This window comes from Comamonas sp. w2-DMI (assembly GCF_040187735.1).
GTDB classification, from domain to species: domain Bacteria; phylum Pseudomonadota; class Gammaproteobacteria; order Burkholderiales; family Burkholderiaceae_C; genus Comamonas; species Comamonas terrae.
Genome location: NZ_JBANEL010000012.1, coordinates 113,253 through 158,302, shown reverse-complemented (window position 1 = coordinate 158,302; position 45,050 = coordinate 113,253). Strand labels below are relative to the sequence as shown.

At 63.8% G+C, this 45,050-nt stretch carries 42 protein-coding genes and 1 pseudogene (1 of these 43 only partly in view); 12 read left to right on the top strand and 31 right to left on the bottom strand.

Annotated features, from left to right (window positions below; genetic code table 11):
• Positions 1-427: 427 nt before the first annotated feature.
• Positions 428-2,305, top strand: a complete 1,878-nt coding sequence (locus V8Z74_RS14430; RefSeq protein WP_349709737.1) for an ATP-binding cassette domain-containing protein — start codon at positions 428-430, stop codon at positions 2,303-2,305.
• A 144-nt stretch (positions 2,306-2,449) separates the two neighbouring features.
• Here V8Z74_RS14430 and V8Z74_RS14425 read toward each other — a convergent pair whose 3' ends face one another.
• The 7 genes from V8Z74_RS14425 to V8Z74_RS14395 all read right to left on the bottom strand — a co-directional run bounded on the left by V8Z74_RS14425 (position 2,450) and on the right by V8Z74_RS14395 (position 8,979).
• Positions 2,450-3,553 carry a protein-glutamate methylesterase/protein-glutamine glutaminase gene (locus tag V8Z74_RS14425; RefSeq protein WP_066483785.1) on the bottom strand — a complete coding sequence of 368 codons (1,104 nt, stop codon included), beginning with the start codon at positions 3,551-3,553 and terminating at the stop codon, positions 2,450-2,452.
• 17 nt (positions 3,554-3,570) lie between these two features.
• Positions 3,571-4,317 (bottom strand): chemoreceptor glutamine deamidase CheD, encoded by a 747-nt coding sequence (gene cheD, locus V8Z74_RS14420; RefSeq protein WP_066483786.1) that lies wholly within the window; start codon positions 4,315-4,317, stop codon positions 3,571-3,573.
• A gap of 54 nt (positions 4,318-4,371) precedes the next feature.
• Positions 4,372-5,202: a CheR family methyltransferase gene (locus V8Z74_RS14415; protein WP_245633467.1), complete on the bottom strand. Its 831-nt coding sequence runs from the start codon at positions 5,200-5,202 to the stop codon at positions 4,372-4,374.
• A gap of 112 nt (positions 5,203-5,314) precedes the next feature.
• Complete coding sequence (locus tag V8Z74_RS14410; RefSeq protein ID WP_066483787.1) at positions 5,315-5,803, bottom strand: chemotaxis protein CheW; 489 nt, start codon at positions 5,801-5,803, stop codon at positions 5,315-5,317.
• Positions 5,804-5,905: 102 nt separating this feature from the next.
• On the bottom strand, positions 5,906-8,071 hold the full coding sequence (locus V8Z74_RS14405) for a chemotaxis protein CheW (protein WP_349709734.1): 2,166 nt from the start codon (positions 8,069-8,071) through the stop codon (positions 5,906-5,908).
• A gap of 41 nt (positions 8,072-8,112) precedes the next feature.
• Positions 8,113-8,475, bottom strand: a complete 363-nt coding sequence (locus V8Z74_RS14400; RefSeq protein ID WP_066483819.1) for a response regulator — start codon at positions 8,473-8,475, stop codon at positions 8,113-8,115.
• Between the two features lie 51 nt (positions 8,476-8,526).
• Complete coding sequence (locus V8Z74_RS14395; protein ID WP_349709732.1) at positions 8,527-8,979, bottom strand: hypothetical protein; 453 nt, start codon at positions 8,977-8,979, stop codon at positions 8,527-8,529.
• 110 nt (positions 8,980-9,089) lie between these two features.
• Here V8Z74_RS14395 and V8Z74_RS14390 point away from each other — a divergent pair, with 110 nt between their 5' ends.
• On the top strand, positions 9,090-10,211 hold the full coding sequence (locus tag V8Z74_RS14390) for a hybrid sensor histidine kinase/response regulator (RefSeq protein ID WP_349709730.1): 1,122 nt from the start codon (positions 9,090-9,092) through the stop codon (positions 10,209-10,211).
• A gap of 43 nt (positions 10,212-10,254) precedes the next feature.
• Entirely contained in the window at positions 10,255-10,884 is a 630-nt protein-coding gene (locus V8Z74_RS14385; protein WP_066483791.1) for a response regulator, read from the top strand.
• 99 nt (positions 10,885-10,983) lie between these two features.
• On the opposite strand, the gene fliR is transcribed toward V8Z74_RS14385, so the two are convergent.
• The 13 genes from fliR to fliF all read right to left on the bottom strand — a co-directional run bounded on the left by fliR (position 10,984) and on the right by fliF (position 22,717).
• A complete protein-coding gene (gene fliR, locus V8Z74_RS14380; RefSeq protein ID WP_066483792.1) occupies positions 10,984-11,748 on the bottom strand; it encodes a flagellar biosynthetic protein FliR in 765 nt (254 codons plus the stop codon).
• A 25-nt stretch (positions 11,749-11,773) separates the two neighbouring features.
• Positions 11,774-12,043: a flagellar biosynthesis protein FliQ gene (gene fliQ, locus V8Z74_RS14375; protein ID WP_349709727.1), complete on the bottom strand. Its 270-nt coding sequence runs from the start codon at positions 12,041-12,043 to the stop codon at positions 11,774-11,776.
• Between the two features lie 162 nt (positions 12,044-12,205).
• On the bottom strand, positions 12,206-12,964 hold the full coding sequence (gene fliP / locus V8Z74_RS14370; RefSeq protein ID WP_349709725.1) for a flagellar type III secretion system pore protein FliP: 759 nt from the start codon (positions 12,962-12,964) through the stop codon (positions 12,206-12,208).
• Positions 12,957-13,346, bottom strand: a complete 390-nt coding sequence (locus V8Z74_RS14365) for a FliO/MopB family protein (protein WP_349709750.1) — start codon at positions 13,344-13,346, stop codon at positions 12,957-12,959. The genes fliP and V8Z74_RS14365 overlap by 8 nt, the downstream gene beginning before the upstream one ends.
• A 16-nt stretch (positions 13,347-13,362) precedes the next feature.
• The gene (gene fliN, locus V8Z74_RS14360; protein WP_066483796.1) at positions 13,363-13,797 is read right to left on the bottom strand and encodes a flagellar motor switch protein FliN; all 435 of its coding nucleotides are present in this window, start codon (positions 13,795-13,797) and stop codon (positions 13,363-13,365) included.
• Entirely contained in the window at positions 13,787-14,791 is a 1,005-nt protein-coding gene (gene fliM, locus V8Z74_RS14355; protein ID WP_066483797.1) for a flagellar motor switch protein FliM, read from the bottom strand. The genes fliN and fliM overlap by 11 nt, the downstream gene beginning before the upstream one ends.
• Before the next feature lie 14 nt (positions 14,792-14,805).
• Complete coding sequence (locus V8Z74_RS14350) at positions 14,806-15,360, bottom strand: flagellar basal body-associated FliL family protein (protein ID WP_066483798.1); 555 nt, start codon at positions 15,358-15,360, stop codon at positions 14,806-14,808.
• Positions 15,361-15,709: 349 nt separating this feature from the next.
• Positions 15,710-17,089 carry a flagellar hook-length control protein FliK gene (locus V8Z74_RS14345; protein WP_349709723.1) on the bottom strand — a complete coding sequence of 460 codons (1,380 nt, stop codon included), beginning with the start codon at positions 17,087-17,089 and terminating at the stop codon, positions 15,710-15,712.
• A 3-nt stretch (positions 17,090-17,092) separates the two neighbouring features.
• Positions 17,093-17,557, bottom strand: coding sequence for a flagellar export protein FliJ (fliJ, locus tag V8Z74_RS14340; RefSeq protein ID WP_349709722.1), 465 nt, complete (start codon positions 17,555-17,557; stop codon positions 17,093-17,095).
• A gap of 53 nt (positions 17,558-17,610) precedes the next feature.
• Complete coding sequence (gene fliI / locus V8Z74_RS14335) at positions 17,611-18,978, bottom strand: flagellar protein export ATPase FliI (RefSeq protein ID WP_349709748.1); 1,368 nt, start codon at positions 18,976-18,978, stop codon at positions 17,611-17,613.
• Between the two features lie 76 nt (positions 18,979-19,054).
• Positions 19,055-19,864, bottom strand: a complete 810-nt coding sequence (locus tag V8Z74_RS14330) for a FliH/SctL family protein (protein ID WP_349709721.1) — start codon at positions 19,862-19,864, stop codon at positions 19,055-19,057.
• Entirely contained in the window at positions 19,857-20,852 is a 996-nt protein-coding gene (fliG, locus tag V8Z74_RS14325) for a flagellar motor switch protein FliG (RefSeq protein ID WP_349709720.1), read from the bottom strand. Before fliG ends, V8Z74_RS14330 begins: the two co-directional genes overlap by 8 nt.
• A 182-nt stretch (positions 20,853-21,034) precedes the next feature.
• Entirely contained in the window at positions 21,035-22,717 is a 1,683-nt protein-coding gene (fliF, locus tag V8Z74_RS14320; RefSeq protein ID WP_349709718.1) for a flagellar basal-body MS-ring/collar protein FliF, read from the bottom strand.
• A 172-nt stretch (positions 22,718-22,889) separates the two neighbouring features.
• On the opposite strand from fliF, the gene fliE reads away from it, so the two are divergent.
• Entirely contained in the window at positions 22,890-23,207 is a 318-nt protein-coding gene (gene fliE, locus V8Z74_RS14315; protein WP_066483804.1) for a flagellar hook-basal body complex protein FliE, read from the top strand.
• A 400-nt stretch (positions 23,208-23,607) separates the two neighbouring features.
• Here the strand turns inward: fliE and V8Z74_RS14310 are convergent, their stop codons facing one another.
• From V8Z74_RS14310 to V8Z74_RS14285, 6 genes and pseudogenes are all read right to left on the bottom strand, one after another.
• On the bottom strand, positions 23,608-23,907 hold the full coding sequence (locus V8Z74_RS14310; protein ID WP_066483805.1) for a flagellar protein FliT: 300 nt from the start codon (positions 23,905-23,907) through the stop codon (positions 23,608-23,610).
• A gap of 12 nt (positions 23,908-23,919) precedes the next feature.
• Positions 23,920-24,336, bottom strand: coding sequence for a flagellar export chaperone FliS (fliS, locus tag V8Z74_RS14305; RefSeq protein ID WP_349709717.1), 417 nt, complete (start codon positions 24,334-24,336; stop codon positions 23,920-23,922).
• Positions 24,337-24,401: 65 nt separating this feature from the next.
• A complete protein-coding gene (fliD, locus tag V8Z74_RS14300) occupies positions 24,402-24,722 on the bottom strand; it encodes a flagellar filament capping protein FliD (RefSeq protein WP_349709715.1) in 321 nt (106 codons plus the stop codon).
• Entirely contained in the window at positions 24,709-25,854 is a 1,146-nt protein-coding gene (gene fliD / locus V8Z74_RS14295; RefSeq protein WP_349709714.1) for a flagellar filament capping protein FliD, read from the bottom strand. Before fliD (V8Z74_RS14295) ends, fliD (V8Z74_RS14300) begins: the two co-directional genes overlap by 14 nt.
• A 158-nt stretch (positions 25,855-26,012) precedes the next feature.
• Positions 26,013-26,905: pseudogene (locus tag V8Z74_RS14290) on the bottom strand (flagellin N-terminal helical domain-containing protein).
• 255 nt (positions 26,906-27,160) lie between these two features.
• Entirely contained in the window at positions 27,161-28,021 is an 861-nt protein-coding gene (locus V8Z74_RS14285; protein ID WP_349709712.1) for a flagellin domain-containing protein, read from the bottom strand.
• A 287-nt stretch (positions 28,022-28,308) separates the two neighbouring features.
• Between V8Z74_RS14285 and V8Z74_RS14280 the strand changes: the two genes are divergently transcribed.
• The gene (locus V8Z74_RS14280; protein ID WP_349709711.1) at positions 28,309-29,697 is read left to right on the top strand and encodes a methyltransferase domain-containing protein; all 1,389 of its coding nucleotides are present in this window, start codon (positions 28,309-28,311) and stop codon (positions 29,695-29,697) included.
• 320 nt (positions 29,698-30,017) lie between these two features.
• Here the strand turns inward: V8Z74_RS14280 and V8Z74_RS14275 are convergent, their stop codons facing one another.
• The 5 genes from V8Z74_RS14275 to V8Z74_RS14255 all read right to left on the bottom strand — a co-directional run bounded on the left by V8Z74_RS14275 (position 30,018) and on the right by V8Z74_RS14255 (position 36,805).
• Positions 30,018-30,278: a methyl-accepting chemotaxis protein gene (locus V8Z74_RS14275; protein WP_349709710.1), complete on the bottom strand. Its 261-nt coding sequence runs from the start codon at positions 30,276-30,278 to the stop codon at positions 30,018-30,020.
• Between the two features lie 334 nt (positions 30,279-30,612).
• Positions 30,613-31,578 (bottom strand): O-linked N-acetylglucosamine transferase family protein, encoded by a 966-nt coding sequence (locus V8Z74_RS14270; protein WP_349709709.1) that lies wholly within the window; start codon positions 31,576-31,578, stop codon positions 30,613-30,615.
• Complete coding sequence (locus V8Z74_RS14265) at positions 31,568-33,496, bottom strand: tetratricopeptide repeat protein (RefSeq protein WP_349709708.1); 1,929 nt, start codon at positions 33,494-33,496, stop codon at positions 31,568-31,570. Before V8Z74_RS14265 ends, V8Z74_RS14270 begins: the two co-directional genes overlap by 11 nt.
• A gap of 52 nt (positions 33,497-33,548) precedes the next feature.
• Positions 33,549-34,793: a tetratricopeptide repeat protein gene (locus V8Z74_RS14260; protein WP_349709707.1), complete on the bottom strand. Its 1,245-nt coding sequence runs from the start codon at positions 34,791-34,793 to the stop codon at positions 33,549-33,551.
• Complete coding sequence (locus V8Z74_RS14255; RefSeq protein ID WP_349709706.1) at positions 34,790-36,805, bottom strand: FkbM family methyltransferase; 2,016 nt, start codon at positions 36,803-36,805, stop codon at positions 34,790-34,792. Before V8Z74_RS14255 ends, V8Z74_RS14260 begins: the two co-directional genes overlap by 4 nt.
• Before the next feature lie 32 nt (positions 36,806-36,837).
• On the opposite strand from V8Z74_RS14255, the gene motA reads away from it, so the two are divergent.
• The 7 genes from motA to flhF form a co-directional block, all read left to right on the top strand.
• Positions 36,838-37,698, top strand: a complete 861-nt coding sequence (motA, locus tag V8Z74_RS14250; RefSeq protein WP_066483813.1) for a flagellar motor stator protein MotA — start codon at positions 36,838-36,840, stop codon at positions 37,696-37,698.
• 51 nt (positions 37,699-37,749) lie between these two features.
• Positions 37,750-38,832 carry a flagellar motor protein MotB gene (motB, locus tag V8Z74_RS14245; RefSeq protein ID WP_349709705.1) on the top strand — a complete coding sequence of 361 codons (1,083 nt, stop codon included), beginning with the start codon at positions 37,750-37,752 and terminating at the stop codon, positions 38,830-38,832.
• 60 nt (positions 38,833-38,892) lie between these two features.
• Positions 38,893-39,279 (top strand): chemotaxis response regulator CheY, encoded by a 387-nt coding sequence (gene cheY, locus V8Z74_RS14240; protein WP_349709704.1) that lies wholly within the window; start codon positions 38,893-38,895, stop codon positions 39,277-39,279.
• Between the two features lie 3 nt (positions 39,280-39,282).
• A complete protein-coding gene (locus tag V8Z74_RS14235) occupies positions 39,283-39,906 on the top strand; it encodes a protein phosphatase CheZ (RefSeq protein WP_349709703.1) in 624 nt (207 codons plus the stop codon).
• Positions 39,907-40,742: 836 nt separating this feature from the next.
• Positions 40,743-41,930, top strand: coding sequence for an EscU/YscU/HrcU family type III secretion system export apparatus switch protein (locus V8Z74_RS14230; protein ID WP_349709702.1), 1,188 nt, complete (start codon positions 40,743-40,745; stop codon positions 41,928-41,930).
• A gap of 6 nt (positions 41,931-41,936) precedes the next feature.
• Entirely contained in the window at positions 41,937-44,033 is a 2,097-nt protein-coding gene (flhA, locus tag V8Z74_RS14225) for a flagellar biosynthesis protein FlhA (RefSeq protein WP_349709701.1), read from the top strand.
• On the top strand, positions 44,030-45,050 hold the 5' portion of the coding sequence (gene flhF, locus V8Z74_RS14220) for a flagellar biosynthesis GTPase FlhF (protein ID WP_349709700.1). It continues 560 nt past the right edge of the window; the window shows 1,021 of its 1,581 coding nt (coding positions 1-1,021); it begins with the start codon at positions 44,030-44,032; its stop codon lies off the right edge, out of view. The genes flhA and flhF overlap by 4 nt, the downstream gene beginning before the upstream one ends.

Here is a 45,050-nt window from a genome sequence, read left to right as displayed (position 1 = left end):
TTTTTTTAATGAACCGAAGAGTCAATCGCTTGATTCTTCTGACTCGCTGCAATCAGCGAAGCCTTGCATTGTAGCACAGTTTTTAGCGCTTGCAGAAAGAATTTTCAAACTTTCTTCAACCACCTGCGAAGTGCATCTCGCTCAGTGAAGCCTTGCATTGTACACAGAATTTTCAGTATCGCCAGCCAGACTTTTCGCTAGCAGCGCGTTGGCGCCGTGTTGCGATGGAGCGAACTATAGCATAGGTTAAACCCTAGGTTTGCCATTGTTGACACAAAAAGGTCATGGGAGAGCCTGCGGTCGATGCCGACACCCTGCCCGATCCAGCGCCGCCGCTCGGCAGCATCCCTGCGGGATGCTGCCGAGAAGGCCTTTGCGCCATATATGAAGGGAAGGGTTGCCGGAGGCCGCCGATAATGCGCGCACGATGGCATTGATTACTTTGTTGGACGCCCAGCTGGCGTTCGGGCATGTGGCCCTTCTGGACCATGCCGATTTCTCTCTGGAAGCCGACGAGCGCGTGGGCCTGATCGGCCGCAATGGCGCGGGCAAGTCTTCCCTGCTCAAGATCCTCGGCGGGCTGGCCAGGGCCGACGACGGGCAGATCCAGGTGCAAAGCGGGGTGCGCATCACCTATGTGGCGCAGGAGCCCGACCTGAACCCCGAGCATACGATCTTCCAGTCCGCATCGGACGGCATTGCCCATGTGATTGCCTTGCGGGACCGCTATCTGGCCGCAGCCGAAGGCGAGGACCTGGATGCGCTGCAGTCGCAGATCGAGGCCTACGATGCCTGGAACTGGGAGCAGCGCGTGCAGGAAACATTGCAGCGCCTGCACCTGGACCCGCAGGCCGTGGTGGGCACGCTGTCCGGCGGAACCCGCAAGCGCGTGGCCCTGGCCCAGGCGCTGGTGGCCCGGCCCGATGTGCTGCTGCTGGATGAGCCGACCAACCACCTGGACCTGGATGCCATCGAGTGGCTGGAGGAGTTGCTGCTGTCCTTCAAGGGCAGCGTGGTGACGATCACCCACGACCGCGCCTTCCTGGACCGGATTGCCACCCGCATCGTGGAGCTGGACCGCGGAGCGCTGCGCTCCTATCCGGGCAATTTCGCCCAGTACCAGCAGCAAAAGGAAGAGCAGCTGGCCCAGGAGGCCGTGATCAACGCCAAGGCCGACAAGCTGCTGGCCCAGGAGGAAGTCTGGATCCGCAAGGGCGTGGAGGCCCGGCGCACCCGCAGCCAGAGCCGCATTGCCCGCCTGGAGCAGCTGCGTGCCAACCGCGCCGCACGCCGCGAAGTGCTGGGCGGCGTGCAGATGGACATTGCCTCGGGCAAGGGCGAGAGCTACCAGGGCAAGATCGTGGCCGAGCTGAGCCAGGTGAACAAGGCCTTTGGCGACAAGTGCATCGTGCGCAACTTCAGTGCCACCATTTTGCGTGGCGACAAGGTGGGGCTGATCGGCCCCAACGGCGCCGGCAAGACCACGCTGCTGAAAATGATCCTGGGCGATCTGCCGCCCGACAGCGGCCAGGTACGCCGTGGCGCCAACCTGCAGGTGGCCTATTTCGACCAGATGCGCCACCAGATCGACATGGATGCCACGCTGGAGGACTTCATCAGTCCGGGCAGCGAATGGATCGAGATCGGCAGCCAGAAAAAGCATGTGAAGAGCTATCTGGCGGACTTCCTGTTCTCCCCGGCGCGCGCGCACTCCCCGGTGCGTTCCCTGTCCGGCGGCGAGCGCAACCGCCTGCTGCTGGCCCGCCTGTTTGCCCGCCCGGCCAACGTACTGGTGCTGGACGAGCCCACGAATGACCTGGATATCGAGACGCTGGACATGCTGGAGGAACTGCTGCAGCAATATGACGGCACGGTGTTCCTGGTCAGCCACGACCGCACCTTCCTCGACAACGTGGTGACCAGCACGATTGCCTGGGAGGGCCCTGGCCACTGGCGCGAATACGAGGGCGGGGTGACCGACTGGCTAGAGCAGTCCCGCCGCAGCAAGGCCCTGGCCGAAGCCGCCCAGCCCAAGGCAGCCAAGGAAGAGCCCAGGCCGGCAGCGCCGCGCAACGACGGCAAGCAAAAGCGCAAGCTCAGCTACAAGGAGCAGCGCGAGCTGGAAACGCTGCCCGAGCGCATTGCCGCGCTGGAGGCCGAGCAAAAGCAGATCCAGGAAGCGCTGGCCGACGGCACGCTGTTCGCCACCGACAACGCCAGGGCCGTGGCCATGCACCAGCGCGATGCGCAGATCGACGAGGAACTGATGGAGGCACTGGAGCGCTGGACGCTGCTGTCCGAGTGAACCGCCGGCCGGCTAGAAGGCCGCCCCTTCACCTTCAATAACAAGAGCGCCTTGCGCTGGACTGCGTTGGTTTTCAGGCCTCAATCCACCTGAAACCCTTTGCCATCCAGCGCAAGGCGCTCTTTCTTTTATGCCGATACCGGGTCAGATCCGGTGGTGCACCTGGTCGGAGCCGCCGCGCAGCTTGGCCAGCAAGGCCGGCGCGATCTGCAGCAGCGGCAGGACTTCGTCGGCCGCACCATGGGCAATGGCTTCGCGCGGCATGCCGAAGACGATGCAGCTGGCCTCGTCCTGCACGAAGTTGTAGCTGCCGGCATCGCGCATCTCGCGCATGGCGGCGGCGCCGTCCGCGCCCATGCCGGTGAGCATGATGCCGTAGGCATTGCGGCCTGCGCAGGCGGCCACCGACTTGAACAGCACCTCCACCGAAGGCTTGTGGCGGTTGACCGGCGGCGCATCGTCGACCACGGCCACATAGTTGGCGCCGCTGCGGCTGATGGAGAAATGCTTGCCGCCCGGAGCGATATAGGCATGGCCGGGCAGAATGCGCTCGCCGTGTGAGGCTTCCTTGACCGTGATCTGGCACAGGCTGTTCAGGCGCGCCGCAAAGCTGGTGGTGAAGCCCGGCGGCATGTGCTGGGTGATGACGATGGCCGGGCAGTCGGCAGGCAGGCGCGTCAGCACCTCCTTGATGGCTTCCGTGCCGCCCGTGGAAGCGCCGATGGCAATGATCTTCTCGGTGGAGACGCGCCCCAGCAGGCTGACGGCTGCGGCCGGGCGCCCGGAGGGAGCACCATGCGCAGCCTGCGCCCCGGCGGCGGGCGCCGTGGGCAGGCGCCGCACCTGGGCCACCGAAGCCACGCGGATCTTGTCGACGATCTGGCTGGCCAGCTCCTGCAGGCCGTTGCTCACGCCGACGCGGGGCTTGGCCACGAAGTCGATGGCGCCCAGCTCCAGCGCACGCATGGTGACCTCGGCGCCGCGCTCCGTCAGCGTGGAGATCATGAGCACGGGCATGGGGCGCAGCCGCATCAGCCGCCCCAGGAAGTCGATGCCGTCCATGCGCGGCATTTCCACGTCCAGCGTGATCACGTCGGGATTGAGCTCGCGGATCATCTCGCGAGCGATCAACGGGTCATTGGCCGTTCCGATGCACTCCATGTCGTGCTGGCGGTTGATGATCTCGGAGAGCAGGCTGCGCACCAGCGCAGAGTCGTCCACCACGATCACCCGGATTTTCCTGTTCATTCCCTCTTCTACCTTCCTCAAAACAGGTCGACCGAGCCGCCTGCCGTATTGCGAGCCACCACTGCCGCGCTGCCGCGCGTGCGCTCCTGTTGTACCAGCTCTTCCGGATGGGCATGGGCCAGGCGCTTGACCATGACCTTGCCCGTGGCCGGAAAGTACACGACCTTGCGCGGATAGATGTCCAGCACATCCTCGGAAACGATGGGAATGCGCTCGGTATGCAGGTAGTTGGTGACAAACGATGTATTGCGCTCCCCCACGTTCATGGTGGTGAAGTTGGCCATGACCTGGCCGCCGCCGAAGATCTTGGCCTGCATGGATTCGCGCCGCGCCCCGAGCTTGAGCATCTCGTTGATCAGCAGTTCCATCGCGTAGGAGCCGTAGCGGCCCGAGGCATCGCTGCTGTCCCCCTCGGGCAGCATGAAGTGGTTCATGCCCCCCACGCGCATGGTCCGGTCCCACAGGCAGGCGGCAATGCACGAGCCCAGCACGGTGACGATGACCAGATCCTCGTTGGACACGAAATACTCGCCGGGCAGCACCTTGGCCGCGTTGTGCTGGAAATGGGGATCGAAATAGAAGAACGAGGCCTCGCCCGGCTGGCGCGGCTGCCGCTTGAGCTGCTCCAGCGAGGAGGCAGGAATGGGCGCGCCAGGTGGCGGATGATCGGCCGCCGTATAGGCATGGACGCGCGGCCGCTGGCGGCGCTCCAGGGGCGCCGGACTGCCCGCCGCGGCCTGAGAGGACCAGGAATACGAATTCATTCAGCCTCCCCGCCTTGCCTTGTTTTTTGCACCGACACCCCGGCCTCTTGCCGGCTATTGGCGCTCATAAACCGTCTTGCCCTTGAGGGCGAACAGATCGCGCGAATCGCTGAAGTTCTCCGCATGGCCGACGAACAGCATGCCGCCCGGTTTCATCACGCGGTGGATCTTCTCGAGCACGCGGCGCTGCGTCGGGCCGTCGAAGTAGATCATCACGTTGCGGCAGAACACCACGTCGAACGGTTCGCGGAACGGCCAGTCGTCGCGGATCAGGTTGACGTTGAGGAACTCCACCATGCGGCGCAGTTCCGGCTTGACGCGCACCATGCCGGAATTGGCCGCCTTGCCGCGCAGAAAGAAGCGGTGCAGGCGCTCCGTGCTGATGCCCTTGATGCCGTCGGCGCGGTAGACGCCATTGGCCGCGGTATTGAGCACGCGCGAGTCGATGTCGCTGGCCGTCAGCTGGAAATTGGCCGACGCCCCCAGGGATTCCACCGCCGTCATCAGGATGGAGTAAGGCTCCTCGCCCGTGGAGGCCGCGTTGCACCAGACTTTCCACGGCGTACCCGCAGGCTTGCTGCGCAGCAGCTGGGCAAATATCTCGAAATGGTGCTGCTCGCGAAAGAACGCCGTCAGGTTGGTGGTGAGTGCATTCACGAACTCCTGCCACTCCGGGCCGTCGCTGAGCGACTCCAGCCAGTCCAGGTAGCTGGAGAAGCTGTCGTAGCCGGTTTCGCGCAGCCGCCGGGACAGGCGGCTGTAGACCATGGCGTGCTTGCCGTCGTGCAGGCTGATGCCGGCACGCTTGTAGATAAGCGCCTGGACGCGCGCGAAATCGCGGTTGGACCAGACGAACTCGCGCCCCTGGCTGGCCACGCCGGACATCGGCCCGGCGGGAAAGTCGTCCTCGGCGGAGACCGGCGCTGCCGCCATGGGGTTGCGTTCCGGGTACAGCACGGCGCCTTCTCCTCGTTCAGTGACTGGCAGGCCCGCAGCCTCAGGCGGCGGTCGCCACCAGGCCCATGTCGACGTTGCCCATGAGCTTTTCGATGTCCAGCAGGATCAGCATGCGCTCGCCCACCGAGCCCAGGCCCAGGATGCAGCCGCTGTCGATGGCGCTTTCGATGTCGGGCGCGGGGCGGATGGCCTCGGCGGACAGCTCCATCACGTCGCTGACCGAGTCCACCACGATGCCGACCACGCGGTTGCGCAGGTTCAGGATGATGACCACGGTGAAGCTGTTGTATTCCGCTTCGGAGCAGTTGAACTTCAGGCGCATGTCCACGATGGGGACGATGGTGCCGCGCAGGTTCACCACACCCTTGATGAATTCGGGCGCATTGGCGATGCGCGTGGGCTGCTCGTAGCCCCGGATTTCCTGGACCTTCAGGATATCGATGCCATATTCCTCCTGGCCCAGACGGAAGGTCAGGTACTCGCGTGCGCCATTGGCCACGCCTTCTACGGTTTTGTTCGTCACGCTCATGGTCAGCTCCTCGGCGTTTGTTTCTTTATCCCGCGCGGCCTGCGCGCGGGGTGAAGGGTTCGATGCGGCGGGCTTGGCGCCTGCCGCCCGTGCAGCGATCTTTCAATGGCGGGCCCGGCGCACCATGGCGCCGGTATCCAGGATCAGCGCCACCGAGCCATCGCCCAGGATGGTGGCGCCCGAGACATTGGGCACCTTGCGGTAATTGCTCTCCAGGTTCTTGACCACCACCTGGTGCTGGCCCAGCAGCTCGTCGACCAGCAGCGCCACGCGGCTGCCATCGGACTCGATGACCACCATGATGTTGCTGCTCTGGCTCTCGTCGGTACGCGGCACGTTGAACATGCGCTCCAGCGCGATCACCGGCATGTATTCGTCACGCACCTTCACGAGCTGCGTGCCGTTGGCCACGGTGTTCACGTCGTCGGGGTTGACCTGGAAGGACTCCACCACCGAGGACAGCGGCAGGATGTAGACCTCCTCGCCCACGCCGACCGACATGCCGTCCATGATGGCCAGCGTCAGCGGCAGGCGCACGGACACGCGCATGCCCACGCCGGCGGTGGATTCGATCTCCACCGAACCGCCCAGCGAGGTGATGTTGCGCTTGACCACGTCCATGCCCACGCCGCGGCCGGACACGTCCGTCACCACGTCGGCCGTCGAGAAGCCCGGAGCGAAGATCAGCTGCCAGACCTCGCTGTCGGGCATGCTGTCCGAGACATCCATGCCGCGCTCGCGCGCCTTGCTGAGGATTTTTTCGCGGTTCATGCCGCGCCCGTCGTCGCGCACTTCGATCACGATGGAGCCGCCCTGGTGGGAAGCCGCCAGCGTCAGCGTGCCGTGCTCGGATTTGCCGGCCGCCAGCCGGTCCTGGGGCATCTCGATGCCGTGGTCCAGGCTGTTGCGCACCAGGTGGGTCAGCGGATCGGTGATCTTTTCCACCAGGCCCTTGTCCAGCTCGGTGGCTTCGCCCAGCGTGATCAGGTCGATCTTCTTGCCCAGCTTGCCGGCCAGGTCGCGCAGCATGCGCGGGAAGCGGCTGAACACCGTGGACATGGGAATCATGCGGATGGACATCACCGATTCCTGCAGATCCCGGGTATTGCGGTCCAGATCGGCCAGGCCGGCCAGCAGCTGCTGGCAGACCGAAGGATCGAGGTCGCGGCTGTTCTGCGCCAGCATGGCCTGGGTGATCACGAGTTCGCCCACCAGATTGATGAGCTGGTCCACCTTCTTGACGTCCACGCGGATGCTGGTGGACTCCATATGGGCCTGGGCCGCCTTGGGGGCGGCGCTGCGCGCAGCCGCGGCCACCGGCGCCTTGCTGCCGGGCACCTCGGGAGCGCCCGGGGCGCCATCGAAGAAGCCGTAGACCTCCTCGGCGAATGCCGGCGCCACGGCCTGCACCGCTTCGGGCTCGTGCGGCGGGGCTGCCTCCGCGACCGCCACTTCCACCTGGGCCGGCGCCAGCGGCACGGCCGCCTGGATCTGCACCTGCTCCTTGGCCACATGGAAAGCGAACAGGTCCAGCAGGTCTTCGTCGGTGGAGACGGTCTTCACCAGGAACAGGCGGCTCTTGGGCTGGCTTGCCGGCAGATCCTCGATGGATCCCAGGCCGGGAATGTCGCGGAACAGGTCCTTGATGGCGTCGGCCATCTCCGGGCGCTCCAGCGGGCCGATCTGGATATGCAGCACGCGCGCGCCGGCAGGCGGCTCGCTGCCGACAGGGCCGGCGCTGGCCGGCGCGGCGACAGGCGCAGCCGCCGGTGCCTGGGCCACGGGCTCGGCCGGCCTGGGCGCAACCGGAGGGGGCGCCGCCTCCACTGCCGGCACGGCCGTCAGGCCCTGGGCCAGCGTCTCGATGCGCACCACCAGGTCGGCGGTGGACAGGGGCTCGCCTTCTCCGCCGGCCTGATGGCGGGCCAGCAGGCTGCGGCTGGCGTCGGCCGATTCCAGCAGCACATCCACCATTTCGGGAATGGGCGTGATCTCGTGGCGACGCAGGCGGTCCAGCAGCCCTTCCATGCGGTGGGTCAGCTCGGTGACGTCCGAGAAGCCGAAGGTGGCCGCACCGCCCTTGATGGAGTGGGCGCAGCGGAAGATGCCGTTGAGTTCTTCGTCGTTGGCAGCGGACAAGTCCAGGCTGAGCAGCATCTGCTCCATCTGATCGAGGTTCTCGCTCGCTTCCTCAAAAAAGATTTGATAGAACTGGCTCAGGTCGAAATCCGCGCCCGAGTTCGCGCTATCTTGGTGTAGATCCGCCATGGTGTGTCCTGCTTTTTTCCATATTCCCCGTACCTATCGGCTTAACGGAGCACTTTCTGAATGACTTCTATCAAACGATCGGGGTCGAAGGGCTTGACCAGCCAGCCGGTGGCGCCCGCGGCGCGGCCCGCCTGCTTCATCTGATCGCTGGATTCGGTGGTCAGAATCAGGATCGGGGTCTTCTGGAAACGCGGGTCCTCGCGCAGCTTGCGCGTCAGGCCGATGCCGTCCAGCCGCGGCATGTTCTGGTCTGCCAGCACCAGGTCGATGCCCTGGGCGTTGGCCTTTTCCAGGGCATCCACCCCATCGACGGCCTCCACCACCTTGAAGCCGGCGCCGGTCAATGTGAAAGAGACCATCTTTCGCATCGAGGGGGAATCATCAACAGCCAGAATCGATCGCATGTACAGCTCCAACAGACGGGCAATAAGGGGGGTAAGGGTCGAGCAACGGAGTCAAAACAACTCCACGGAGCCCGCGTCCATCTCGCTTTGCGTGACGGGATTGGGCCGCTCGGGCATGGGTGGCAGGCAGGCATCGGCCTCCTCGCCTTCGGATTCGTCCGCGCCCATGGCCGCCGCGCCCAGCCGGAAGGCACAGCCCTGCAAAGTGCTGGAGATGTGCGCGATCAGCTGGGAGGACATGTCGTGAAACTGCAGCTCGGTGACGGCCAGGCGCAAGGCCTCGCGCGCCGCGGCCACGGGCTGCGACGCCGGCATGGCGGGGCCGGCCAGCTGGCCGTTGGCTTCGTCGAAACGGTCCAGCAGGTTCTGCGTGGCATGGTTGAGCAGGCCTTCGAGCCGTTGCAGATCGTGCAAGGCCACCAGCAAGGCATCCTGCAGCTCTGCGGCCACCATGACGGGCATGGGGACTGCAGGCGCATTCGCTGGCTTTTGCATTGGCTGCATGGTGACTCCAAGACTGATAGACCTGTCCGCGCGCAGCGCCTACGCTACACGTTCTGGCACCGCCGGCCCGACTGCACCCTGCAACCGCGACTCTACGATCCCTTACCTCTATGTTCCAAAATGTATCTAATGATAGCGTTCTTGGCTATGCGCAATTCCTGGAACAGACCTTGAAAATCCTGCATATTGAAGACTCTGCGGCAGATCAAGCCCTGGCGCGGCTCAGCCTGCAGCGCGGGCGGCTGCAGTGCGAGCTCACCGTCGTGGATACGCTACAGGGCGTTACAGACGCCCTGGGTTCGCAGAAGTTCGACCTGATCCTGGCCGACTACCACCTGCCGGGCTTTACCGCCCTCGACGCCTGGGAGCTGGTGCGCGCCCTGCCCGAGCATCCGCCTTTCGTGCTGCTGTCCGGAGCCATCGGCGAATCGGCGGCCGTGGATGTGATGCGCGTGGGCATCAGCGACTACCTGCTCAAGGACCAGATCACCAGCCTGCCGCATGTGGTCACGCGCGCGCTGGAAGTCTGGGAAGCCAAGCGCGCGCGCCGGCGCGCCGTGCAGGAGCTGGAAGCCTCGGAAAAGCGCCTGGCCGAGCTGACCGAGCACCTGCAGACTTCGATCGAACAGGAGCGCGCCGGCATCTCCCGGGAGATCCACGACGACATCGGCGGCTCGCTGACCTCGGTCAAGTTCGACCTGGCCTGGATCCAGCGCAATGCGCCCGAGGGGCCGCTGCGCAGCCATGCCGCGTCCGCGCTGGAGATGCTGGAGCACGCACTGGGCGCCAGCCAGCGCATCATGCACAACCTGCGCCCGCCCGTGCTGGACCAGGGCCTGGTGGCCGCCGTGCAGTGGCTGGCCCGCAACTTCGAGCAGCGCACCGGCGTCGCAACCACCGTGCGCACCAGCCGCGAATCCATGGACCTCCCTGCGGCCCTGCAGGTCGTGGCCTACCGCACGGCCCAGGAGGCGCTGACCAATGTGAGCAAATACGCCCAAGCGAGCCGTGTGGATATCGACCTGTCCGACCAGGAAGGTTTTCTGACACTGGAAGTAACAGACAACGGCGTGGGCCTGGCCGAAGGCGCGCGCGACAAAGCCCAATCCTTCGGCCTGCGCGGGCTTAGTGAGCGCGCACGCACGGTGCAAGGCTGGCTGGATGTCAGCAGCCAGCCAGGCCGGGGAACGTCGATCATCGTCTCGATTCCGCTCGCCGGCACCCGGCCATGACCTACCATTGGCGGCCGTCCTTGTTCTTTCTGGGAGACCCACCTTGATCCACGTGGTGCTATGCGACGACCATGCGGTGCTGCGCCGGGGCATCCGCGATACGCTGACCGAGGCCACCGACATCACCGTCACCGCCGAGGCGGCCAGCTATGCCGAGTTGCGCGAGCAGCTGCGCACGGCCGCCTGCGACGTGCTGCTGCTCGATATCAACATGCCGGGGCGCAACGGCCTGGAAGTGCTGGCCAGCGTGCGCGAGACCCATCCGGAGATCCGCGTCATCATGGTCTCCATGTATCCCGAGGACCAGTACGCGCTGCGCAGCCTCAAGGCCGGCGCCCAGGGCTATGCGAACAAGGCCGGCGACCCGATGCAGCTGATCGAGGCCGTGCGCACGGTGATGGGCGGGCGCAAGTACCTGACCGCCGAAGTGGCGCAGATGCTGGCCGATAGCCTGGCCCAGCCCGCGGCGCCCGTGCCGCACGAGGCCCTGTCCGAGCGCGAGCTGCAGACACTGATCAAGATCGCCAGCGGCCAGCGGCTGACCGATATCGCCCAGGAGCTGATGCTCAGTCCCAAGACCGTCAGCGTCTACCGCGCCCGCGTGCTGGAAAAGCTGCAGATGAGCAGCAATGCCGAGCTGACGGCCTATGCCATCCGCAACCATCTGATTTAGACGCTATATAAAAGAAAGCAGCTTGCGGCATATCCACAAGCAGTCAAGCGATATTTACGACTGAAATGCCGGCGTGGCAAGCGCCTGCCGCTATGGTTTTCACACACCGAAGACCGTCAAGCCTTTTTGCAGCAAGGCCAGCAGAGGCTGCTCCAGCAGGGGCAGGGTGGCGACCATCCCGATCAGGCCCGTGGTCAGCGTGACAGGAAAGCCCACGGCATAGATGTTCATCTGCGGCGCCACGCGCGAGATGATGCCCAGCACCAGGTTCACGAACAGCAGCATGGCAATCATGGGCAGCGCGATCCAGAAGGCGCTGGCGAATACGGCCGACCCCATCTCGTACAGGCGCATCTGGGCCACGGCCTGCAGGAAGTTGCCGTCCACCGGAAAGGCCTGGAAGCTCTTGAGCACGGCCATCAGCACCAGCAGGTGCCCGTTGATCACGATGAACAGCAGCGTGGCGATCTGCACCATGAAGCGCGCGACGGCGCTGAGCTGGGCATTGCTGACCGGGTCGAAGAAGGATGCGAAGTTCAGGCCCATCTGCAGACCGATCACCTCGCCGGCCACCTCCATGGCGGCCAGCACCAGGCGCGCGGCAAAGCCCACCGAGATGCCCACCACCACCTGCTGCACCAGCGTGCCCAGCGCCTGCGGCGAGTTGATGCCGACCACGGCCTGGTCGCCGAGCACGGGCTGGGCGCAGACCGCCACCAGCAGCGCCAGCCCCACCTTCAGCCGCATGGGGATGACCCGCTGCGAAAACACCGGCGCCACCGAAAACAGCGCCAGCACGCGCACGAACGGCCACAGCACCGGCGACAGCCAGGCGACCAGTTGGGCTTCGCTGATGGATACCACGGGAACTCTTGCAGGCCAGGGGCGCTCAGCCCACGACCGAAGGAATGCTCTCGATCGTGCGGCGGATGAAGTCCACCAGCGTGGACAGCATCCAGGGTCCGGCCACGCCGAACACCGCCAGCGCGGCCAGCAGCTTGGGCACGAAGGCCAGCGTGGCTTCATGCACCTGGGTCACGGCCTGGAAGATGCTCACCAGCAGGCCCACGGCCATCACCACGCCCAGCACCGGCATGGCGATCATGAGCAGCAGGGTCAGGGCCTCGCGGCCGAAGGTCAGAACGAATTGGGAGGTCATGGTTTTGCTCTCAATAATCCACAGCGCTACATGTTTCCCGCTGCATCGGAAACTGGCACGGCCTAAGCGCGGGACGGCCAGCAAGGGCCGCCCCGCAGCATGGGCTGCCCCAGCAAAGGCCGTCGTCCCCCTTGGGGGAAGACGCGAAGCGGCTCAGGGGGGTCACACAGAGAAACTCGCAGCCAGCGAACCGATCAGCAGGTTCCAGCCGTCGGCCAGCACGAACAGCATGAGCTTGAACGGCAGCGCCACCAGCACCGGCGACAGCATCATCATGCCCAGCGACATCAGGATGGACGACACCACCATGTCGATAACCAGGAACGGGATGAAGATCATGAAACCGATCTGGAAGGCCGTCTTGAGCTCGCTGGTCACGAAGGCCGGCACCAGCACGCGCAGCGGCGCGGTTTCGGCCGTCACGCCGGGATCCAGCTTGGCCAGGCGGGCAAACAGGGAGAAATCGGACTGGCGCGTCTGCTTGAGCATGAAGCTGCGCATGGGCGCCTCGGCCTTGTCCACGGCCTGTTCGAAGGTGATGGCGTTCGTGGTGTAGGGCAGGTAGGCGTCCTGGTAGACCTTGTCCAGCGTGGGCCCCATGACGAACATGGTCAGGAACAGCGACAGGCCGATCACCACCTGGTTGGGCGGCGCCGACTGCGTGCCCATGGCCTGGCGCAGCAGCGACAGCACGATGACGATGCGCGTGAAGCCCGTCATCAGCAGCAGGATGGCCGGCAGGAACGACAGCGCCGTGAAGAACAGCAGCGTCTGGATAGGCACGGAGTAGCTGCTGCCGCCGCCGCTCTGGCCCACCAGCAGGGGCAGGCTGGCGGATTGCGCCCAGGCGGCCGGCGCCGCCAGCATGGCCAACGAGGCCAGCCAGCGGGGGGACGCCCAACGATTCGAAGATTTAGACATTTCCCGGTTCCGAGAAGGAAGAAGCGGCCTGGCGCCGGCTTTGCGCCTCGACCTGCGCCATGGCATCGGAGAAGCCGCCCGCGGCAGGGCCTGCGTCAGCGCCGGCCTCCCTGGGCAGCACATGCAGGCACTGGATGTGCTGCGCCGTCACGCCCAGTACCAGGCGCACGCCTTGCGCGCCCTCGCCGACTTCCACCGTCACCACCCGCTGCTGCGGCCCCACGCCCACGGCTCCGAGCACGCGCGGCTGCAGGCCCTGGCCGCCGCGCATCTTGCCCAGCATGCCACCCGCGCCGCCCTTGCCCTGCAGCCGGCGCAGCAGCCAGGGCAGCGCGGCCATGGCGGCCACGAACAGCACGACCAGCGACAGCGTGGGCCACATGGAGACGGCGCCGTTGTCAACCACGGCTGACCCGGCGCAGGCGCTCGGATGGCGTGACCACGTCGGTCAGGCGGATGCCGAACTTGTCGTTGACCACCACCACTTCGCCCTGGGCGATCAGGTAGCCGTTGACCAGCACGTCCATGGGCTCGCCGGCCAGGGCGTCCAGCTCCACCACCGAGCCCTGGGCCAGCTGCAGGATGTACTTGATCGGCACCTTGGTGCGGCCCAGCTCCACCGACAACTGGACGGGAATGTCCAGCACCATGTTGATGTCGTGCACCGGCACGTCGGTGCCGCCGTAGGGGCGGGTTGCCTCGCCCGTCAGGGGACCGCCCTGCTCCGAGGTATCGGTCTGGGCATCGTCGTGCTGGCGCTGTTCCTCCAGGGCCTCGGCCCAGCCAGAGAACGGATCGTCTGCTTCGGGCTTGTTCGTGTCGTCAGTTGCCATTGCTTTCTCCCATCCAGCCCGAATCGCTGCCGCGCAGGCAGTGTTCGACGCGGATTGCGTATTTGTCGTTGTGCGTGCCGTACTGGCACTCGAAAATCGGTACTCCGCCGATGGAGGCGCGGATCAGCGGCTCGCGGTCAAGCTCGATGAAGTCGCCCGGGCGCATGGCCAGCAGTTGCTCCACGGTCGCATCGGCGCGGGCCAGCTCGGCCACCAGCGTCACCTCGGCGGACTGGATCTCGCGCGTCAGCACCTTGACCCAGCGGCGGTCGACCTCGATGGCATCGCCCTGCGTGGAGGAGTACAGCACGTCGCGGATCGGCTCCAGCGTCGCATAGGGCATGCAGATGTGGATGGAGCCCGTGATGTCGCCGATCTCCAGCTGGAACGCGGTGGAGACCACGATCTCGCTGGGCGTGGCGATGTTGGCGAACTGCGGCTGCATTTCCGAGCGCTGGTAGGCCAGTTCCAGCGGATAGATGCCATGCCAGGCCTTTTTGTATTCCTCGCAGATCACGTTCACGAGGCGGTTGATCACGCGCTGCTCGGTACCCGAGAAGTCGCGGCCCTCGATGCGGGTCTGCAGCCGGCCACTGCCGCCGTAGAGCGTGTCGATGACGCCGAACACCAGCGAGGGATCGCAGACCACCAGTCCGTTGCCGCGCAGCGGGCGGATGGCCACGATGTTGAAGTTCGTCGGCACCACCAGCTCGCGCAGGAAGGCGCTGTAGCGCCGCACGCTGACCGTACCCACCGAAATCTCGGGGCTGCGGCGGATGAAGTTGAACAGGCCGATGCGGAAGTTGCGGGCAAAGCGCTCGTTGACGATTTCCATGGTCGGCATGCGTCCGCGGACGATGCGTTCCTGGCTGGAAATGTTGTACTGGCGGACCGTGCCCGCCTCCACCTCTTCGACGGCGGATTTCTGGCTTTCGCCCGTGACGCCCTCCAGAAGGGCGTCAACTTCTTCCTGGGAAAGAAAAGAATCGCTCATGCACCCCCCACTGCTTACTGGATGATGAAGCTGGAAAACAGCACCCGGCGCACCGGGCTCTTGCGGGCGCGGCGCGGGCTGTCCTCGTCCATGTCGTCATCGCGCTCGCGCTTCTTGGTCTTGGCGCCGTAGCCTAGGGGCGCGGCCACTTCGGACTGGATGTCGGACGCCAGCTTTTCCTTGCCCTCGCGCGTCAGCAGCTCGTCGGCCGTGCGCTGGGACACCAGCATCAGAATGCCGTTGCGGATGCTGGGCAGGTATTGCTTGACGGTGGCCGCCGTCTTCTCGTCGGCCAGCTCCAGCGTGATGCCCAGCTGCACAAAGCGGTCGCCGCCGGGATCGGAGAGATTGGCCACCATGTTGTCCAGCGGCAAAAAGGTGGGCACGGTGGCCTCGGCCGCAGCGGCGCCATCCTCGTCAGCGCCGCTGTGCTGGCGCTGCAGCATCCAGACATAGGCAGCGGCAGCCACGATGGCCAGCAACGCGACAACCGCCACGATGACGATCAGCTTCTTGCTCTTGGCAGGAGCGGGGGCGACAGGGGCAGCGGCATTTGGAGTGGCGGGCACGGCGGAAATTCCTCACTAAAGAGAACCCGTAACCATTGCCCCACGGAGGGCACGGCAGAGGTCCATGCCCGAATTATTCGGCGTTTGCCTGCGGTGCCATCGCCCGAATAAACGCGCCAAATCCCGCTTTCTCCGTGGTTCTGGGGCGCAGGGCTGCGGGCGGCCTTGGGGGCCCGCGCCCTCTCCCCAAACGTATCCACGATGCATGCGGCCAACGCGCACAGGCGCATGGGCGCCATCAAAAAAGGAGCTGCTTCCGCCTGCCACACCAAGATTTCATGGCATTTTCACCATGGACCACAATATGGACAGGCGCCAGAAGCTCCTTTTTCAGAAGCAATCCGAAGAATCAGACAAACAGATCCACGCCGGATGCGCGCTCGCCCGTGCGCCGCGCCTGGCCGGCATCGGCGGCCGCCAGGCCGTCCACGCCCACCTGCACCCGGCCCATGCGCACCATGGCGCGCTCCTGCGGCTGGCTGCCGGACCGGGCGGAGTCGCCGGCATTTGCGCCATCCGCCGAAATCGAGACACCCGCCAGCTGCAGGCCCTGGGCCTGCAACAGCTCGCGCAGCTGCTGCTCGCCGCTGCCCAGCCAGTCGCGCGCCTGGGCATCGTCGGCGGCAAAGCGCACATGGGCCTCCTGGCCCTGCAGCTGCACCTGCACCTTGATCGGCGCGCCTTCGTGCTCGATCGTCAACGCGGCGTTCTGGCTTTTCTGGTGCACCCAGAAGGCCACCTGTTCGGAAACTTCCTGTTCGCGCTCGCTGGGAGCCGCGGCCTGCGCATCCGCCGGAGGCTGGGCAAACGCCGAGGCTTCCTGGCCACCGCCCTGCGCACCCGCATGCGCGGCGCCCATGGCTGCGGCAATGCCATGGCCGGCCTGCAGCCCTTCCACGGCCGAAGCCTTGCCCGTGGCGGCATCCGCCTCCTGCGCGCCAGCGCGTGCGGGCTTCAGCCATTGCTGCAGTTGCTCCAGCTCCTGCGGCGGTACGGCCGCCATGCCCTGCAACGCCACGCCGCCCTGGCCGGCCTGCGGGCGCAACTGCAGGCCATGCTCGGCCCGAGCCTCCAGGGCCTGGGCCGCGCCGCGGGCATCGGCCTGCCGCTCGTCCGGCAGCTGCGCCGCCGTCAGGGCATCCTGCAGCCCGCCGGGCTTGGCCGCATCGTCCTGGGGCAGGCTGCCGGCCACGGCCTGCCCAGCCGCATTGGCAGCCCCATCTGCGCCAGCCTGTCCGGCCTTGCCTGCGGCAGCCTCCAGGGCAGGTGCCATGAAGGCCGCATGGGCACCGGCTGCCAGCGCCTGGCGCTGGGCCAGCAGGCCGGCATTGCCATGGCCGGACAGAAAGTCGCCGGCAACCCCCTGGCGTAAATCGGCATCGCCCTTGCCGTCCAGCTGAGCAGTTTGGCCGATCAGACTCATCCAGGGCATATGCCCTTGCATGGGTAGCAGGCCGGCAACAGCCATCGGCTCGCCACCCGGCTGCAATGGCTGAAGCTGCTGATCGCCCATGGCAGGCAATGTCAGGGCCGGCACATCTCCATCCCCAGGCAAGCCCATGGTGGCCAGCACTGCGGAAAATCCGGCCACGTCTATCTCGCCAGCTACGCCTTCTGCTGAGCCAGTCCCGGCAACAGCGGCGCTGCGCACTCCAGCCAGCATCTGGCCCAAGGTCTTGCTTATCTTGCTCTCGCCGCTGCGTGCGGCATCCATGCGGGTATCGCTCATGTCTTAGATCTCCTGCAACTGCAAGCCGAAGCTGCGCCGGAAAAACTGGATGGCCGCGCGGTCGTCGGTTTCCTTCTGCTCGCGCCGCATCTGCGCCAGCGCCATGTCGCGCTTGCGCACTTCCACCACCTTGTTGAGGCTGCTCACGCGCAGCTCGGCCGCCATCAGCGCCTGGCGCGCGGCTTCGAGGCGGATTTCCAAGTCGGCCAGCACCTTGGTCTGCAAGCCGATCGCATGCTGCAAGCGCTCCATGAACTGGTACTGGTGGTGCATGACTTCAGGCTGCACGGCCTGGCCTTCCTGCGCGCCCCAGCGGCCGTGCATTTCCTGCACATAGCCTTGCAGCTGATCCATCTGCGCCTGGCCGGCCTGCAGCGCGCGCTGGCGCTCCTGCACGGCTTGGCGCGCGGCATCGCGCTTGCGGCCCGCCGCATCGATAGCAATCACCAAGGCGTTCAGAGACGACATGCTGCACTCTTTCTTTCTGCACCGGCCGGCGGCCTATGGCTGTGGCGGCGCGGTTACCGAATTCCCATGGCGGCGGCCATGCCCGAAACGCTCTCGTCCATGCTGGCGGACTCGAACATGCTTTGCTGCAGAAATCCCGTCATGCCGGGCTGCAGGCGGATGGCTTCGTCCATCTGCGGGTCCGACCCCGCCACGTAGGCGCCCACCTGCACCAGGTCGCGGCCCTGCTGGTAGCGCGAATACGTGGCGCGAAAGCGCCGGGCCAGCTCGAAATGCTCGCGCGAGACCACGTTGTGCATGACGCGCGAGGCCGACTGCTCGATGTCGATGGCCGGGTAATGGCCGGTCTCGGCCAGCGCGCGCGACAGCACGATGTGCCCGTCCAGGATGGCGCGCGCCGCATCGGCGATCGGGTCCTGCTGGTCGTCGCCTTCGGACAGCACGGTGTAGAAGGCGGTGATGGAACCCACGCCGTTGAGCCCGTTGCCGCTGCGCTCGACCAGCGCCGGCAGCTTGGCAAAGCATGACGGCGGATAGCCCTTGGTGGCCGGCGGCTCGCCAATGGCCAGGGCGATCTCGCGCTGGGCCATGGCATAGCGGGTGAGCGAATCCATGAGCAGCAGCACATGCTTGCCCTGGTCGCGGAAATATTCGGCAATCGCCGTGGCGTAGCTGGCGCCCTGCATGCGCAGCAAGGGCGGCGCATCCGCGGGGGCGGCCACCACCACGGCACGGCTGCGGTCCTGCGCGCCGAGAATGTCCTCGACGAATTCCTTGACCTCGCGGCCGCGTTCGCCGATCAGGCCGACGACGATGACATCGGCCCGGGTGTAGCGCGCCATCATGCCCAGCAGCACCGACTTGCCCACGCCCGAGCCCGCGAACAGGCCCAGGCGCTGGCCGCGGCCCACGGTGAGCAAGGCATTCAGGGCCTTGACGCCGGTATCCAGCGGCTCGCGCACCGGGTCGCGGTCCATGGCATTGATGGGATTGCGGTCCAGCTCCTGGGCCGTCACGCCGTCCAGTGCGCCGCCATGGTCGAGCGGCACGCCCTGCGAATCCACCACGCGGCCCAGCAGTCCGTCGCCCATGGGCAGGCGCAGCACGCCCACGGTCTGGGAAATCGCGGGTTCCACACCGGCGCCGAACTGCGGCACGGGAATGAAGGGCGCGGCGGGCGTGACCATGGCGCCGCTGGACAGTCCCTGGATGTCGCCGGCCGGCATGAGATAGGCTTTCTCGCCCGCAAAGCCCACGACCTCGGCCAGCACCGGTTCCATGCCGTTCTGAGCAATCCAGCACTGGGCGCCCACGGGCACGCGCAGGCCGGTCGCCTCCAGCACCAGGCCCGTCAGGCGGGTGAGCCTCCCCTGGCATTCCAGTGCCACACCACCGTCGTAGCGCGCACGCGCATTGGCCATGAATTGCTGCCAGGGATTGGCCTGGCCCGGACGGGCCTGCTCGGCCGCGCCGATGGCCGCGCTCTGCTGCGGGGATTCAGCGGTCATGGCCGTCTCCGCCCTTGTCCGCCCCATACCAGGTGGATACCAGTCCCAGCGCCGCCACGGCGCGGCGCCAGCGCTTGTCCAGGCCGGCATCCACTTCGGCACCGCTCGACTCCACCTTGACATCGCCTGCCGACAGGCCCGCATCGGCCAGCCACTGGATGCGGCTGTGCGCGCCATATTCGCTGCGCAGCGCTTCGTCCAGGGCTTCGTAGTCGGCGGGATTCAGGCGGATGGTGGCGGGCCGGCCCTCGGTCACCAGCATGTCCAGCGCCTCGCGCACCACGGGCAGCAGGGCCTGGGGCTGGCTGCGCAGCTCCTGGCGCACCACCTGGCGCGCGATGTCGCATGCCAGCTGCAGCAGCTCCTGGGCCATGCCGGCCTGCAGCTGCCGGAAGCTGGCATCCAGCCCTTCGATCACGGCATCCACGCGCTGGGCGTGGCTGCGGCCGGCACCGGCCACATAGTCGTCCATGCGCTGCTGCCATTCCTGCCGGGCCTGGGCAAGGCCCTGCTCCAGACCCTGGGCATGGCCTTCGGCACGCGCCTGCTGCAGCATCTGTTCGAGCTGCGCTTCGTCCCGGGCCGGAGCCTGGACTTCGGCCTCTTCAGGCATGGACTCTTCCACGGCGGCCGCCGCGGGAAGCAGCGAGGTGGAGAAATTCTGCAGCGCTGCCGGTGCGCCGAGAGGCAGCAGGCCCGGAGCATCGACGGCACCGAAGCGCCAGCGCACCACGCTGCTGTCGTCGATCTCCTCCTGCGGGATGAAGCGCGAATGCGCGCGGGCTGCCGGATTAGACATAGCTGTCCTCCGGGCCGCCGCCGATCTTCACCTGGCCCTCTTCGACCAGACGGCGCACGACCTTGAGGATTTCCTTCTGCTGCGCTTCCACTTCGGACAGGCGCATCGGGCCGCGGCTTTCCAGGTCCTCGCGCAGCGCTGCGGCCGCGCGCATGGACATATTGGCCAGGATCTTGTCGCGCACCTCCATGGAGCCGCCCTTGAGCGACACGATCAGCGTCTCGGTCACCACCTCGCGCAGCACCAGCTGCAGCGAACGGTCGTCGAGCTTGACCAGGTCGTCGAACACGAACATCTTGTCCATGATCTTCTGGGCCAGCTCGGGGTCGTAGTTGCGGATCGTGTCCAGCACCGCCACGTCGGCGTTGCCCGCCATATTGTTGAGCATCTCGGCCGCGGCCTTGACACCGCCCAGCGAGGTCTTGCGCACCTTGTCGCCGCCGGCCAGCACCTTGAACAGCACCTCGTTGAGGTCCTTGAGCGCCGTGGGCTGGATGCCTTCCAGCGTGGCCACGCGCAGCATGACCTCGCTGCGGAAGCGCTCCGGCAGCTGCATGAGCACGGCTGCCGCCTGCTCGTACTCCAGGTGCACCAGAATGGCCGCCACGATCTGCGGATGCTCGCCGCGCAGCAGCTCGGCCACGGACAGCGGATCCATCCACTTGAGGCTTTCGATGCCCGAGATGTCGCTGCCCTGCAAGATGCGGTCGATCAGCAGCGCCGCCTTGTCGTCGCCCAGCGCACGCTTGAGCACCGAGCGCACATAGTCGCTGGCATCGTCCACCAGCAGGCTTTGCGCCGCCGCATCGTTGGTGAAGCGGTCGATCACGAAATCGACCTTCTCGCGCGTCACGCCACGCATGTGCGCAATGGTCTCGCCCAGCTTCTGCACTTCCTTGGGAGTGAGGTGCTTGAACACCTCGGCCGCCTCTTCTTCCCCCAGGGAAACCAACAAAATGGCGGCGTCGTTCAGGCCTCGATCATCCATATTCGCGCTCTCTGTATTCCGTTATTCCGTCCAAAGCCGTCCGTCCACACCGCAGACCCGCCCGTGCCGCCTGCATGACCTCTTTCGCCAGCAGTTCCACGCAAAGGTCCCGGCCGGCTGCGCCGCTCCGCCGCGAGAGTGCCGCACCCTGCGATGGAAAATGGCGCCAGCCGCTCAGGGGGTCACGCGTCACCGTTGATCCATGTCTTGACGATGTTCGCCACCGCAATCGGGTTCTGCTTGGCCAGTTGGCGTGCCTGCTCCAGGCGCAACTGCTCCTGCGACGGCCCCAGCTCCGATCCAGGCGCCGGCAGGGCCGGGCGCTCCAGGTCGTCGGCCGCAATGGCATCGAGCTTGGCAAGCTTGCGGTTCTTGAGCATGGGCCGCACCAGGCCCAGCAGCACCAGCGCACCGAACAGCGCCAGGCCGATCGGAATGCCCAGGCTCTTGGCCATTTCCTGCACTTCGGGCTGGCGCCACAGCGGCAGCTCGGCCGGCTGGGCATCCTGCACAAAAGGTGCGCTGACCACATTGACCGAATCCCCGCGGTCGGCGCTGTAGCCCACGGTCTCGCGCACCAGGGTCAGCAGTTGCTCCTGCTGCTGCGCGGTCAGGGGCTTGAACCCGCTGCTGGCCGCCGCGGCACCCGTGGCCGTGGCGGCGTCGCCGGCCGGCATGACCTGCGGCGCATTCACCACCACGGCAGCCGTCAGGCGCTTGATGCTGCCCGTGCTGCCGCGCGTCACGCGCACCGTCTTGTCCACCTCGTAGTTGGTGATCGACTCGCGCTTGCTGCCCGTGGCACCGCCACCGGCTTGCTGGGCTGCCGCCTGGGGCGCAGGATTGGCGCCATTGATGGGCGCCGTCGCATTCTGCGGCGGCTGGTTGCTGGTCGCGCCCGGCACGCCCGTGGGCTGAGGCGGCTTTTGCTCGCCGTTGCTCTCCACCACCTGCTGGCTGCGGATGGCGCCGCCCTCGGGTGACTGGTTGGGGCGATGCTGCTCCAGCGTCTGGTCCGTCTGGCTGAAATCCATTTCGGCCGACACCTGAGCCTTGACATTGCCCTTGCCCACCACGGGCTCCAGGATGTCCAGGATGCGGCGCACGTATTGCTGCTCGATCTGCTGCGTGTACATGAGCTGCTGCATGTCCACGCTGCCCGCGCTGCCGTCGGGCGACTGCGACAGCAGCTTGCCCGAATCATCGAGCACGCTCACGGCCGAAGGCGCCATCTCGGGCACGCTGGAAGCCACCAGATGCACGATGCCGGCGATCTGCGCACGGTCCAGCACACGGCCCGGATAGAGCGTCAGCAGCACCGAGGCCGAAGGCTTCTGCTGCTCGCGGAAAAAACCGTTCTGATTGGGCAGCGCCAGGTGCACGCGCGCGCTCTGCACCGCATTCAGGGCCAGGATGGAGCGGGTCAGCTCGCCTTCCAGGCCACGCTGGAAATTCAGCCGCTCCTGGAACTGGGTGATGCCGAACTTGCTGTTTTCCATCAGCTCGAAACCCGTGACCGAACCCTTGGGCAGGCCCTGGGTGGCCAGCTTCAGGCGCACGTCATGCACGCGATCGGACGGAATCAGGATGGCACCGCCGCCTTCCGTGTACTTGTAGGGCACGTTCATCTGCGTGAGCTGGGCCACGATGGCGCCGCCATCCTTGTCGCTCAGATTGGAGAACAGCAGCTTGTAGTCGGGCTGGCGATAGAACAGCGCCGCCGCGGCCGCGGCCACCACGACCAGGGCCGCCACACCGCCCCAGCGCATGCGCTGGCCACGGTCCATGGCAGTCCAGCGCTGCATCACGGCAGGGCGGGCAACAGGGGTAGCAGTAGGGACGGGGACTTCGGCAACAGCAGACATCTTGGTTCCATATGGGCAGACCCCACACAGGGTCTAGCGTCCAGTGGATTATTCGGATTGAGGCCTTCCACATTCCCCCGATAAGCGCGCCGTTTGACCCACTTATTCCCCGGCTGCCGTTGCGCCGGTTCCCTACCATCACGTCATCTCACCAACTGCGTTGGATACGAACATGGACCTGCGAATCCCCAGCATCACTCCCTCCTTGCAAGGCAGCCCGCTCTCCCAAGGCATTGGCGCAGCCGGCAATACCTCTTCCGTCGCCGCAGGCGGATTCAGCCAGGCCCTGCAAGGCGCGCTGAAATCCGTCAGCGCCGCACAGGAACACTCCGGCAACCTGCAGCGCGAAGTGCAGCTCGACAATCCGGCCGTCAGCCTGGAAGAAACCATGGTGGCCCTGCAAAAGGCGCAGATCGGCTTCCAGGCCACGCTGCACGTGCGCAACCGGCTGGTTCAGGCCTACACCGATGTCATGAACATGCAGGTCTGAACGCCCCCCTCTTTTTCCTTCGCTCACTTTTAGCCATTCCAAGGCTGGCCCGCGTGCTTCAAGGCATGCGGGCTTTTTTTTTGCCTGGAACATGCAGGCTTTGGCAAGCCCACCGGAATTCATGGCGAAATATGCCTCCAGCGCTTGTCCATCCAGCGTTGGCAGCTAACAAAATCGACCAAGGCCTTACTGCCCCCCCGCAAATAAAGCAAGGGTCTTGCACAGCAGGCGACTCGCCTTCTGCCACACCGGAAATCGAGCCAGGCCCGAACGCCGCACGGCTGCCCGCACCACGGCGCTGCGCCAAGGACAAACGGCTTCACGCCATGCAGTCCCCAAAAATGCGAAACCCCGCCACGTTGCCGCAGCAGGGTCGGAACCATTCAGGAAAACCGGCGCGTCAGTGCATCACATGCGGCTGGCCGTCGAACATATGTTCAAAGCTGGCCAGCCAGGGCTCGGCCAGCACCCGGATCTGGGCGTCGTTGCGCAGAATGCGCTGCATGATGCGCGCCTTTTCCTTGCGCTGCTCGGGCGCCAGCTTTTCTTCGCGGGAGCGAAAGCGCAGCTGCTCGATCAGCACGGCGCAAGCTCCCTCGTAGCGCGCAACGCCGTCCCAGTCCTTGGCCTGGGCGGCTTGCAGCATCTTGGCGCTGCTTTCCTCAATGGCGCGGTAGAAGTCGATCAATGTGAGCTCCATATATGCATGGCATTACTGCCCGGCAGCTGCCGGAGTGGAAGCGATTTCCCGCCATCCTTGCATCACAGGGGCCAGCACGGATTGCACGTTTTCCAGCAATGCCAGGTCATTACGCACATTGGCCAGCGTCAATTGCGCGATGCTGTAGTCATACAGCGATGCCAGATTTTCGGCAATCTGCCCGCCTTGTACTGGGTCCAGGGCGGCTTTCAACCCCTCCTCCAGAATACGGACGGACTTGCCGATCTGGCGGCCTTTTTCCTCGATATCCCTGCGCTGCATGGCGCCTTTGGCGGCATTCAGAGAGGCCTCCAGCGCATCGAACAGCAACTGGATCAGCGTATGCGGCGAAGCCCCGTCCACCACCGATTGAACGCCTACCTGCTTGTAGGCATTCGCAGCATGACGATTGAGCGACGATGTGTACATATGAATTCCTCGGTGTCTGAAATCTATATCGACACCTGATCAGCGAACTGAAACCGAATCAGCGGTCACTTGTTCCACTGGCTCACTTGATTGGCCAGATAGGCACTGAGGCCGCTCATCGACCCCATACGCTTGTCCAGCGATGCATATTGCGCACGCAGACGAGCCTCATATTGGTCAGCACGATCATTCACACGGTCCTGCTGCTTCGCATTGTCCTGCTTGGCCTTTCTCAGGCTGTCGGTCTTGGTGTCGAAGGTACCGGTCTGGAAGGCCAGCATCTTGTCCGTAAACTCCTTGACCCGCATCGCCAGGCCCTTGCTGTTCGGCTGGCCATCCGTGCCCTCCGCAGACAACACCTGGGTCATCTTGTCAGGGTCTTGCAACGCAGCTTCCAGTTTGGCCTTGTCCGTCGCAGAGGTGCCGAACGACAGCTGCCCCCCCCTTGCCCATCTGGATACCCAGATCCGACAGATTGATGCCGCCCAGGTTGGACGACAAGGTGGCACGCAGCTCGCTGGTAATGCTCACAATGCTGGAGTCGCCCTGCATGACGCCTCGCGTCTTGCTCTCGGCGTCGTACTTGGTGACATCGGCCAGCTTGGCGTTGAGAGCGTTGTATGCATCGATGAACGCCTGCAAATTCTTTTTCATGCCGTCGGTGTCCGCCGCCACCGTCACCAGTGCGGGCGCACCTGCCTGCGTCACCTGGCTGACCGTGAAGCTCAGGCCGGGCAGGGTTTGCTTGAATTCGTTGGTGGCCGATTCCACGTCAATACCGTTGACCTTGGCCTTGGCGTTCAGTCCTTGCTGCAATACAGCATCTGTGGCAGCTGGAGGGGCTGAAACGCGAGGATCGCCACTAGCATCAAGCCCCAGCGCAGTCAACACCTCAGGGCTGGTAGGGTGGACAGAATCGCCGATGACCGTGAAACCGTTGGCAGCGCCAGAATTCTTGGCGTTCATCGACAGGCGCTCGCCATTCGCGTCCTTGATGACCGAAGCCGTCACACCCGTGACGCTCGACTGCTTGTTGATGGCCTCTGCCACCTGAGTCAGCGTCATATCGGCCGTGATTTCGATGGCGGCAATCTTGGACGAATCCGACGAGCTCGTGAGCACCAGCTTGCCAGCCACTCCGAACTTCGCCGCCGCGGCCCCGCTCGCCACGGAAAATTGGGCACTGGCCAGCGTTTGCGCACGCGCCAGCTGCGATACCTCGATAGTCGACGAACTCGGCAAGGCCGCGCCTGTCACTTTCACGGCCACCGCCGTATTGGACGAAGTCGCCGTCGCCAGCTGCCAGGCTCCCTTGTCCGTCACCTTGCGCGCAGCATCCTGCAGCGTGGACATCAAGGACTTCAAAGTGCCCACTGTCGATATCTGCGTATCGAGAGACGACGCTGCATCCTTCAGCCGCTGAAGCGGCTGGCTTCTCTGCAAGGCTGTCAGCTGGCTGATGATCGAATTGCCGTCGATACCAGCACCAATACCTGCCGAACTTATGGTCCCCGCCATAGCATTCTCCTTTTCAGTACCAAGCCGTCAGCAAGATCGCTTTGTTGGGCATGCAGGCAACCATGCCTTCATGAATACATACAGACGATCCCACCAACGTCCTATCGGCACACCATCTTTGAACTTGAGGGCTACGGCTCTACCAAAGCCCCTGCAATTTACTGAATCAGTTTCAGCACCGACTGCGGCATCTGGTTGGCCTGCGCCAGCATGGCGTCCCGGCTTGCTGCAGAATCTGCGTGCGGCTCAGGTTGGCGGTTTCCTGCGCATAGTCCGCATCGGTGATGCGCGAACGGGCTGCCGCCGTATTTTCCGCTGCTACCTGCAGATTGGCGACCACGGCTTCAAAGCGGTTCTGCGCGGCGCCAAAGGTGGCGCGATGCGAGTTCACCAGATCCAGCGCTTGATCGATGGCCGTCATGGAGTCCCGCGCATCGGAAGCCGCCGGGGTGCCAGCAGAGCCGAGCAAGCCCCCCAGCGCACCAAGCAGCGAAGGAGGATTCACCCCCGTGTCCAAACCCAGGCCGTCAGTAGCCGCAGAACCTGCCGCGGCCGTCAGGTCGATACCGGACAGCGCAATCTGATTGTCCGAAGACGAATTCGCACCCACTTGGAACTCAATGGGATTGGTGTTGGTGAACAATGCACGGCCATTGAATTTGGAGCTGGTCATCACACGGGCGATTTCCTGAGCCAGTTGCTGGTATTCCTTGTTCAGCGAGCCGCGATCGGTCGTGTTGTTGGTATCGTTGGCGGCTTGCACGGCCAGCTCGCGCATGCGCTGCAGATTGTCGGTAATCTTGCTCAGTGCGCCTTCGGCCGTCTGCGCCATGGAGATGCCGTCGTTGGCATTGCGCATGGCCACATTCATGCCGCGTACCTGCGCATTCATGCGTTCGGCAATGGCCAGGCCTGCGGCGTCATCCTTGGCGCTGTTCACGCGCAGGCCCGAAGACAGCCGCTGCATGGTCGTTGCCAGCGAACTCTGGGAAGCGCTGAGGTTGCGTTGCGCGTTCAGCGAAATAAGATTGGTGTTGATGGTGGATGCCATGGGCAACTCCTCGTTAGGCACGAACAATGATGGCTTGCCGCCCCCGGCCTCCATCGTTGATGGCCACAGGAGCGTCAGACAGCGCGCCAGACTTACCCAGCCCTGCCTATCTGATGCCATGCATTGTGCTGATGCAGCGCTGTACCTAAGCAGTGAAAAAAGCCCGCTTCGCCCGCTATTTCCCGATGCTCCCGGTACAGACGCAACAAAGCCCGGACGAGCCGGGCTTTGTCATGCTTGGAGCAGCGGGGCTGATTAACGCAGCAGGGACAGCACGCCCTGGGGCAGCTGGTTGGCCTGGGCCACCATGGCGGTGCCTGCTTGCTGCAGGATCTGCGAGCGGCTCAGGTTGGCGGTCTCGGTGGCGAAGTCCGCATCGGTAATACGCGAGCGGGCTGCCGCGCTGTTTTCCGCAGCCACTTGCAGGTTGGCCACCACGGATTCAAAGCGGTTCTGGGTGGCGCCGTAGGTGGCGCGCATATCGTTGACGGCGTTCAGCGCAGCGTCGATGTTGTCCATGGCCGTGAGAGCAGCCGAGGCATCGGAGAAGACGGCGGAGACGGCGACAGTGGCAATGGTGCCGGCGCCAGAGCCGCCCCAATTGGCAGCCGTATCGGTCACCACACCGCCGCTGACGGTGATCTGGTTGTCAGTACCTGTACCGGCGCCCACCTGGAAGTCCACCGCTGAAGCCTCGTTGGTCAGCAGCTTCTTGCTATTGAATTGCGTATTGTCAGTGACACGGGCAATTTCCGCAGCCAGGGCCTGGAATTCCTTTGCCATGGAGTTACGGTCCGTGGTGTTGTTGGTGCCGTTGGCGGCCTGCACAGCCAGTTCACGCATGCGCTGCAGGTTGTCACCGATCTTGCTCAGCGAGCCTTCGGCCGTTTGTGCCATGGAGATGCCGTCGTTGGCATTGCGCACGGCCACGTTCATGCCGCGAGTCTGGGCGTTCATGCGCTCGGCGATGGCCAGGCCAGCAGCATCGTCCTTGGCGCTGTTCACGCGCAGACCGGAAGACAGTCGCTGCATGGTGGTAGACAGGGAGGACTGCGAAGTGCTCAGGTTGCGTTGAGCGTTCAGCGAAATAATATTGGTGTTGATGGACATGCTCATGGCTGTAACTCCTCAGTGAAATTCATGACTTCTGAACTAGCTGTGGATGCTTTCTTTCGCTTCATCCATCTGCTGTGTGTGTTTTCGGCGGCCCCTGGGCAGACTTAAGGCCTTTTTTTGCTTTTTTTGAGAAACCCGCGGCGCGTATGCCTGCACGCCGGCCATGAGTCCCGGAATGGAAAACTTTTCCAAGCCTGTTTCGCCCTTCACCGTGCAGGGCATCCGCTAGAGTCGGCTGCTGGCGCCAGTCCGCATTGGCCGGCATATCTCCTTTGACCAGCATCCGCATGAAACCTATTCGCATCGTCTGTGGCACCCGCGCCTCGCAGCAGGACTTCCCTACGAAAACCGCTTTGGGACGATCCTTGCTAGCCCATGAGGCCAACAACCCCTTGGATGTCCTCTTGTTCTCCGAGAACAGCCTGGGGCTGTCCTGCATCTACAACCAAGCCATCGACGATGCCAAAGACGACCCGGCCATTCTGGTGTTCGTTCACGATGACGTTCATCTCTGCGACTTTGAATGGAGCCAGCGGATACGGGAAGCGATCGCAGCCTTCGATGTCGTCGGTCTGGCTGGCAATACGCATCGCGCGCCGGGCCAGCCTTCTTGGGCCTTTCTGGACGACCGCTTTACCTGGGATGAGAAGCAGCATTTGAGCGGCATGGTCGGGCACGGCACCGGCTTTCCTTGCGCCGTTTCGAATTACGGTCCCTCGCGCCAACCTTGCAAATTGCTCGATGGACTGCTGCTTGCAGTAGATAGCGAGCGCCTTGTCCAGGCCGGTCTGCGCTTTGATGAGCAGTTTGAATTTCACTTCTACGACATGGACTTTTGCCGGCAAGCCGAGCTCAAGGGCCTGAGGATGGGTACCTGGCCGTTGAGTATCGTCCATGAAAGTCCGGGAGCCTTTGGCTCCCCCGGCTGGCGCGAAGGCTATCGCCGCTATCTGGAAAAATATGGCGAACACCAGGCCATCGGGCAGCCATCACTCCCTGCGCCAGCCAGCAAGCAGACTCCAGTGCATCAGAACCACAACCCTGATCTGCTCAAGCTGATACCGGACGATGTCAAGCGCATTGTCGAAGTGGGCTGCAGTTCCGGCGCTTTGGCACGCGAAGTCCGCAAGCTGAACCCGAACGTTCACTATACGGGCATCGAGATCGAGCCCGCCTATGCGCAGATGGCCCGGGCACACTGCGACCGGGTACTGGACCTGGATATCGAGGCCGCCAGCCCTGAATTGCTGGCCGATGAGCTGGCAGCCGATTGCTGGGTCTTTGGCGACGTGCTGGAACACCTGCGCGATCCGTGGCAACTGCTGCAAAAGATTCGCAGCGCCATCGCCCAGGGCGGCTGCGTCGTGGCCTGCATTCCCAATGCCCAGCACTGGAGCGTGCAGGCGCGCCTCAACACCGGCGCATTCCGCTATGAAGATTCGGGTCTGCTCGACCGCACGCACATCCGCTGGTTCACCCTCACCACGATCATTGAAATGTTCAATCAGGCAGGCTACACCATTGAAACAGGAATGCCCCGCGTGTTTCCTGATCCAGCCTGCGAAAAATTCCTGCCCGGCATCCGGGCCATGGCGGCAGCCGCTGGCATGGACCCCGAGGCCGCCGTTCAAGACGCGCTTCCCTTGCAATACGTAATCAAGGCTGTGGCCCGCTGACCCCCGGGCCTGCACCGCAGCCTGGATCAGCGATGCGCATCCAGGCTGCCGCGCCACCGGTCCCAAAATGTTTTCAAGCCTTCATAATCTGCACCCAATTGATCATGAACGTAAGCCGCTCCAAGATACAAAATCGCCCCTTAGAGAATTGTGGGCTACGCGAAGCAAGGAAGCGTGGGGGCATTTTCATAAGCGGTAATTACACGCCACCGCCGAAAGGCTCTGCACCTGCTCGCGCATCCACCGCCGAGCTTTCCTCCACCCAATCTGCGTTCTGCTGGGTCATCTGATCCGTTGAGCCACGGCAACGTTAACCCGGCCTATGCGCCCGATTGCTCTTTGGCCGCCATGCTGATTTCTCCAATGATGCTGGAGACGCTGTGCATGATCTCTTCCATGCTCTGGCCCGCCTGCGCCATCTGCTGGAAATCGGCCTCCACCGTGGCCACGCTGGCGCCGATAAAGGTTTTGACTTCCTTGGCGGCCTCGGCCAGGCGGACTGCCAGCCCACGCCCCTCGCTGCCATCAGGGTAAACACGACCCTGTTCGCCGGCGCGAGTGGCTTCCACGGCCGCATTCAAGGCCAGGATGTGAATCTGGAAGGCGAGGCTGTCGATGACGCCAATGAGTCAGCTATCCTGCACTCAAGCTGCAGGTTTTTCCGTCAGGACCTGATTCCCCGGCCCAAGCGTTGCCATTGCCACAAGGCAAATACAGCGCTGCCCAGGGACACCCCCAGCACCAGGCTCAATACGACCGCCAGGCGCCTACTGATCGACAGTTGGCGAAACAACATGCAATTCACTCCTACAGCATGGTCGACTCCTGAATGCTTGCATGCAGAAAGCACTCTTTCACTGTGCCATGTCGGATTACATGATCACTTATTTGAGCATTTAGAACGTAAACACGTTTTTATCCAGCAACTGCCGCTGACTCAGTGGCGATGGACAGCATCTGTGGCGGCTCCAGGCCCAGGTCTTGGTAGCTGACGCTTAGATCGGCCGCAGGCTTGCCCTCACACCAACGCACCCAGGCTTGGCGCACCCCTTGCGCCAGCGCCTGCGCAACCATGGCTGCTTGGCCGCTTTCCTGGGCCTGCAGCACGGGCCGCAGCGCCTGGCGGATGGCAGAGAGCTGCTCCAGATGGTTACTCCAATGGCGGGCCAGGCGCAGCAGCTCCGGCAAGTTGCGTGCGGCGAAGTCGCCCGCCAAGCCGACACGGGCCAGCACTTCGGCGGACTGGCGCCCACACAGCAATTCTCCCGTCAGGGTCAGCGTGGGTACGCCCATCCACAGTGCATGGTTGGTGACGACGCCTCCAGAAAAAGGAAAGGTGTCCAGGCAGATGTCGATGTCGGCATGCGCCTTCATGTAGGCGCCGAAGTGGGTTCTGGAGATGAAGCGCACACGCTGCTCCTCGATGCCCTCCTCCTGCAGCCATTCGCGCAGATGGGGCGGCGGCCCGGAGGGCTCGCAGGCGCCGATGGCCATGCGTGCATCGGGTACCGCGCGCAGCACCTGCGACCAGACGGCAACGACTTCGCGGTTAACCTTGACCAGCCTGTTGAAGGAGCCGAAGGTCAGATATCCGTTACGCAGCGCAGGCAAAGGCGCCACCGGCTCGGAGTGGATACCGCCCTCGAAGACATAGGCCAGCGGCAGGCGCAGCATGTTTTCGGTCAATTGCTGGCGCACGGCATGGCCATCCAGCAGCAAATCGCTGAGCACCATGTAATCCATGGTCTGCAGCCCAGTGCTGCCCGGATTGCCGATCCAGGTCAGCTGCAGCGGTGCGGCACGGCGGGCGAAGACGTCCAGCCGGTGGCCCGAGGTGTGGCCGCTGAGGTCGAACAGAATGTCGATGCCGTCATCCCGCACCAGGCGCTCCATGGCCGGGGGGGGACATGTCCTGGACGTTGCGCCACTGGGCGAACAGTTTCATGAACTGATTGGTGACGCTGTCATAGATTTCGTTGTTGCAGTAGGCAATGCATTCCATGTCCTGGCGCTGGCTCAGTTCGCGCATGACGGGCAGGAAGAATTTTGCCGCTGCATGCTCGCGCAGGTCCGCAGAGACAAATCCTATGCGCAGGACCTTGTCCGGCGTTCGAGCATTGGCGTGTTCCGCAACATTTGCACCGCCATGCAGCTTCTGCATCAGTTCGCCATAGGCCTTGCACGCCGCACCGATTTGGATCGAATCGACATCGGGAGAGTGCATCATGATCAGCAGCCGGGCGCTGTGACCGCTTTCGCTGCCAGGATGGCTGGCCAGCAAGACGTCAAAGTACTCCATCGACTTCTGCACGCTGCCCTGCTTGTTCCAGTACATGGCTTCCAGGCCTAGCAGGTTATGGTCGTCCGGCGGCAGATGTTCGCGCGCATGCGCCAGGGCCTCGGCCAGCTTGCCCAACTCCATCCTCTGGAGCAGCATCAGGCCGCGCATCCGGTGCGCGTACGGATCGGCAGCATCGACATCCAATATGCTGGTCAGCACTTCGTCGCACTGCGCCCAGTCCTGCTGCACAAAAAACGCATGAGCCAGGTCGCGGTGCGCCATGGCACGCACCTCAGGTTCAAGGTCTTGCTCCAGCACGCGGCGCAGGCAGGCTACGCATTCGGACATGCGGATTCTGTCCTGCTTAAGCACAACAGCGAGAGCGATCAGCGCATCGCTTGGCGAGTCCGGCTCTTTCTGCAGCGCCATGCGGTAGGCCATTTCCGCCTGCAAACGCCAGCCGAGCTTGTGCAGCCAGTCGCCGCAGGCCATGTACATGCGGGTGCTGTCCGCCTGCTGCATGAGCAGGGCCAGTAACTGCGCGGCAATCTGGTATTTCTCTTCGCTATGCAGCGCCTGGGACAGAGCCATCAGCGCCTGGGCTTGGTCATTTTCGTCCGTGGCCCGCAGCAGTGCATGCACATACCAGGGGTAGGCATCCTGCACTTTGCCCTGACCGGCCAGGGCGTCGCCCAGCAGCCAGTAGAGCTTGACCTGATCCGGCTGCAGGACCAATGCTGTGCGCAAAGCCGACTCGGCCTGGGCGGGCTGCCCACTTTCCAGCAGCAGCTCGCCCTGCAGCATTCTCAAGCCGGCATCGTCCGGCAACTGCCGCACGGCCTTGGCGGCAGCTGCCAGGGCATCGGCGGGACGGCCGCGCTCCTGCTCCAGATTGATACGCGCTTGCCATAGCAAGGAACTATGCGGGTACTGGCGCTGCAGCACGGCCAGTTTTTCGCTGGCAGGGCCGAATTTGCGCTGCTTGAGCAGCGTGGCCAGCGCCTGCACCGGCCCCGACGGCAAGGCGGGCTGAGCCGGCTGGGGCACTGGCTTGACAAGGGCCATTTCCGGCAGCAGGGCTGCTTGTGTCTCGAGAAAGACCGACGCATCTTCGCCGCGCGCCAAGGCCAGATCCTTTTCCAGCTGCTCCAGCGAGATCTCCGGCAAGCTTTGCTTGCGCGCCATGCCGATCAGCACATCTGCCATATCCAGCAGTCCTTCGCGGATCAGCACGTTGATATAGGTGCGCCAGTAGGCAAACGCCCTGGGGTTGGCGCCAATGGCGGCCTCCAGATAGGGCAGGGCTTCGGCCCCGTTGAACATGTGCAAGCCCAGCAGCAGCCCCATGCTGTAAAGTGCCTGGGCATTGTCCGGATCTTGCTCCAGGGCCTGGGCATAGGCTTGCCTCGCGGCCTCGTATTCCCATTGCTCGTGCAATTTGAGGGCTTGCTGCAGAGGCGTGGTATCGGTCATTGGTAGCGGTACTGTCATGGCGGATTGCGGGGGAATACTGTGCATGGTGCCTCGAAGTGCACCCAAGCAATGCCCGGATCAGCGGCGAAAAATTCCCTCAGCTCAGGAGCTGTCGCAATTTGAGCAGCTCGGTATTCCAGCTGCCCTCCTGCTCTTGGACCAGGAGCTGCACGTGCGGATACCAGCCACAGCTGCCGCCGCAGATTTGCCAGCGCCAGTTCGGCAGGTGAGGTATCAACCCCCAGGTGTGTACACCCATGGCGCCTGCCAGATGCAGCGCCGTGTTGTCGATGCTGACCACATGATCGCAGCGGGAAATGAGCCAAGCCATGCCTTCCACGTCGGAGAAGCAATCGGCCGTATCGACAAGTTCAAAACCGGCATGCCGGGCCATTTCCAGGTCTTGCGGTGGCGCCAGGTACTGCAGATTGACCAGAGCATGCCGCGATGGATCGAAAGCGGACAGCAGTGCCTGCATGCTCACGGAGCGCAGTGCACCGAAATCTTCATTCATGCTCAGCCAGCTGATGCCCACATATTGCTTGTCAGGCTGCCGACACCAATCCAATTCCGTCCGTTTCTCTGAAACGGGACGCAGTACAGGCTCCATCAGGGGCGGCGTATGGACCCGCTCCGGCCAGAGCGTGAACAAACCGCCCACAGGCAAGTGAGCGTCGAAACCCGCCAGATCAGCCGGAGGCCGGGACTGACCTTTTGGCGGACGCTGCACGAAATGCAGCCAGGGGAAATTCTCGGCATACATTCTTAGCAGGCGACGGTCGCACTCCACCGTGAATTCGCAGGGCAGATCCCGCAGAAAGACAAAGAAGCGCGAAAACATGATTTCATCGCCCAATCCCTGCTCAGCCCAGACAAGCACCTTGCGTGATTTCGCTGCAGGCGCCCAAAGCGAAAGCTTTTGGAATGCCGCCAAATCCTCATCACTGAACCGATATGCATAGTTTGTCGCACCGTCTGCGAGATAACCTGCAGATAACTGTGAAAGCGATAAATGAAAGATGCTTTTGGCAGAAGGCTCGATCTCTATGGATTTCCTATAACAGTCCACGCTGCCCTGAAAGTCCATTTTTTCATACAGAATCTGCCCCATGTGGAACCAGCTGCCCGCATGCTCCGGATTCTGCTGGAGCGCCGTCTCGAGAGCGACGTATGCCATATCGAGTCGCCGCGATTTGGCGCAGTACAGGGCCAACGCATGATAGAGCGCAAGATATTCCGGGTTCCGGCCGATGGCGGCAATATATTCTTCCACCACTTTCTCAAACCGTTCATTTTCGGCCAGCCCAAACAGCTTTTGCAGGATGCGAGGCTCCGGTCTCATCGCGAAAACACCAGGAAAGTCGACTCATTGGTCAGCTGAAAGTCCATACTGGATGCCGATTTATGCGGTATCTTTTGATACTTCATCAGACGGAAACCATGCACATTGGCTTGCTGAATATAGAATTCAGCATCTCTGTAAATATGCCGGCCCGCGAATGTTCGATTCCAGCGAGCGTCCATGAGGCCCTGCAGCCAGACCTGAACCGGTGGCATATCGGCCCACAAGCCTTCCAGCATCTCCTGCTCCAGGACCTGCATCACGTCCGCCAGCAGCAGGCAGTCGCCAGCCGTCGCGTCCAGCACCTGCAATATCTTCACCAGATCGCCCCCCTGCTGCTGCACCTGCCCGGTAACCGCATCCACCATACGCCAACCGGTCGAAACATTACCTTGGAGCTCCAGCACGCGACGGCCCTGTGCTTGCGCCCGGACGAAGTCCGCCAGCGCCCAGCCGCATGGCTCTTGCTGCGGTGCCAATGGTGCTTTGGGCACCCACTGCCGGGTTGCCACCGTCCCGTTGCGGTAGAAATCCGACCGCTCTGCAATCGGACACAGCAAGTAATTGCTTGCATGCACCAACTCAAAGGCACGATGGACCCGGTAGCCATTCTCGACAACCCAGGAAAAGAAGCAGCCTTTGTTGGCGTTGCCGACCTCGATCATGATGAGAGGGCGCTGCTGCTGGATCAGCTGGCGCCCGCCTTCCAGAACCTCCAGCTCCATGCCTTCCACATCGATTTTCAGCAGATCAATGGCCGCACCAAAAGCATGCCCATCCAGGGTCTCGACGCGGATGGCCCCTCCCTGCGCCACATTCAAGCGGCTCGCACCCTGATTGGCAATGTCGAAATGCCCTAGCATCGCAGTGCATGGCCTGCTACCCATGCCCAATTCATGCACCTGATAGCGCGACGGATCGATACCGTTGATTTCGAAATTCCTGCGCAACTGGATCGCATTGGTCGTCACCGGTTCAAAGCAATCGATTCTGGCGGCATCGGCAATACAACTCCAGAAGATAGCATGGTTTCCGATATTGCTGCCCACATCCACAATATGCGGCTGCCGTGGCAGGATGTACAGGGTTTCGACCAATTCCCGGGCCTCAAAGAACATCTCGTTGGCCAGATAATTCTGAATATGGTCCAGAGTATTGCTCAATTGGAATTTTGCATTTTTCCCTGCAAAATCAATATCGACCACTACATCGTTTTCTTGGCAAAACTGTGCAAACACATTACCAACAGCCCGTCTCCAATCCCCTCCCGATGCAGAGCGCGGCCCTGTCGAATGCTGTCCTCTGACATTAAAGAAAAGCGGCTGTTCAGACTTGAGACAGGTATATTTTCGCCATAACTGCAGATAGTATTTGAAATCTTCCCCGCAATCCATTTGCTCATCAAACGGATTTTCCAAAGCGATGCGCGCCTTGACAAAATGGCCCATCTGCAATGTAAGAAACGGGTCATGCTTGAGAATATCCTCAAGGCCATGAATGGGCATTATCTGATTCGGTCGTATCATACGACTGCTGCCATCGGGAGAGGATTCATGGATGGCACCCCAGATGGCGTCGTAATGCTCCAGATGGCTCGCAACCTGCTCGAACGCATCTTCAGCAAGCAAGTCGTCGGCATCCAGAAAGAAAATCCAGTCCGAATTCTGCGTCACAGCCTGCCGGACAGCCAGGTTCCTGGCCCTTGAGCGCCCTTGCCCGGCCGCATCATCCCAGCACAGAACATCGATCTCTGAAAACGCTCCCTTGCCTTTCGCAATGGCTTGGTACACGGAAGCAGTGGCTCTGTGCACCAAAGTCGCATGGCCTGGACCCACGGGGATCACGATGCTGCATTTCATTTTCAGGTCCTTGTCGAAGAAGTCCGAAGAGCCATACCAGGAAAGAGCACGTGCCGGACAGTATTTGCCAGTGTTACTTTGCCTCAACAAGCCCCCTACAAAAACACCGAAAGCTGCCGATGTAAGGGCAGATCCCCTGGCTTTTCCAGCCATACCTCGCCAGTCACCCCCCTCACAATTCCCCCATGCTTGTCCTTATTGGTTACATCGTCGCCTTCGGCTGTATCTTCGGCGTGTACGTGCTGCACGGCGGCAACGTTTCGGTTCTCGCCAAGGCCCTGCCCTTTGAAATGCTGACCATCGGCGGCGGCGCCCTGGGTGCGTTCATCGTCTGCAACCAGCCCAAAGTGCTCAAGGCCACGGCCAAGGCCATTCCGGCGGCGGTCAAGGCAACCCGCCACAACAAGGCACGCTTCATGGAGCTGATGGCCCTGCTGTACGAGCTGCTGCAGAAGGCACGCAAGGAAGGCCTGATGTCCATCGAGGGCGATGTGGAAGAACCTCATGAATCGGCCATCTTCCAGAAATATCCCGAGTTGCTGGCCGACCACCATGTCGTCGAGTTCCTCACGGACTATCTGCGCATGATGGTGTCGGGCAATCTCAATTCGCACGAGATCGAAGCGCTGATGGACAGCGAGATCGATGCCCACCACGCCGAGGCCCACGGCCCGGTCGGAGCCCTGAATCGCCTCGCGGGCGCGCTGCCGGCTTTCGGCATCGTGGCCGCCGTGCTGGGCGTGGTGAACACCATGGGCTCGGTGGGCCAGCCGCCGTCGGTGCTGGGCGGCATGATCGCCTCGGCCCTGGTCGGCACATTCCTGGGCATCTTGCTGGCCTATGCGCTGGTGGAGCCCATGGCGGCGCTGATAGAGCAGCGCGCGCAGGACGCGGCCAAGGAACTGGAATGCATCAAGGCCACGCTGCTGGCCAGCATGCAGGGCTACAACCCGGCCACGGCCATCGAGTTCGGCCGCAAGGTGCTTTTCTCGACCGAGCGCCCGGGCTTCCTGGAGCTCGAAGCCCACGTCAAGGGCAAGAAGTGATGCCGGAAACCATGCAGCTCAGCGCAACAGCGCCCTGGCGCGGAGGCCGCCATGGCTGAAAAGAAACTCCAGCCCATCATCATCAAGCGCGTCAAGAAACGCGCCCACGGCGCGCATGGCGGCGCCTGGAAGATCGCCTATGCCGACTTCATGACGGCCATGATGGCGTTCTTTCTGCTGATGTGGCTGCTCGGCTCCACCGCCAAGGGCGAGCTGCAGGGCATTGCGGCCTATTTTTCCTCGCCGCTAAAGGTCTCGATGGCCGGTGGCGATGGCTCGGGCAACAGCTCCAGCATCATCCCCGGCGGCGGCAACGATCTGGCCAAGGTGCACGGCCAAGTGCGCCGGTCCGAGAACGACGATACCTCCAACCGCCGCTCCAGCACCGCCTCGGAAAAGTCCGATGCCGTTACCCAGGACGCCAAGCGCATCCAGGCGCTCAAGGCCAAGGTGGACGCACTGATCGCCAGCAATGCGCGCCTGAATGAATTCCGCTCGCAGATCCGCACCGAGATGACGCCCGACGGCTTGCAGATCCAGATCGTGGACGAGCAGAACCGACCCATGTTCGACAGCGGCAGCGCCGTGCTCAAGCCCTATATGCGCGACATTCTGCGCGAAGTGGGCTCGGCCCTGTCCAATGCGGAAAACCGCATCAGCCTCTCGGGCCATACGGATGCCGCGCCCTACGGCAACGGCGATCGCGGCTACAGCAACTGGGAACTGTCGGCCGACCGCGCCAACGCTTCGCGCCGCGAACTGGTGGCCGCCGGCATGCCCTTGAACCAGCTGGCGCGCGTGCTGGGCCTGGCCGACAGCGACCTGCTGCTGCCGGATGAGCCGCGCGCACCGCAAAACCGCCGCATCACCATCACGGTGCTGACCAAGGAAGCTGAAAAGCGACTGCTGGGCTCCAACCATACAGAGAAGATCGGCACCGCCGACCTCGCTGCCGGCGCCAGCCCCCGGCCGGTCCAGGCGCCACAGCCCGCCGCGCCGCGCACAGCGGCCAGAAACGCTTCTGCAACACCTGCCCCGGAGGTTTCCCTGAGTGAGAACGAAGTCTTTGTAACAAGTTCTGAAGTTCCTGCTCGGAGTGCCGAAAAGCAGGACAATGCACGCCAATTGCCATGATGATTCAAATTGTTACCAAAATGGCCGTATCCCAGACCTCTATGACCGAAAGGGCCTCTCGTGGCTAATGCCCTGCGCTTTTTGATTGTTGACGACTTCTCCACCATGCGGCGCATCGTGCGCAATCTGCTCAAGGAAAGCGGCTTTCCCGATGCGGACGAAGCGGAAGACGGCGTGGCAGCCCTGCACAAGCTGCGCTCGAGCAAGTTCGACTTCGTCGTCACCGACATCAACATGCCGAACATGAACGGTTTCCAGCTGCTGACGGAAATCAAGCAGGACGACAAGCTCAAGCACCTGCCTGTGCTCATGGTCACGGCCGAGGCGCGCAAGGAGGACATCGTGGCCGCAGCCCAGGGCGGCGCCGCAGGCTATATCGTCAAACCCTTCACCAAGGCCACGCTGGAGGAGAAGGTCAACCTGATCCTCAAGAAACTGGGCATGTAAGCCATGAACAGCAGCAGCCCGGAGGCTCCGGCCGGCAATGTCCACCACAAGATTGGCCTGCTTACGCGCCAGTTGCACGACTCGCTCAATGAGCTGGGTTATGCGGACCGGCTGCGTGGCAGCATGGGTGAGCTGCCGGATGCGCAAAGCCGCCTCTCCTACATAGCGCGCCTGACCGGCGAAGCCGCCGAAAAGGTGCTCAGCCGTGTGGAAGTGGCCAAGGCCCAGCAGGATGCGCTGGCCGAGCGCGTGCGCACCATGCGCGCCGACCTGATCAAGGACCCCGTGGCAGCCGTGGCCAAAGGCCACATCATGAATTTCCTGCAGGAAGTGGAGGAAGGCTCGCAGCAGGCCGACGCCCATCTGACCGAGATCATGATGGCGCAGGACTTCCACGACCTCACCGGCCAGGTGATTGCCCGTGTGGTGGCACTGGCCGCCGACCTGGAATCGCAGCTGGTGGAGCTGCTGATCCAGACCTCTCCAGATCCGCAGGCCGCGGCGGCTGCGCCGCAGGAAAAGCCGGCTGAGCACCTGGCCGGCCCCGTGGTCGACCCCGAAAACACGCCCGACGTGGTGACCTCCCAGTCGCAGGTGGACGACCTGCTGGCGAGCCTGGGCTTTTAACCACTAGCACGGCTTCCACTGATCTTGCTTCAGAGGCCTCGCCGGCCGCGCCGGGTTTCGCCCCGGCAGGCGACCTACTCTTCTTGCTCGCGCAAGCAGAGTAGGCAGAAGAAGCGCGCCCTGCTGTCTGCGTCCCTGCGCTTCGCTCCGGGCAAACCTGCGTCACGCAATCCAGTCTGCGGTGCCGCCCAACTCGCTATGCGCTTGCAGCGCGCCGCTCGGACAAACGGCGGCAAGTCAGAGGACGAAGCAACGCTGTCCTTCGGCAGCGTTGCCCGCAACCTGAATCACGTGCCGCAGGCGCAGACACAAGGGGATGGATACGGGCAGCCGGCGAGGGTCGTGACGAAAATAACATCCAACCCAATAGTCACAAGTGATAGCAGCTATCAAATCTGAAAGAAGCTATCCCGCTCCCGCTTTGCCCCTTGTGCCCACGCCTGCGACGGCGGCCTCTTGTTGCGCGCGGCTGCACCGCAGAGTGCAGCCGCATCGTCATCAAACTTGCGGCCGTTTGTCTGAACGAAGCGCCTCAGGCGCGCAGTGAGTCGGGCCGCAGCGCAACAAGAGGCTGACGGCGCAGGTTGCCCGCAGGCGAAGCCGGAGGGATGCGGGCAGCAGGGTCACCTTTTCTTTGGCTACTTTCATTTGGCGAAGCAAAAGAAAGTAGCTCGGCTGCCGGGCCGAAACCCGGCCTCTGTCACACGCAAGTAAGGGCCAGGCAAAGCCACTAATACCAGCCAGCTTTCAGATAAGCAGCCCTGCAGCGCCGCTTATCCACGCATTGCCCGCGCCGCCAGTTCGCACAATGACGCCATCCAATCCGTCATTGCGCCATGGCCGACTCCCAAGACAAAAACCTGCCCGCAACCGCACGCAAATTGCAGAAAACGCGTGCGGACGGCCAGGGTGCGCGCTCGCGTGACCTGTCGCACCTGGCCATCCTGGGTACGGGCGCGGCACTGATGTTCATCGGTGCGCAGCCACTGGTGCAGCATCTGCGCCTGGCCATGGCCCAGCAACTGGCCTTTGACGGCAGCATTGCCAGGAACCCCGCACAGATGCTCGAGCGCCTGCAGTCCATGCTGGGCCTGGGCCTGGTCATCGCGCTGATCTTCGCCATCGTGACCACCGGCGCCTCCGTGCTGGCGGGTGTGGCCGCGGGCGGCTGGATCTTCAGTTTCAAGCCCATACAACCCCAGTTCAGCCGGCTCAATCCCCTCAAAGGCTTGGCCAATCTGTTTTCCAAGCAGCAGCTCGTCACCGTGAGCAAGATGGTGCTGATGACGGCCATCCTGGGCTTTGTCGCCTGGAAGTTCATGGGCAGCCGCATTGCCGAGGTCACGGCCGTTTCCACCCAGCCTTCGCCCATGGCCCTGTCCATGGTGGGCTCATGGCTGACCAGCGGCGTGGCGCTGCTGCTCGTCGTGGTGCTGCTGGTGGCCGTGATCGACGTGCCGCTGCAGGCCTTTCTGTTCAAGTCGCGCCTGAAGATGAGCCACGAGGAAGTCAAGCAGGAGCACAAGGAATCCGAAGGCAACCCGCAGATCAAGGGCAAGATCCGCCAAAAGCAGCGCGAGATCGCCGACCGCGCCAGCGTCTCGGCCGTGCCGCGCGCCGACTTCGTGGTCACCAACCCCACGCACTACGCCGTGGCCCTGCGCTACGACGAGCACACCATGGCCGCACCCCAGGTGATCGCCAAGGGCACCGACCTGGTAGCCCTCAAGATCCGCGAAGTGGCGGGGGCACACAAGATCCCGGTCCTCGAATCGCCCATGCTGGCGCGTGCGCTGTACGCCCATGCCGAACTGGACCAGGCCATTCCTGCGGCGCTCTACACCGCCGTGGCCCAGGTGCTGGCTTATGTCTACCGCCTCAAGGCCGCGCTGCGCGGCGAAGGCCCCATGCCCGGCGACCTGGGCCAGCCCGCCGTGCCGGTGGAGCTGGACCCCCATCGCGGACGGACCCAGACCGCCATGCAACCGACTACACAGCCGCCGGCCGGCACCCCCCGAAGGTAAAGCCTGATGACAACGAATCCGCTTCAATCCCTGCAACAGTGGACGGGCTCCAACAGCAAGGCCCTGCAGGGCCTGACCGCACCGCTGCTGGTGGTGGCCATCCTGGCACTGATGGTGCTGCCGATTCCGCCGTGGATGCTGGACACCTTCTTCACCCTCAACATCGCCGTGGCGCTGATGGTGATGATGGTGGCCGCCTACATGATCAAGCCGCTGGATTTCGCGGCCTTCCCCTCGGTGCTGCTGCTGACCACGCTGATGCGCCTGTCGCTGAACGTGGCCTCCACCCGCGTGGTGCTGCTCGAAGGCCACACGGGCCCGGGCGCGGCCGGCGCGGTGATCGAGGCCTTCGGCCACTTCCTGATCGGGGGCAACTTCGCCGTGGGCCTGATCGTGTTCGCCATTCTCGTGGTCATCAACTTCGTGGTGATCACCAAGGGCGCCGAGCGCATTGCCGAAGTGTCGGCCCGCTTCACGCTGGACGCCATGCCCGGCAAGCAGATGGCCGTGGACGCCGACCTGAACGCCGGGCTGATCGACGAGACCGAGGCCAAGCGCCGCCGCGCCGAAGTGCAGGAGGAAGCCAACTTCTTCGGCTCCATGGACGGCGCCAGCAAGTTCGTGCGCGGCGACGCCATTGCGGGCATTCTGATCCTGGTCATCAACATCATCGGCGGCTTTGCCATCGGCATGGCCCAGCACGGCCTGTCGGCGGGGCAGGCCGCCGACAGCTACATCCTGCTGGCCGTGGGCGACGCGCTGGTGGCGCAGATACCGGGCCTGCTGATCTCGGTGGCCTCGGCCATGGTGATCTCGCGCGTGGGCAAGGATACCGACATGGGCCGCCAGATCGTGCAGCAGCTGTTCATGTCGCCCAAGGTGCTGGGCATTGCCGCCGCCATCCTCGTGCTGCTGGGACTGATTCCCGGCATGCCCCACCTGGCCTTCCTGACCATGGGCGGCCTGCTGGGCTGGCTGGCCTGGGCACTGGACAGGCAGCAGAAGGCCCGCGCCGCCACACCCGCCCCCGCCCCGTCGGCCCAGGCCAGCCAGTCCGACGGCGAAGCCACCTGGGACGACTTGCAGCCCGTGGACCTGCTGGGCCTGGAGCTGGGCTACCGCCTGATCACGCTGGTGGACAAGAACCGCCAGGGCGACCTGCTGACCCGCATCAAGGGCGTGCGCCGCAAGTTCGCGCAGGAAGTGGGTTTTCTGCCGCCGGCCGTCCATGTGCGCGACAACCTGGAGCTCAAGCCCAGTGCCTACCGCATCACGCTGCGCGGCGTGATGGTGGGCGAAGGCGAGGCCTTTCCGGGCATGTTCCTGGCCATCAACCCCGGCGGCATCACCACACCGCTGATCGGCACCGCCACGACCGACCCGGCCTTCGGCCTGCCTGCCCACTGGATCGATGAACGCCAGAAGGAAGCGGCACAAATGGCCGGTTTTACCGTCGTTGATTCGGAAACCGTGATGGCCACCCATTTGTCACACTTGATGCAAGTGCATGCAGCCAAGCTGCTGTCGCGCACGGAAACCCAGCAATTGGTCGACCACGTCGCCAAGCTGGCTCCCAAGCTGATCGAAGAAGTCATTCCGAAAATGGTGCCCATCACGACGTTCCAGAAAGTGCTCCAGCTGCTGCTGGAGGACTCTGTGCACATCCGCGATATCCGCACCATCATCGAAACCCTGGCCGAGAACGCTGCCGCCACCAATGACCCGGTGGAACTGGCACGGCGCGTGCGCATCGCGCTGTCTCCGGCCATCGTGCAGCAGATCTACGGCCCCACGCGCGAGCTCAATGTCATCGCCATCGAGCCCGGCCTGGAGCGCCTGCTGGTGCAAGCCCTGTCCAACCCCGGCGCGCCCTCGCTGGATCCCGGCGTCGCCGAGATTCTCACGCAGAAGGCCGTCGACGTGGCCAATCAACAGGAAGAGCTGGGCCTGCCCGCCTGCCTGCTAGTGCCCGACTCCATCCGCAACTCCATTGCCAAGCTGCTGCGCCGCGTGGCGCCGCGTCTGCAGGTACTCGCCCACAGCGAGATCCCCGAGACGCACACCATCCGCATCGGCCCGATTCTTAAAGGTGCATCCGCATGAACATCAAACGCTTTTACGCCCCCACCTCCCGCGAGGCCCTGGCCAAGGCGCGCATGGCTTTCGGCGAAGGCACGCTCATCCTCTCCAACCGCCAGACGCCCGAAGGCGTGGAAGTCATGGCCACGGCCGAGGACACGCTGCAAAACATGGAGTCCGGCAAGCCAGGCTCTCCGCTGCAGGCCGCCATCGAACGCCGCGCGGTCGAGGATTCCGCGGACATGCGCGAGCGCACTGCACTGTTTGCGCGCCAGGCCGCCAAGCCGCGAGCCGGCATGAGCACGCTGGACCATGTGCAGGAGCGCCAGGCCAAGCAGGCCAAGGCATCGCAGGCGCCATCCCAGTCTGTCCAGGAAGATGTGGAGCAGCTGTCCATGAGCACGCTGTCCTTCCAGGACTATGTGCGTGAACGCATGCTGCGCCGCCGCCACGAATCGGCGCTGGAAACCGAAGAGGTCCTGCCCACCTTTGCCCAGCGCGCGCGCCAGCACAATGACGCCGTGCGCCCTGCCGCGCCGGCGGGCCAGCCGTCCGGCCCCAGCCTGAACCTGAGCCGCCACAACCCGCTGCGCGGCGAACCCATCGTGGTCAGGGATGCATCGGCCGCCAGGCCGGCCGCTGCCGCAGCGCCCATGAGCCAGCAGCACTTCATGCAGGAGCTGCAGTCCATGAAGGACCTGATCGAGGACCGCTTCAATACCCTGACCTGGCTGGGCCAGACGCGCCAGAACCCCATCCAGTCCAGCCTGATGCACAAGCTGATCCGCGCCGGCTACTCGCCCGTGCTGTCGCGTGCGCTGATCGAACATCTGCCCGAAAGCCTGTCGGCTGGCGACGCCGTGCGCTGGCTCATGGAAGTGCTGGAGCGCAATCTGCGTACCGACAAGGCCCAGGCCCCCATTTACGAACAGGGCGGCGTTTTCGCCCTGGTCGGCGCCACCGGCGTGGGCAAGACCACGACCACGGCCAAGCTGGCCGCGCTGTGCGCCGCCGAGCATGGCCCCTCCTCGGTGGGCCTGA

What these genes read in the sequence shown, in the direction of transcription:
- V8Z74_RS14430 (WP_349709737.1), top strand. Translation starts at nt 428, where the DNA reads ATGGCATTGATTACTTTGTTGGACGCCCAGCTGGCGTTCGGGCATGTG.
- V8Z74_RS14425 (WP_066483785.1), bottom strand. Translation starts at nt 3,553, where the DNA reads ATGAACAGGAAAATCCGGGTGATCGTGGTGGACGACTCTGCGCTGGTG.
- cheD (WP_066483786.1), bottom strand. Translation starts at nt 4,317, where the DNA reads ATGAATTCGTATTCCTGGTCCTCTCAGGCCGCGGCGGGCAGTCCGGCG.
- V8Z74_RS14415 (WP_245633467.1), bottom strand. Translation starts at nt 5,202, where the DNA reads ATGTCCGGCGTGGCCAGCCAGGGGCGCGAGTTCGTCTGGTCCAACCGC.
- V8Z74_RS14410 (WP_066483787.1), bottom strand. Translation starts at nt 5,803, where the DNA reads ATGAGCGTGACGAACAAAACCGTAGAAGGCGTGGCCAATGGCGCACGC.
- V8Z74_RS14405 (WP_349709734.1), bottom strand. Translation starts at nt 8,071, where the DNA reads ATGGCGGATCTACACCAAGATAGCGCGAACTCGGGCGCGGATTTCGAC.
- V8Z74_RS14400 (WP_066483819.1), bottom strand. Translation starts at nt 8,475, where the DNA reads ATGCGATCGATTCTGGCTGTTGATGATTCCCCCTCGATGCGAAAGATG.
- V8Z74_RS14395 (WP_349709732.1), bottom strand. Translation starts at nt 8,979, where the DNA reads ATGCAGCCAATGCAAAAGCCAGCGAATGCGCCTGCAGTCCCCATGCCC.
- V8Z74_RS14390 (WP_349709730.1), top strand. Translation starts at nt 9,090, where the DNA reads ATGTTCCAAAATGTATCTAATGATAGCGTTCTTGGCTATGCGCAATTC.
- fliQ (WP_349709727.1), bottom strand. Translation starts at nt 12,043, where the DNA reads ATGACCTCCCAATTCGTTCTGACCTTCGGCCGCGAGGCCCTGACCCTG.
- fliP (WP_349709725.1), bottom strand. Translation starts at nt 12,964, where the DNA reads ATGTCTAAATCTTCGAATCGTTGGGCGTCCCCCCGCTGGCTGGCCTCG.
- V8Z74_RS14365 (WP_349709750.1), bottom strand. Translation starts at nt 13,346, where the DNA reads ATGTGGCCCACGCTGTCGCTGGTCGTGCTGTTCGTGGCCGCCATGGCC.
- fliN (WP_066483796.1), bottom strand. Translation starts at nt 13,797, where the DNA reads ATGGCAACTGACGACACGAACAAGCCCGAAGCAGACGATCCGTTCTCT.
- fliM (WP_066483797.1), bottom strand. Translation starts at nt 14,791, where the DNA reads ATGAGCGATTCTTTTCTTTCCCAGGAAGAAGTTGACGCCCTTCTGGAG.
- V8Z74_RS14345 (WP_349709723.1), bottom strand. Translation starts at nt 17,089, where the DNA reads ATGAGCGATACCCGCATGGATGCCGCACGCAGCGGCGAGAGCAAGATA.
- fliJ (WP_349709722.1), bottom strand. Translation starts at nt 17,557, where the DNA reads ATGTCGTCTCTGAACGCCTTGGTGATTGCTATCGATGCGGCGGGCCGC.
- fliI (WP_349709748.1), bottom strand. Translation starts at nt 18,978, where the DNA reads ATGGCCAATGCGCGTGCGCGCTACGACGGTGGTGTGGCACTGGAATGC.
- V8Z74_RS14330 (WP_349709721.1), bottom strand. Translation starts at nt 19,864, where the DNA reads ATGTCTAATCCGGCAGCCCGCGCGCATTCGCGCTTCATCCCGCAGGAG.
- fliG (WP_349709720.1), bottom strand. Translation starts at nt 20,852, where the DNA reads ATGGATGATCGAGGCCTGAACGACGCCGCCATTTTGTTGGTTTCCCTG.
- fliF (WP_349709718.1), bottom strand. Translation starts at nt 22,717, where the DNA reads ATGTCTGCTGTTGCCGAAGTCCCCGTCCCTACTGCTACCCCTGTTGCC.
- fliE (WP_066483804.1), top strand. Translation starts at nt 22,890, where the DNA reads ATGGACCTGCGAATCCCCAGCATCACTCCCTCCTTGCAAGGCAGCCCG.
- V8Z74_RS14310 (WP_066483805.1), bottom strand. Translation starts at nt 23,907, where the DNA reads ATGGAGCTCACATTGATCGACTTCTACCGCGCCATTGAGGAAAGCAGC.
- fliS (WP_349709717.1), bottom strand. Translation starts at nt 24,336, where the DNA reads ATGTACACATCGTCGCTCAATCGTCATGCTGCGAATGCCTACAAGCAG.
- fliD (WP_349709714.1), bottom strand. Translation starts at nt 25,854, where the DNA reads ATGGCGGGGACCATAAGTTCGGCAGGTATTGGTGCTGGTATCGACGGC.
- V8Z74_RS14285 (WP_349709712.1), bottom strand. Translation starts at nt 28,021, where the DNA reads ATGAGCATGTCCATCAACACCAATATTATTTCGCTGAACGCTCAACGC.
- V8Z74_RS14280 (WP_349709711.1), top strand. Translation starts at nt 28,309, where the DNA reads ATGAAACCTATTCGCATCGTCTGTGGCACCCGCGCCTCGCAGCAGGAC.
- V8Z74_RS14265 (WP_349709708.1), bottom strand. Translation starts at nt 33,496, where the DNA reads ATGCACAGTATTCCCCCGCAATCCGCCATGACAGTACCGCTACCAATG.
- V8Z74_RS14260 (WP_349709707.1), bottom strand. Translation starts at nt 34,793, where the DNA reads ATGAGACCGGAGCCTCGCATCCTGCAAAAGCTGTTTGGGCTGGCCGAA.
- V8Z74_RS14255 (WP_349709706.1), bottom strand. Translation starts at nt 36,805, where the DNA reads ATGGCTGGAAAAGCCAGGGGATCTGCCCTTACATCGGCAGCTTTCGGT.
- motA (WP_066483813.1), top strand. Translation starts at nt 36,838, where the DNA reads ATGCTTGTCCTTATTGGTTACATCGTCGCCTTCGGCTGTATCTTCGGC.
- motB (WP_349709705.1), top strand. Translation starts at nt 37,750, where the DNA reads ATGGCTGAAAAGAAACTCCAGCCCATCATCATCAAGCGCGTCAAGAAA.
- V8Z74_RS14235 (WP_349709703.1), top strand. Translation starts at nt 39,283, where the DNA reads ATGAACAGCAGCAGCCCGGAGGCTCCGGCCGGCAATGTCCACCACAAG.
- V8Z74_RS14230 (WP_349709702.1), top strand. Translation starts at nt 40,743, where the DNA reads ATGGCCGACTCCCAAGACAAAAACCTGCCCGCAACCGCACGCAAATTG.
- flhA (WP_349709701.1), top strand. Translation starts at nt 41,937, where the DNA reads ATGACAACGAATCCGCTTCAATCCCTGCAACAGTGGACGGGCTCCAAC.